Annotated in this window: 59 protein-coding genes and 5 pseudogenes (1 of these 64 only partly in view); 26 read left to right on the top strand and 38 right to left on the bottom strand. The window is 70.2% G+C overall.

The window, feature by feature from the left end; translation table 11 throughout:
• Positions 1-231, bottom strand: partial view of a DUF2470 domain-containing protein gene (locus ACFWBT_RS10290; protein WP_385697934.1) — the beginning only. 495 nt of this gene lie to the left of the window's left edge; only the first 231 of its 726 coding nucleotides appear in the window; the start codon lies at positions 229-231; its stop codon lies off the left edge, out of view.
• Positions 232-347: 116 nt separating this feature from the next.
• Positions 348-956, bottom strand: a complete 609-nt coding sequence (locus ACFWBT_RS10285; RefSeq protein ID WP_385697933.1) for a TetR/AcrR family transcriptional regulator — start codon at positions 954-956, stop codon at positions 348-350.
• 108 nt (positions 957-1,064) lie between these two features.
• On the opposite strand from ACFWBT_RS10285, the gene ACFWBT_RS10280 reads away from it, so the two are divergent.
• Positions 1,065-2,546, top strand: coding sequence for a cytochrome P450 (locus ACFWBT_RS10280; protein WP_385697931.1), 1,482 nt, complete (start codon positions 1,065-1,067; stop codon positions 2,544-2,546).
• A 112-nt stretch (positions 2,547-2,658) separates the two neighbouring features.
• Here the strand turns inward: ACFWBT_RS10280 and ACFWBT_RS10275 are convergent, their stop codons facing one another.
• The gene (locus ACFWBT_RS10275; protein WP_385697929.1) at positions 2,659-3,504 is read right to left on the bottom strand and encodes a pentapeptide repeat-containing protein; all 846 of its coding nucleotides are present in this window, start codon (positions 3,502-3,504) and stop codon (positions 2,659-2,661) included.
• Positions 3,505-3,632: 128 nt separating this feature from the next.
• Here ACFWBT_RS10275 and ACFWBT_RS10270 point away from each other — a divergent pair, with 128 nt between their 5' ends.
• A complete protein-coding gene (locus tag ACFWBT_RS10270) occupies positions 3,633-4,715 on the top strand; it encodes an SDR family oxidoreductase (RefSeq protein ID WP_385697928.1) in 1,083 nt (360 codons plus the stop codon).
• A 3-nt stretch (positions 4,716-4,718) separates the two neighbouring features.
• Here the strand turns inward: ACFWBT_RS10270 and sigJ are convergent, their stop codons facing one another.
• The 10 genes from sigJ to ACFWBT_RS10220 form a co-directional block, all read right to left on the bottom strand.
• The gene (sigJ, locus tag ACFWBT_RS10265; protein ID WP_385697927.1) at positions 4,719-5,624 is read right to left on the bottom strand and encodes an RNA polymerase sigma factor SigJ; all 906 of its coding nucleotides are present in this window, start codon (positions 5,622-5,624) and stop codon (positions 4,719-4,721) included.
• 50 nt (positions 5,625-5,674) lie between these two features.
• A complete protein-coding gene (locus ACFWBT_RS10260; RefSeq protein WP_385697925.1) occupies positions 5,675-6,508 on the bottom strand; it encodes an enoyl-CoA hydratase/isomerase family protein in 834 nt (277 codons plus the stop codon).
• A gap of 83 nt (positions 6,509-6,591) precedes the next feature.
• Positions 6,592-7,893, bottom strand: a complete 1,302-nt coding sequence (locus tag ACFWBT_RS10255) for an alpha/beta fold hydrolase (RefSeq protein WP_385697951.1) — start codon at positions 7,891-7,893, stop codon at positions 6,592-6,594.
• A 135-nt stretch (positions 7,894-8,028) separates the two neighbouring features.
• Positions 8,029-9,054, bottom strand: coding sequence for a LacI family DNA-binding transcriptional regulator (locus ACFWBT_RS10250; protein WP_385697923.1), 1,026 nt, complete (start codon positions 9,052-9,054; stop codon positions 8,029-8,031).
• Positions 9,055-9,133: 79 nt separating this feature from the next.
• Positions 9,134-10,558, bottom strand: a complete 1,425-nt coding sequence (locus ACFWBT_RS10245; protein ID WP_385697921.1) for a BNR repeat-containing protein — start codon at positions 10,556-10,558, stop codon at positions 9,134-9,136.
• Positions 10,559-10,607: 49 nt separating this feature from the next.
• Positions 10,608-10,928 (bottom strand): L-rhamnose mutarotase, encoded by a 321-nt coding sequence (locus ACFWBT_RS10240; protein ID WP_385697920.1) that lies wholly within the window; start codon positions 10,926-10,928, stop codon positions 10,608-10,610.
• An 86-nt stretch (positions 10,929-11,014) separates the two neighbouring features.
• Entirely contained in the window at positions 11,015-12,100 is a 1,086-nt protein-coding gene (gene rhaS / locus ACFWBT_RS10235; RefSeq protein WP_356460220.1) for a rhamnose ABC transporter substrate-binding protein, read from the bottom strand.
• 36 nt (positions 12,101-12,136) lie between these two features.
• Entirely contained in the window at positions 12,137-13,129 is a 993-nt protein-coding gene (locus ACFWBT_RS10230) for an ABC transporter permease (protein WP_385697918.1), read from the bottom strand.
• Positions 13,122-14,162: an ABC transporter permease gene (locus tag ACFWBT_RS10225; protein ID WP_385697916.1), complete on the bottom strand. Its 1,041-nt coding sequence runs from the start codon at positions 14,160-14,162 to the stop codon at positions 13,122-13,124. Before ACFWBT_RS10225 ends, ACFWBT_RS10230 begins: the two co-directional genes overlap by 8 nt.
• Before the next feature lie 55 nt (positions 14,163-14,217).
• Entirely contained in the window at positions 14,218-15,735 is a 1,518-nt protein-coding gene (locus ACFWBT_RS10220) for a sugar ABC transporter ATP-binding protein (protein ID WP_385697915.1), read from the bottom strand.
• Positions 15,736-16,102: 367 nt separating this feature from the next.
• On the opposite strand from ACFWBT_RS10220, the gene rhaI reads away from it, so the two are divergent.
• From rhaI to ACFWBT_RS10185, 7 genes and pseudogenes are all read left to right on the top strand, one after another.
• Positions 16,103-17,263 carry an L-rhamnose isomerase gene (gene rhaI / locus ACFWBT_RS10215; RefSeq protein ID WP_385697914.1) on the top strand — a complete coding sequence of 387 codons (1,161 nt, stop codon included), beginning with the start codon at positions 16,103-16,105 and terminating at the stop codon, positions 17,261-17,263.
• 217 nt (positions 17,264-17,480) lie between these two features.
• Positions 17,481-19,520 (top strand): bifunctional aldolase/short-chain dehydrogenase, encoded by a 2,040-nt coding sequence (locus ACFWBT_RS10210; protein ID WP_385697912.1) that lies wholly within the window; start codon positions 17,481-17,483, stop codon positions 19,518-19,520.
• Positions 19,521-19,525: 5 nt separating this feature from the next.
• On the top strand, positions 19,526-20,971 hold the full coding sequence (locus ACFWBT_RS10205) for a rhamnulokinase family protein (RefSeq protein WP_385697910.1): 1,446 nt from the start codon (positions 19,526-19,528) through the stop codon (positions 20,969-20,971).
• 94 nt (positions 20,972-21,065) lie between these two features.
• Positions 21,066-21,821, top strand: coding sequence for a (Fe-S)-binding protein (locus ACFWBT_RS10200; protein WP_385697908.1), 756 nt, complete (start codon positions 21,066-21,068; stop codon positions 21,819-21,821).
• The gene (locus tag ACFWBT_RS10195) at positions 21,818-23,296 is read left to right on the top strand and encodes a LutB/LldF family L-lactate oxidation iron-sulfur protein (RefSeq protein WP_385697907.1); all 1,479 of its coding nucleotides are present in this window, start codon (positions 21,818-21,820) and stop codon (positions 23,294-23,296) included. The genes ACFWBT_RS10200 and ACFWBT_RS10195 overlap by 4 nt, the downstream gene beginning before the upstream one ends.
• Positions 23,293-23,940, top strand: coding sequence for a lactate utilization protein C (locus ACFWBT_RS10190; RefSeq protein WP_385697906.1), 648 nt, complete (start codon positions 23,293-23,295; stop codon positions 23,938-23,940). The genes ACFWBT_RS10195 and ACFWBT_RS10190 overlap by 4 nt, the downstream gene beginning before the upstream one ends.
• Positions 23,941-23,962: 22 nt before the next feature.
• Positions 23,963-24,683: pseudogene (locus ACFWBT_RS10185) on the top strand (ATP-binding cassette domain-containing protein).
• Between the two features lie 99 nt (positions 24,684-24,782).
• Here ACFWBT_RS10185 and ACFWBT_RS10180 read toward each other — a convergent pair.
• From ACFWBT_RS10180 to ACFWBT_RS10165, 4 genes and pseudogenes are all read right to left on the bottom strand, one after another.
• Positions 24,783-25,391, bottom strand: coding sequence for a hypothetical protein (locus ACFWBT_RS10180; protein WP_385697904.1), 609 nt, complete (start codon positions 25,389-25,391; stop codon positions 24,783-24,785).
• A 51-nt stretch (positions 25,392-25,442) separates the two neighbouring features.
• Positions 25,443-25,547, bottom strand: a pseudogene (locus ACFWBT_RS10175) (ABC transporter substrate-binding protein); the annotation flags it as partial.
• A pseudogene (locus ACFWBT_RS10170) lies at positions 25,528-25,764 on the bottom strand (ABC transporter permease); the annotation flags it as partial. The pseudogenes ACFWBT_RS10175 and ACFWBT_RS10170, both read right to left, overlap by 20 nt.
• 437 nt (positions 25,765-26,201) lie before the next feature.
• Positions 26,202-26,996, bottom strand: coding sequence for a SigB/SigF/SigG family RNA polymerase sigma factor (locus ACFWBT_RS10165; protein ID WP_385697902.1), 795 nt, complete (start codon positions 26,994-26,996; stop codon positions 26,202-26,204).
• A 343-nt stretch (positions 26,997-27,339) separates the two neighbouring features.
• On the opposite strand from ACFWBT_RS10165, the gene ACFWBT_RS10160 reads away from it, so the two are divergent.
• Positions 27,340-28,026 carry a hypothetical protein gene (locus ACFWBT_RS10160; RefSeq protein WP_385697900.1) on the top strand — a complete coding sequence of 229 codons (687 nt, stop codon included), beginning with the start codon at positions 27,340-27,342 and terminating at the stop codon, positions 28,024-28,026.
• A 565-nt stretch (positions 28,027-28,591) separates the two neighbouring features.
• On the opposite strand, the gene ACFWBT_RS10155 is transcribed toward ACFWBT_RS10160, so the two are convergent.
• From ACFWBT_RS10155 to ACFWBT_RS10130, 6 genes are all read right to left on the bottom strand, one after another.
• On the bottom strand, positions 28,592-28,762 hold the full coding sequence (locus ACFWBT_RS10155) for a hypothetical protein (protein WP_385697899.1): 171 nt from the start codon (positions 28,760-28,762) through the stop codon (positions 28,592-28,594).
• A 212-nt stretch (positions 28,763-28,974) separates the two neighbouring features.
• Positions 28,975-29,568: an alkaline shock response membrane anchor protein AmaP gene (gene amaP / locus ACFWBT_RS10150; RefSeq protein ID WP_385697897.1), complete on the bottom strand. Its 594-nt coding sequence runs from the start codon at positions 29,566-29,568 to the stop codon at positions 28,975-28,977.
• Positions 29,569-29,577: 9 nt separating this feature from the next.
• Positions 29,578-30,273: a DUF6286 domain-containing protein gene (locus ACFWBT_RS10145; protein WP_385697896.1), complete on the bottom strand. Its 696-nt coding sequence runs from the start codon at positions 30,271-30,273 to the stop codon at positions 29,578-29,580.
• On the bottom strand, positions 30,270-30,716 hold the full coding sequence (locus ACFWBT_RS10140) for an Asp23/Gls24 family envelope stress response protein (protein WP_385697894.1): 447 nt from the start codon (positions 30,714-30,716) through the stop codon (positions 30,270-30,272). The genes ACFWBT_RS10145 and ACFWBT_RS10140 overlap by 4 nt, the downstream gene beginning before the upstream one ends.
• On the bottom strand, positions 30,713-30,940 hold the full coding sequence (locus ACFWBT_RS10135; protein WP_356460398.1) for a hypothetical protein: 228 nt from the start codon (positions 30,938-30,940) through the stop codon (positions 30,713-30,715). Before ACFWBT_RS10135 ends, ACFWBT_RS10140 begins: the two co-directional genes overlap by 4 nt.
• 38 nt (positions 30,941-30,978) lie before the next feature.
• The gene (locus ACFWBT_RS10130) at positions 30,979-31,410 is read right to left on the bottom strand and encodes an Asp23/Gls24 family envelope stress response protein (RefSeq protein WP_385697950.1); all 432 of its coding nucleotides are present in this window, start codon (positions 31,408-31,410) and stop codon (positions 30,979-30,981) included.
• Positions 31,411-31,639: 229 nt separating this feature from the next.
• Here ACFWBT_RS10130 and ACFWBT_RS10125 point away from each other — a divergent pair, with 229 nt between their 5' ends.
• Positions 31,640-32,398, top strand: a complete 759-nt coding sequence (locus ACFWBT_RS10125) for a hypothetical protein (RefSeq protein WP_385697893.1) — start codon at positions 31,640-31,642, stop codon at positions 32,396-32,398.
• A 157-nt stretch (positions 32,399-32,555) separates the two neighbouring features.
• Here the strand turns inward: ACFWBT_RS10125 and ACFWBT_RS10120 are convergent, their stop codons facing one another.
• On the bottom strand, positions 32,556-33,023 hold the full coding sequence (locus ACFWBT_RS10120) for a hypothetical protein (RefSeq protein ID WP_385697891.1): 468 nt from the start codon (positions 33,021-33,023) through the stop codon (positions 32,556-32,558).
• Positions 33,024-33,255: 232 nt separating this feature from the next.
• Here ACFWBT_RS10120 and ACFWBT_RS10115 point away from each other — a divergent pair, with 232 nt between their 5' ends.
• Positions 33,256-33,729, top strand: coding sequence for a hemerythrin domain-containing protein (locus ACFWBT_RS10115; protein ID WP_385697948.1), 474 nt, complete (start codon positions 33,256-33,258; stop codon positions 33,727-33,729).
• A gap of 298 nt (positions 33,730-34,027) precedes the next feature.
• On the opposite strand, the gene ACFWBT_RS10110 is transcribed toward ACFWBT_RS10115, so the two are convergent.
• Positions 34,028-34,252, bottom strand: a complete 225-nt coding sequence (locus ACFWBT_RS10110) for a hypothetical protein (RefSeq protein WP_385697890.1) — start codon at positions 34,250-34,252, stop codon at positions 34,028-34,030.
• Positions 34,253-34,440: 188 nt separating this feature from the next.
• On the opposite strand from ACFWBT_RS10110, the gene ACFWBT_RS10105 reads away from it, so the two are divergent.
• The 5 genes from ACFWBT_RS10105 (at position 34,441) to ACFWBT_RS10085 (ending at position 37,157) form a co-directional block, all read left to right on the top strand.
• Positions 34,441-35,496: a YihY/virulence factor BrkB family protein gene (locus ACFWBT_RS10105; RefSeq protein ID WP_385697888.1), complete on the top strand. Its 1,056-nt coding sequence runs from the start codon at positions 34,441-34,443 to the stop codon at positions 35,494-35,496.
• 46 nt (positions 35,497-35,542) lie between these two features.
• Positions 35,543-35,971 (top strand): hypothetical protein, encoded by a 429-nt coding sequence (locus ACFWBT_RS10100; RefSeq protein ID WP_385697887.1) that lies wholly within the window; start codon positions 35,543-35,545, stop codon positions 35,969-35,971.
• Between the two features lie 96 nt (positions 35,972-36,067).
• Positions 36,068-36,439, top strand: coding sequence for a phage holin family protein (locus tag ACFWBT_RS10095; RefSeq protein WP_385697946.1), 372 nt, complete (start codon positions 36,068-36,070; stop codon positions 36,437-36,439).
• A complete protein-coding gene (locus tag ACFWBT_RS10090) occupies positions 36,436-36,894 on the top strand; it encodes a DUF3618 domain-containing protein (protein ID WP_385697885.1) in 459 nt (152 codons plus the stop codon). The genes ACFWBT_RS10095 and ACFWBT_RS10090 overlap by 4 nt, the downstream gene beginning before the upstream one ends.
• On the top strand, positions 36,891-37,157 hold the full coding sequence (locus tag ACFWBT_RS10085; RefSeq protein WP_385697883.1) for a DUF4235 domain-containing protein: 267 nt from the start codon (positions 36,891-36,893) through the stop codon (positions 37,155-37,157). Before ACFWBT_RS10090 ends, ACFWBT_RS10085 begins: the two co-directional genes overlap by 4 nt.
• A gap of 301 nt (positions 37,158-37,458) precedes the next feature.
• Here ACFWBT_RS10085 and ACFWBT_RS10080 read toward each other — a convergent pair whose 3' ends face one another.
• The 4 genes and pseudogenes from ACFWBT_RS10080 to ACFWBT_RS10065 form a co-directional block, all read right to left on the bottom strand.
• Positions 37,459-38,643, bottom strand: a complete 1,185-nt coding sequence (locus tag ACFWBT_RS10080; RefSeq protein ID WP_385697882.1) for a zinc-dependent alcohol dehydrogenase — start codon at positions 38,641-38,643, stop codon at positions 37,459-37,461.
• Between the two features lie 199 nt (positions 38,644-38,842).
• On the bottom strand, positions 38,843-40,513 hold the full coding sequence (gene tal, locus ACFWBT_RS10075) for a transaldolase (protein ID WP_385697880.1): 1,671 nt from the start codon (positions 40,511-40,513) through the stop codon (positions 38,843-38,845).
• Between the two features lie 112 nt (positions 40,514-40,625).
• Entirely contained in the window at positions 40,626-41,144 is a 519-nt protein-coding gene (locus tag ACFWBT_RS10070) for a hypothetical protein (protein ID WP_385697878.1), read from the bottom strand.
• 155 nt (positions 41,145-41,299) lie between these two features.
• A pseudogene (locus ACFWBT_RS10065) lies at positions 41,300-41,758 on the bottom strand (SRPBCC family protein); the annotation flags it as partial.
• Positions 41,759-42,364: 606 nt separating this feature from the next.
• Between ACFWBT_RS10065 and ACFWBT_RS10060 the strand changes: the two are divergent.
• The gene (locus ACFWBT_RS10060) at positions 42,365-42,520 is read left to right on the top strand and encodes a DUF6131 family protein (RefSeq protein WP_385697876.1); all 156 of its coding nucleotides are present in this window, start codon (positions 42,365-42,367) and stop codon (positions 42,518-42,520) included.
• Between the two features lie 366 nt (positions 42,521-42,886).
• Here the strand turns inward: ACFWBT_RS10060 and ACFWBT_RS10055 are convergent, their stop codons facing one another.
• From ACFWBT_RS10055 to ACFWBT_RS10025, 7 genes are all read right to left on the bottom strand, one after another.
• Positions 42,887-43,036 (bottom strand): hypothetical protein, encoded by a 150-nt coding sequence (locus ACFWBT_RS10055; RefSeq protein WP_385697874.1) that lies wholly within the window; start codon positions 43,034-43,036, stop codon positions 42,887-42,889.
• A gap of 78 nt (positions 43,037-43,114) precedes the next feature.
• Entirely contained in the window at positions 43,115-43,603 is a 489-nt protein-coding gene (locus ACFWBT_RS10050; protein WP_385697872.1) for an Asp23/Gls24 family envelope stress response protein, read from the bottom strand.
• A 117-nt stretch (positions 43,604-43,720) separates the two neighbouring features.
• A complete protein-coding gene (locus tag ACFWBT_RS10045; RefSeq protein WP_385697870.1) occupies positions 43,721-44,392 on the bottom strand; it encodes a PRC-barrel domain-containing protein in 672 nt (223 codons plus the stop codon).
• 562 nt (positions 44,393-44,954) lie between these two features.
• Positions 44,955-45,314 (bottom strand): ANTAR domain-containing protein, encoded by a 360-nt coding sequence (locus tag ACFWBT_RS10040; RefSeq protein WP_385697868.1) that lies wholly within the window; start codon positions 45,312-45,314, stop codon positions 44,955-44,957.
• A gap of 40 nt (positions 45,315-45,354) precedes the next feature.
• Positions 45,355-45,711, bottom strand: coding sequence for a PRC-barrel domain-containing protein (locus ACFWBT_RS10035; protein ID WP_385697866.1), 357 nt, complete (start codon positions 45,709-45,711; stop codon positions 45,355-45,357).
• Positions 45,708-46,109, bottom strand: coding sequence for an ANTAR domain-containing protein (locus tag ACFWBT_RS10030; protein WP_385697865.1), 402 nt, complete (start codon positions 46,107-46,109; stop codon positions 45,708-45,710). Before ACFWBT_RS10030 ends, ACFWBT_RS10035 begins: the two co-directional genes overlap by 4 nt.
• A gap of 83 nt (positions 46,110-46,192) precedes the next feature.
• The gene (locus ACFWBT_RS10025) at positions 46,193-46,462 is read right to left on the bottom strand and encodes a hypothetical protein (protein WP_385697863.1); all 270 of its coding nucleotides are present in this window, start codon (positions 46,460-46,462) and stop codon (positions 46,193-46,195) included.
• Positions 46,463-46,845: 383 nt separating this feature from the next.
• Here ACFWBT_RS10025 and ACFWBT_RS10020 point away from each other — a divergent pair, with 383 nt between their 5' ends.
• From ACFWBT_RS10020 to ACFWBT_RS10005, 4 genes are all read left to right on the top strand, one after another.
• Positions 46,846-47,058, top strand: a complete 213-nt coding sequence (locus ACFWBT_RS10020; protein ID WP_385697861.1) for a hypothetical protein — start codon at positions 46,846-46,848, stop codon at positions 47,056-47,058.
• A 114-nt stretch (positions 47,059-47,172) separates the two neighbouring features.
• Entirely contained in the window at positions 47,173-47,358 is a 186-nt protein-coding gene (locus ACFWBT_RS10015; protein ID WP_385697860.1) for a hydrophobic protein, read from the top strand.
• Positions 47,359-47,575: 217 nt separating this feature from the next.
• Positions 47,576-48,790, top strand: coding sequence for a ferredoxin reductase (locus ACFWBT_RS10010; RefSeq protein WP_385697858.1), 1,215 nt, complete (start codon positions 47,576-47,578; stop codon positions 48,788-48,790).
• A gap of 58 nt (positions 48,791-48,848) precedes the next feature.
• Positions 48,849-49,670, top strand: a complete 822-nt coding sequence (locus ACFWBT_RS10005; RefSeq protein WP_385697856.1) for a hypothetical protein — start codon at positions 48,849-48,851, stop codon at positions 49,668-49,670.
• Between the two features lie 2 nt (positions 49,671-49,672).
• Here ACFWBT_RS10005 and ACFWBT_RS10000 read toward each other — a convergent pair whose 3' ends face one another.
• Entirely contained in the window at positions 49,673-50,737 is a 1,065-nt protein-coding gene (locus ACFWBT_RS10000) for a fatty acid desaturase family protein (protein WP_385697854.1), read from the bottom strand.
• Between the two features lie 362 nt (positions 50,738-51,099).
• Here ACFWBT_RS10000 and ACFWBT_RS09995 point away from each other — a divergent pair.
• Positions 51,100-51,381: pseudogene (locus ACFWBT_RS09995) on the top strand (NAD(P)/FAD-dependent oxidoreductase); the annotation flags it as partial.
• A gap of 244 nt (positions 51,382-51,625) precedes the next feature.
• Here the strand turns inward: ACFWBT_RS09995 and ACFWBT_RS09990 are convergent.
• Positions 51,626-52,591, bottom strand: a complete 966-nt coding sequence (locus ACFWBT_RS09990; RefSeq protein WP_385697852.1) for a pirin family protein — start codon at positions 52,589-52,591, stop codon at positions 51,626-51,628.
• A gap of 363 nt (positions 52,592-52,954) precedes the next feature.
• Here ACFWBT_RS09990 and ACFWBT_RS09985 point away from each other — a divergent pair, with 363 nt between their 5' ends.
• The 3 genes from ACFWBT_RS09985 (at position 52,955) to ACFWBT_RS09975 (ending at position 54,335) form a co-directional block, all read left to right on the top strand.
• Entirely contained in the window at positions 52,955-53,470 is a 516-nt protein-coding gene (locus tag ACFWBT_RS09985) for a MarR family winged helix-turn-helix transcriptional regulator (RefSeq protein ID WP_385697850.1), read from the top strand.
• Positions 53,467-53,907, top strand: a complete 441-nt coding sequence (locus ACFWBT_RS09980; protein ID WP_385697848.1) for a MarR family winged helix-turn-helix transcriptional regulator — start codon at positions 53,467-53,469, stop codon at positions 53,905-53,907. The genes ACFWBT_RS09985 and ACFWBT_RS09980 overlap by 4 nt, the downstream gene beginning before the upstream one ends.
• Before the next feature lie 80 nt (positions 53,908-53,987).
• Positions 53,988-54,335 carry a tetratricopeptide repeat protein gene (locus tag ACFWBT_RS09975; protein WP_385697945.1) on the top strand — a complete coding sequence of 116 codons (348 nt, stop codon included), beginning with the start codon at positions 53,988-53,990 and terminating at the stop codon, positions 54,333-54,335.
• Positions 54,336-54,426: the final 91 nt, after the last annotated feature.

Raw genomic sequence — 54,426 nt, 5'->3', positions numbered from 1 at the left:
TTCCAGGACGGCGGACGGCTCTCCGCGTGGCGAGCAGATGGCGGCGGCGAGCAGTGCGCTGTCCTCCGGCACCCGCAGGAGCACCCGGCCGTCCGCGGCGACGGTGTGCGCGCCGACGAACTCCTCCCGGCCACCCTCGGCGGTCACCGCGCAGGACCAGGCCGCGGCGAGCACCGAGCGGGCGTGCTCCGCTGCGGCGGGCTCGGCCGTCCAGGTGTGAGGGTCACCCATCAGTTCCTCCTTAGGTAAGGCTTGCCTAAGCTATCGAAGATCCGGGTGTACGCCAACCACGCATCGCCGAGCCGTGAGGACGTCCTACGGAATCCGGCCGCCGAACGCGTCGGAATTCAGGGTGTGACCGCGCCGAGCAGCGCCCGTGCACACAGGTCCCGCACCTGGGCACGGGTCAGATCCGCGCCCCGCAGCCACTCCAGGCACACGGCCGTGGTGAAGGCCAGCCACCCGCGGACGGCGACACGGAGCTCAAGACAGTCCTCGGACTCCCGGCCGAGTTCGGGATCCGCCGCCAGCGCCTGAAGGATCTGCAGCTCCTGCGCGGCCAGCGCCTGCTGATAGACCCGGCGGACGGCCTGATCACCGGCCGCGTCGGCGCGATGGAAGGCACGGAACCCGTGCGCGTGCTCCTCCACGTACCCGAGGAAGGTGTCCAGGCCCGCGCCGAGCTGCTCGCGCACCGGAACGCCGGGCACCGCCGCCGTCAGCCGCAGCATCCGCCGGCTCTCCCGCTCGACCACGGCCGCGAAGAAGTCCCGCTTCGTCGGGAAGTAGTGGTAGAGCAGACCGCGCGAGACTCCGGCGATCTCGGCGACCTGCTCGATCCACACGTCGTCGAAAGAACTCTCCGAGAACAGGCGGGCGCCGACCGAGAGCAGTTGCTCCCGGCGCTCCTCGGTGCTGAGCCGCCGGCGCGCGCGCTCCCCCTGCTTCCCGGTCATGCCCGCACTTTACTTGACGTCGGTTCAACAAGGGCAGCAGACTGACTGCCGCTATTGAACTCGCGTACAACAGAGTCAACGCGCCCGGGAATCAAGGGAGATGGCGTCATGACGGAGACGACGGAGGCCGCGCGGCCCAAGGGATTCCGCAGCGCGGAACTGGGCTGGCCGGAGCTGCACCGCATTCCGCACCCGCCGCGCCGCGTGCCCCTGGTCGGCGATGTGCTCGGCGCCCATGTCCGTTCTCCGCTGCAGGACTCCATGAAGTTCGGGCACATGCTCGGACCGGTCTTCCGGCGCAAGGCCTTCCGCAACGAGATCGTCTTCGTCTGGGGCGCGGACCTCGCCGCCGAGCTGGCCGACGAGTCGCGGTTCGCGAAGCACGTGGGCCTGGGCGTCGCCAATCTCCGTCCGGTGGCCGGGGACGGACTGTTCACCGCCTACAACCACGAGCCCAACTGGCAGTTGGCGCACGACGTCCTCGCCCCCGGCTTCAGCCGCGAGGCCATGGAGGGCTACCACCCGATGATGCTGGCCGTGACCGAGCGGCTGACGGACCGGTGGGACCGGGAGCAGGCGGCGGGGCACGCGGTGGACGTGCCCGGCGACATGACGAAGCTGACGCTGGAGACGATCGCCAGGACCGGCTTCGGCCATGACTTCGCCTCCTTCGAACGCTCCCGGCCGCACCCCTTCGTGAACGCGATGGTGGGCACGCTGACCTACGCCCAACGCCTCAACGTCGTCCCGGTGCCACTGGCCCCGCTCCTCCTGCGGGGAGCCTCCCGGCGCAACGCGGCGGACATGGCGTACCTCAACCGCACGGTCGACGCGGTGGTGGCCTCCCGCCGGGCCGCCGGCGGCGAGGGGGACCTGCTCGACCGCATGCTGGAGACGGCGCACCCGGAGACCGGGGAGCGGCTGAGCCCCGAGAACATCCGCCGCCAGGTGATCACCTTCCTGATCGCCGGCCACGAGACCACCTCCGGCGCCCTCTCCTTCGCCCTGCACTACCTCGCCCGGCACCCGGAGGTCGCCGCCCGCGCCCGTGCCGAGGTCGACCGCGTCTGGGGCGGCACGGACCGGCCGGGCTACGACCAGGTCGCCAAGCTCCGCCACGTCCGCCGGGTCCTCGACGAGTCGCTGCGCCTGTGGCCGACGGCACCGGCGTTCGCGCGCGAGGCCAGGCAGGACACCCTGCTCGGCGGCGTCCATCCGATGCGGGAGGGGGCATGGGCGCTGGTCCTCACCGCGATGCTGCACCGGGACCCGGCGGTGTGGGGCACCGACGCGGAGGCGTTCGACCCGGACCGCTTCGACGCGAAGGCGGTACGGGCCCGGCCCCCGCACACCTTCAAGCCGTTCGGCACCGGGGCGCGCGCCTGTATCGGCCGGCAGTTCGCGCTGCACGAGGCGACGCTGGTCCTCGGACTGCTGCTGCGCCGCTACGACCTGCGGCCCGAGCCGGGCTACCGGCTGCGGGTGGCCGAGCGGCTGACCCTGATGCCGGAGGGCCTGCGGCTGCACCTCGAACGGCGTACACCTGGAGTGCCGGAGCGGGAGGTGCCCCTGGCCCGCGCGGCCGATTGAGGCTGCGCGACGGGCCCGGGCGAGTCCCGGTTCCGATCGCGCCCCCGCTCCCCGCGCTCACGGGCCTCCGGCCGGGAGGCATCCTGTTCCCGGCAGGGGCATGTGCACGCCCTCAGCCGTGTGAAGTCCAGTGACCGGGGCGTTCGACCGATTCCGGGAGCCGGGTACCGGCGCTGCCGCGGGCCGCGTTCAGCTGCGGCTGGGTGAGGAAGAAGGCTCCGGTCAGATCGGCGTCGGTGAGGTCGGTGTCCCTGAGGTCGGCACCGATCAGATCGGCGCCGCGCAGATCGGCCCCGGTCAGATCGGCGGCGATGAGGTAGGCGCCGCGCAGACTCGCGCCCCGCAGGTCGGCACCCTTGAGGCGGGCGCCCATCAGATCGGCGCCGCGGCGGTCCTTCTTCCTGCCCCGGCCCACCCCCGCCCGGACGAGTTCGCTGGTCCGCAGCAGCACTTCGTTGACCTCCTGCCGGTGCGCGCCCACATCCAACTCGCCCAGTTCCTCGGGGGTTTGCCGGGCGAGGCGTTCCGTCGTGGCGAGCAGGCGCCGGACGTCGTCGCGCACCGGCCGCGCCGCGGGGAGTGTCAGTGCCTCGTTCAGGTACCAGAGCAGTTCGTGGAGCGCGCGCACGACGGGGAACACGTCGAACATCCGCCGGGCGCGCTCCGGGGACCCCGAGCGCCAGTCCACGCCGCCGAAGGTCACCTGGGAGACCCGCTGCCCGGCGCCGAAGCAGTCGTAGACCGTGCAGCCCGTGAAGCCCGTCTCCCGCAGCCGGGTGTGGATGCCGCACCGGAAATCGGTCTCCAGATTCGGGCAGGGCCTGCCCGCGTCCTTGTCGATCGCGAAGTCGGCCGAGCGGGCGAAGGGCAGGGCGACACAGCACAGTCCGAAGCACTGACCGCAGTCGGCTCGCAGTTCGAGGCGTGGGTCCGGGTCCGTGGCGCCGTGTTCTCGCATGGTCCCCAGCCTACTGAGCCGCGACGTATGCCCTGAAGTGCGCCGACACGGCGGCCCGGCCCCCGCGTGAGGCGATCGGTACGGTCGTTGTCTGGATGTTTGAAGGCACACCGGGTATCGAGACGGCCATGGATTCCACAGCGCTCCCCGGCCTCCCCCCTCCTCCCCCGCTGGGCGCGAGCGCCCTGCCGACGGGGACGTACGACGGTTCGCTGGTGCTCGTCACCGGTGGCGGCACCGGACTCGGGAGGGCGATCGCGGCGGAGTTCGCCCGGCTGGGCGCCGATCTGCTGATCGTCAGCCGTCGCGAGCGGCATCTCGCCGCCGCCCGCGCGGAGTTGGCGAGGCTGGGCACCCGGGTGACGACCGCCGTCTGCGACATCCGGGACCCGAAGCGCATCTCGGAGGTGTACGACGGGAGTGCGCTGCCCGACGTGCTGGTCAACAACGCGGCGGCCAACTTCCCCGTCCCGACGGAGGACATGTCCCCCAACGCCTGGCAGGCGGTCGTCGACATCACCCTCACCGGAACCTTTCTGATGACCCGTGAGTTCGGGCGACGGCATCTGACCGCGGGCACACCGGGATCGGTCATCGACGTCGGCGCGTCCTACGCCTGGACGGGCGGCCCCGGTTTCGCGCACAGCGCGGCGGCCAAGGCGGGCGTGGAGAGCCTCGTGCGGACACTGGCGGTGGAGTGGGGCCCGTACGGCATCCAGGTCAACGGTCTGGTGCCCGGGCTGATGCCGCACGAGGACATGACGGACGACATCCGCGGCAACCTGGCCCGGGCCGCCGCCCGCGCGGCCACCACGGACAGCGGGGACAACAGGGGCAGCGGGGGCAGCAGAGACGGCGGGGACGGCAGAGGCAGTGGGGACAGCGGGGGCAGTGGGGACGGCAGGGACAGCGGAAGCAGTGAGGACGGCAGGGGCGGCGGAGGCAACGGGCACAACGAGGGAAGCGCCGACGACAGGAACGGCCCGGGCGGCGCGGAGCCCCGGGCGCACGACCTGCGCCAGCCGGCCCTGCGCGTCGGGGCGCCCCGCGAGCTCGGCTGGGCCGCCACCTTCCTGGCGTCCCCCTACGCCCGGTTCATCACCGGCCACACCCTGGTGGTGGACGGTGCGAACTGGCAGCGCAGGGAGCTCGTCGGCCCGCCGGTGACGACGGTGCGGGACCAGTTGGGGCGCGGTCCCTTCACCGGCTGACCGTCACTCCCACGCGCCCGCCTCCGCGAGGCCGAGCAGGGCGAGCCGGTCGGGGTCGGCCAGGATGTGCATCGCGACGATCCGGCCGTCGGCGACGGTGACGCCCATGACCGACATCGGCCGGCCGTCGACGAGCGCGACGACGCCCGCCTCCCCGTTGACCAGGACGAGCCGTGAACTCGCCGCGAACCGCGCGAAGGTGAGCGCCTGCCGGGCCACCGCCGCCGCGCCGCGGACCAGCTTGGACGCGGCCGCGCCGCCGACCAGCGGGCCCGCGTCGGCGCGCAGCACGACATCGGGGTCCAGGACGGCGACGAGTCCCTCGAAGTCCCCGCCGCGCGAGGCGGCGAGGAAGGCGTCGAGGACCTTCCGCTGCCGGATGACATCCCGCTCGGGCTCCGGGGCGTTTCCCTTGACGCGGCGGCGCGCCCGGCTCGCGAGCTGGCGGGTGGCGGCCGGGGAGCGGCCCACGATCGGAGCGATGTCGTCGAACGGCACCGCGAACATGTCGTGCAGCACGAAGGCGAGCCGCTCGGCGGGCTCCAGTGCCTCCAGGACCACCAGCAGGGCCAGCCCGACCGAGTCGGCCAGCAGCACCTCCTGTTCGGGGTCGATCCGGTCCAGGGAGCTGACGACGGGGTCGGGGACGAAGGTGCCGGAGGGTTCCAGGGGGTCCTCGCGGCGCGCGGCGCGTGAGCGGAGCATGTCCAGGCACACCCGGCCCACGACGGTGGTCAGCCAGCCGCCCAGGTTCCTGATCTCGTCCGGGTCGGCGCGGCCGAGCTTCAGCCAGGCCTCCTGGACCGCGTCGTCCGCCTCGCTGAGCGATCCCAGCATGCGGTAGGCCACGGCTCTGAGGTGTCCCCGGTGTGCCTCGAACCGGTCCGCCAGGAGTTCGCTGTCGCCCATCGGTCCCCCTGCCTCGTCGTACGGAACAGTGACCGATCAAAACACGGCGGTCACTTTCCCTCGAAGCGGGGCGCGCGGCGGGCGCCCTTGGCCGCGTATCCCTCGCCCGCGTCGTCGGAGGTCAGGGTGAGTGCGGCCGACAGGGCGGTCCGGTCGAGGGCCGCGCCGAGACCGGCGTCGGCGTACGCGTCGATGTCGTGCTTGACCCCCTGCACGGCGAGCGGCCCGTTCGCCGCGATCTCCGCGGCGACGGCGTGGGCTGTGTCGTCCAACGCGGCTTCCTCGGCGACGAGTTGGACGAGGTGCAGGCGTTCGGCCGTCGTGGCGTCCAGCCGTCTCCCGGTCAGCGCGAGGAACTTCGCCCACCCCGCGCCCGCCTCGCGCGCGATGCGCAGGTCCCCGCCGGCGTCGACCGCGAGCCCCAACTGGGCCTCGGGAAGGGCGAACACGGCGTCCCGGGAGGCGATCCTGATGTCCGCCATCAGCGCCAGTTCGAACCCGAAGCCGAGGCAGTAGCCCCGCACGGCCGCGACGACGGGCTGCGGCAGCCGGGCGAAGGCGGCGAAGCGCTCGTGGGCCCAGCGGATGCCCTCGTAGTACGCGCGGGCCCGCTCGGCGCCCGAGCGACCGGTGATCGCGCCGCCCGGGGCGGTCACGTCGATCCCCGCGCAGAAGGCGCGCCCCTCGGCCCGCAGCAGGACCACCCGGATCGACGGATCGAAGCGGATCCGGTCGGCGTAGAGGCCGAGTTGGCGCGTGGACTCCCAGCTCCACGCATTGAGTTTCGCCGGACGACAGAGGGTGAGGACGCCGATGCCGGCCTCGGTGTCGAGGCGCAGCCGCTCCTCGCCCTTCGGGATGTCCGTGCGCGTGGTGTCGATCATCCGTACCCCCTCGGTATTCTGACGGATCGTCAGAATACCGAGGGGGTACGTCGAAGGACCCGGACGCCGGGGTGGCGGAGGGCTCAGACGTCGTCGCGCGTGAGCGCGAGCAGCCGGTCCAGGACGCGCGGGCCGCCGGCCCGTACCCCGTCGTGCTCGAACTCGTCGGTCACCCAGGTGCGCAGGCCCCGGACGGCACGCGCGGTGCGCAGGGAGTGGTCGGCGTCGACGTACATGTCGTCGTGGTAGACCGCCGCCGCGACCGGTACCTCGTTCGCGGCGAGCCGGGCCGGGTCGTACAGCGGCGCCCAGTCGGTGCGGGCGGCCAGTTCCTCGGCGGTCTCCCGCAGCGGGCGCAGCGCCGGGTCGGTCTCGAAGGTCCAGGGGTGCACGGACTCGCCGGTGAACAGCAGCGGTCCGTCGTCCGCGAGGGTCTTGGCCGCGTCGAACTGCGGGAACTCGGCACGCACGCGTTCGGCGGACCAGGCGGTGGGGCGGCCGCCCTGGGCGTAGCAGGCCTCGTGGACCAGCGCGTACAGGGGGTGTCCCGCGAACGAGAGCAGCCCCTGGACGTCCTCCTGGAAGGCGTCGGAGAGCGCCGGGCCCTGCGGGGTGCGGACGAAGGCGTCCTCCAGCAGGAAGTGCAGCCGGTGGCTGCCCTCGCTGCCGCCGAGGAGGATGCCCAGCGACTGGAACGCCTCGACGGTCAGGCGGTAGCCGCCGCTCAGGACCGGCTCGTGCTGGAGCAGGTGCTCCGCGATCCGTCGGGCGCGCTCGACGTCCTGCGGGTAGCGCGCGTAGTGCGCGGCGACCTTGCGCTCGATGCGCGGGTACGCCGCGCGGTAGACGTCGTCCGCGTGTCCGTCGAGGGTGGGCAGGCCGCCGGTGATGACGGCCGCGCTCAGCCCCTCGGGGGCGCTGGACAGGTAGTGCACGGTGCAGAAGCCGCCGAAGCTCTGACCGAGGACCGTCCAGGGCGCTCCGCCGGTGAGTCCGGGCCGGATGGCCTCGCAGTCCCGGACGATGGAGTCGGCGCGGAAGAGCGCGAGGTAGTCGGCCTGCTCGCGGGCGCCGCCGCGCAGCGGGAGCGTCTGCCGGTTGGCGGGCGTGGAGTGTCCGGTGCCGCGCTGGTCCAGCAGCAGGACGCGGAAGTCCTTCAGGGCCCGGTCGAGCCAGGCCTGCCGGCCGACGAAACGATTCGCCCCGAATCCGGGGCCACCCTGGAGGTAGACCATCCAGGGCAGGTCCTGATGCGCCTTGTCTCTCGCGACGACCTCGCGGGCGAACAGTTCGATGGTCTCCCCGGCCGGGTGGTCGTGGTCCAGGGGCACGGTGAAGCGGTGATCGGTGAGGACGACACCGGGCTGGCGGTAGCTGACGGTCAACAGGGCTCCCGAGACGTACGGATTCCAGGCTGCGTCCCAGTTGAGCACATGTTCCCCGAGCTCCGCGGCCCGGGGATCAAGAAAATGAACTGAACAGTGACTCAGCAGGACGGTAACGGGGAACTGAACCGCTGGTCAGCGCGCCGCCAGGCTGGAGTGGCGCACCACCAGTTCCGGCTGGAGCACGACCCGGCGGTGCTCGTGCGGTGCGGGCGCGGTCTCGGAGTCGATCTCCTCCAGGAGCAGCTCCGCGGCGAGGGCACCCATGGTCACGGCGGGCTGGCGCACGGAGGTGAGGGGTACGGCCGCGGCGGCGGCGAACTCGATGTCGTCGTAGCCGACGATCGCGAGGTCGTCGGGCACGCCGACGCCGGCCGCGTACATGGCCTGCAGGACGCCGAGCGCGAGCAGGTCGTTGGCGCAGAAGACGGCGGTGGGCCGCTCGGCGAGGCCGAGGAGCCGCGCGCCGGCGTCGCGCCCGGCGGCCACGTCGAGGCGCTCGGTCGGCAGCTCGCGCAGACTGCCCGGGCCGAGGCCCGCCTCGGCCAGGGCGTTCAGCGCGCCCGTGCGGCGGTCCCTGACCTGGCTGAGGCCGGGCGGCCCGCTGACGTACGCGATCGAACGGTGTCCCGCGTCCACGAGGTGCCGGACGGCGAGGGCGCCGCCCGCCACGTCGTCGACCGAGACGGAGCACTCGGTGGTGCCGTCGGCGACCCGGTCGACCAGCACGAACGGGATGCCGTTGCGGCGGAACGCCTCGATGTTGCGCCCGCTCGCGTCGGACGGCGTCAGCAGCACCCCGCGCACCCGCTGCTCGGCGAAGAGCGACAGGTAGTCGGCCTCCTCGCTCGGGCTCTGCGCGCTGTTGCAGACCATCACCCCGAGTCCGGCGTTCCGTGCGGCGCGCTCGGCGCCGCGCGCGACGTCCACGAAGAACGGGTTGCCCATGTCGAGGACGAGAAGCCCCATGATGCGGCTGTGCCCGGCCCGCAATTGGCGTGCCGACTCGCTGCGTACATATCCGAGCCGGTCGATGGCGGACAGGACGCGTGCCCTCGTCTCGGAGGCCACCGAGTCGGGGCGGTTGATCACGTTCGAGACCGTGCCGACGGAGACTCCGGCGGCACGGGCGACGTCCTTGATACCCACCGACTGGGCCATCAGGCGGGAACCTCCGGGAGAAGAACGAAAAGCGGCGGGCAGGCCCTCACATTACCCGCGAGCGGGCCGGAACCAGTGGTCATGAGGGCAGCCGGAAATCGACGACGCGCAGCGCCGAGGGCGTGGTCCCGCTGGACCTCTCCTGGTACATCACGGACAGGATTCCGTCCTGCGGGACGCGCGTCTCGTCGATCACGACCTCGCCGAAGGCGTTCAGGCCGCTGCCGTCGAACAGGAGCTTCCAGTCGGTGTGTCCGGAGGACTTCGAGGCGCCGGCGATCCGTCCGAACGGCATGATCGCGTAGGCGTTGTCGTACCGGTCCAGGACCAGCCTGGTGCGCTGGCTGGAGTTCAGGGCGATCGGGATCTCGGTCTTGGTCCAGCCACCCGAGGCGTTCTTGCGCAGGTGGAAGGCCCGGCCGTTGGCCGTGCGGTCCGTCACGTAGTTGGTGGTGCACTGCCCGAAGCGCCCGGGCACATAGCTGATGATCGCGTGCGGCAGGCCCGCCGAGTCGGTGGCCTGGCTCTCCTGGTTCATCAGGGAGTGGTCGGGGTCGAGGGAGTCGACGACGAGTCCGGCGTCGGTGACGGCGACGGTGTCGGAGCTGCCGGTGGTGCCGACGAGGGTCCCCGCGTCGTTGCGCCAGCTGCGGCCCCGGTCGGTGGAGTAGACATAGCCGGTGTCGTGGTTGGTGATGCCGCCGGCGTTGCACATCACGGCGGCGCTCTGCTCGCGCCAGGTGAAGAAGGAGTGCAGCCGGCCGTTCACGTCGTAGTCGATGCCGTGCAGGTACATGTTGCGGGCCGTGCTGGACCCGTGCGTGCTGGTGTACGTCCCTGTCGAGGCGGACCACTCGCCGAGCGCGGTCCAGGCCGAACCGCTGTACTCGGCGAGGGCGTTGCGTCCGTTCCCGGAGACGCCGACGCGGTAGCTGAGCTGGAGTCCGCCGGCCGGGGTCGCGATGAACTGCGGGTAGGTGAACTGCGTGGTGAGGGGGAGCCCGTCCAGGGAGGTCTGGACGGACCCGAACACGGCGGAGGTCCAGGCCGTCGAGGCGGCGTTGTCGAGCAGCCCGGCCACCGACTTGACGTAGAAGAAGCCGTCGCTGTGCGAGTCCATGTTCAGGTGCAGCCGGCCGTCGGTCCTGGAGACGCCCATGGAGATGACGTTGTGGGAGTCGCTGCTCTTGAGCTTGTGGGCGAGCGTGACCTTCGACCAGGTGGTGGCACCGAGCGCGCGGCGGGCGACGACCGCGCTGCGGTCGGCGGTGTACCAGGCCGCGTACTGGTAGCCGCGGTAGGTCAACAGGCCGTTCTTCTGAAACGAGTTGTTGTTGACCAGACCGTCGTAGGAGACGAAGTAGAGCGCCTGGGCGTCGAGTTGGGAGGTGCCGGTCTGGGTGGCGGAGGGGCCGGGAACGGCAGCTCGGGCGGTCCCGGCGGTAAGGGCGGGGCCTGCCACGGCGCCCAGCAGGGCCGTCGTCAGCACGGTGCGTCGTCTCATGTACGGGCTCCTCGATCGGGCTGCGGGCGGGTGAGTCGGGGCGGGCTGTTCAGGCGAGGTGGAACACTTCGGTGAGAGGTTTCATGGCCTCGTCGGGTCTGGCGCCGTCCAGCGATGTGAAGAACGGCGCCATCTCCGCCTGCCAACGGGCATTGACGTCGGTGGCTTCCATGGCGGCCTGCGCGGCCGCGAAGTCCTCGGTCTCCAGGTAGCCGACCAACAGGCCGTCCTCGCGCAGGAACAGCGAGTAGTTGTGCCAGCCGGTGGCCGAGAGCGCGTCGAGCATCTCGGGCCACACGGCGGCGTGCCGCTCGCGGTACTCGTCGAGGCGGTCCGCACGGACCTTCAGCAGAAAGCACACACGGTGCATCAATGACCCTCCGGGGCCTGGGAGTCGAACCGGCGGGACCGGCAGGACGTCAGAACGTCGAGCCGTCAGCCGTCAGCCGTCAGAAGTCAGAAGTCGAACTGGTCGATGTTCTTGGCGTCGAAGACGGTCGGCTTGCCGAGGTTGATGACGCCGTCCTTGCCGATGGTGAAGGAGCCCATGTCGCCGGCCTTGAAGGTCTCGCCCTCCTTGCCGGTGATCTGCCCCGAGGACAGCGCCACGGCCGTACGGGCGGCGAGCTCGCCGAGCTTCGCCGGGTCCCAGAGCTCGAAGCCCTCGACAGTGCCGTTCTTGACGTACTTGCGCATGTCGTTCGGGGTGCCGAGGCCGGTCAGCTTGACCTTGCCCTTGTACTTGGAACCGGACAGGTACTGGGCGGCGGCCTTGATGCCGACGGTGGTCGGGGAGATGATCCCGGCGAGCTTGGGGTGCTCCTGGAGGAGGCCCTGGGTCTGCTGGAAGGACTGCTGGGCCTCGTCGTTGCCGTAGGCGACCTTGACCAGCTTGATGTCCTTGTACTTGGGGTCCTTCAGCTCCTCCTTCATGTAGTCGATCCAGGTGTTCTGGTTCGTCGCGGTCTGCCCGGCGGACAGGATCGCGATCTCGCCCTTGTAGCCGATCTGCTTCGCGAGCAGCTGCACCTCGGTGCGGCCCAGGTCCTCGGCGCTGGCCTGCGAGACGAAGGCGTTGCGGCAGTCGGCCTTGGTGTCGGAGTCGTAGGTGACGACCTTGATCTTGTTCGTCATGGCCTGCTTGAGCGCGGTGCACAGGGCGCCCGGGTCCTGCGCGGAGACCGCCATCGCGTCGACCTGCTGCTGGGTGAGGGTGTTGACGTAACTCACCTGGCCGCTGGTGTCGGTGGCGCTGCTGGTGCCGACCTCCTTGTACTTCGAGCCCAGTTCCGTCAGCGCCTTCTCGCCGCCCTTGTCGGCGGAGGTGAAGTAGGGGTTGTTGACCGCCTTCGGCAGGAAGCCGACGGTCAGCCCCTTCTTGGTGGCCGCGTTCGGGTCGGCCTTGCCGCCGGCGGCGGCGTTGGAGCCGCCCGAGTCCTTGACGTCGTCCTTGGTGGTGCCGCCGCAGGCGCTGACGGCCAGGGCGAGGGAGGTGACGGCGGCGAGCGCCGCACAGGTACGGCGGATCGATGACTTGCGCATGGCTGACGGTCCTTTACGAGGGTGAGCGGAGCGGGGTTACGAGATCGGAGTCGAGGCGGCTCTGCGGCCCGCCCTCGCTACGGAGATCTGCCGTGCGACCCGGGGGCCGAGCACGGAGACGACCAGCAGAACGCCGGTGACGACGATCTGCGACTGCGCGGAGACATTGAGGAGGCTCATCACGTTCTGCAGCGCGCCGAGCAGGAAGACTCCCGCGATCGCGCCGCCGAGCGTGCCCTTGCCGCCGTCGAAGTCGATACCACCGAGCAGGACGGCGGCCACGACGGACAGTTCGAGCCCGGTGGCGTTGTCGTAGCGGGCGCTGGCGTAGTGCAGGGCCCAGAACACGCCGGTCAGGGAGGCCATGAGGCCGGTGGCGACGAACAGGAGCAGCTTCTGCCGCTTGACCCGGATGCCGGCGAACCGGGCCGCTTCCTCGTTGGCGCCGATCGCGAACGCGGAGCGCCCGAAGGGGGTGGCGTGCAGCACGACGACGGCGACGGCGAGCAGCACCAGGAAGAGCGGGAGGGCCCGCGGGACGAAGGTGTCCCCGATGCGTCCTGCGGCGAAGTCCAGGTACTGGGTGGGGAAGTCGGTGACCGCGTCGGAGCCGAGCACGATCTGCGCGATGCCCCGGTAGGCGGCGAGCGTGCCGATGGTGACGGCGAGGGACGGCAGTCCGAGCCGGGTCACCAGCAGGCCGTTGACCAGCCCGCACACCACGCCGAGCAGCAGACAGAGCGGGATGATCGTCTCGATGGCCATGCCCTGGTTCCACAGGGCGCCCATCACCGAGCCGGAGAGGCCGGCCGTGGAGGCGACGGACAGGTCGATCTCACCGGCCACCACGAGCAGGGTCATCGGCAGGGCGGTCAGCGCGATCGGCAGGGTGTTGCCGATCAGGAACGACAGGTTGAGCGCGTTGCCGAAGCCGTCCACGAGGGAGAAGGAGAAGAGCAGCAGGACGATGAGGAGGGCGCCGACGACCGTGTCCCAGCGGACGGCGCGCGCGAGAGCGGAGTCAGCCATGGCGGGCGTTCCTCTTCTTCAGGGCGGAGGCCACGCGCAGCGCGACGATCCGGTCGACCGCGATGGCGAGGATGAGCAGGATGCCGTTGATGGCGAGCACCCAGACGGAGCTGACGCCGAGCGCGGGCAGCACGCTGTTGATGGAGGTGAGCAGCAGCGCGCCGAGCGCGGCTCCGTAGACGCTGCCGGAACCGCCGGTGAAGACGACGCCGCCGACCACGACCGCGCTGACGACGGTCAGTTCGTATCCCGTGCCGGTGCCGGAGTCGACGTTGCCGAACCGGGCGAGGTACAGGGCGCCGGCCAGTCCCGCGAGGCCGCCGCAGACGATGTACGCGGTCAGGAGGCGGTTGCGGACCGGGATGCCGGCCAGCCGCGCGGCCTCGGGGTTGGAGCCGAGCGCGTAGAGCTCGCGGCCGCTGCCGAAGTGCTTGAGGTAGTACGCGGTGACCACCAGCACGGCCACGGCGATCAGGGCGAGATACGGGACCGCCGAGATGCCGCCGGAGCCGAAGTCGACGAAGCCGCCGGGCAGGTCGGCCGCGGTGATCTGGCGGGAGCCGACCCAGATGGAGTCGATGCCGCGGATGATGTAGAGCGTGCCGAGGGTGACGACGAGCGCGGGTACCTGACCGAGGCTGACGAGCAGTCCGTTGACCAGTCCGCAGCCGATGCCGAGCAGTACCGCGAGGAACACCGCGACGACGGGGTTGCCGCCGCCCTGCAGATAGGTGCCGGCCGCGAAGGCGCTGATGCCGAGCGTGGAGCCGACCGACAGGTCGACGTTGCGGGTGATGACGACGAGGGACTGGCCGGTGGCGACCAGCACGAGGATGGTCGCGTTCAGCAGCAGGTCCTTGATGCCCTGCTCGGAGAGGAACTCGCTGTTGCCCAGCTGAGTGATGACGGTCATCACCAGGAAGACGGCCAGGATGGCGAGTTCGCGCATCTTGAAGACGCGGTCCACCAGCCGGGTGCCGCTCGACCTGGGCACCTCGGTGGCGGGGGCGGGCGTGGGCGCGGTCACCGTCATGCGGCGGCCCTCCGGGGGATGATCGGGGTCATTCGGGCAGCCCTCTCGATGGCTGTCATGCGGCGGCCCTCCCGGTGGCGGCGGCCATCACGGATTCCTCGGTGGCTTCGGAACGTGGGATCTCGGCCGTGAGCCGGCCCTCGTACATCACGAGCACGCGGTCGGCCATGCCGAGGATCTCGGGCAGATCGGAGGAGATCATCAGGACGGCCACCCCGTCGGCGGCCAACTCGCTGAGCAGACGGTGCACTTCGGCCTTGGTGCCGACATCGATGCCGCGCGTCGGCTCGTCGACGATCAGCACCTTGGGGCCGGTGGCCAGCCACTTGGCGAGGACGACCTTCTGCTGGTTGCCGCCGGAGAGCGTGGCGACGGTGTCGGCGATCCGGGCGTACTTCACCTGGAGCCTGACCGCCCAGTCGAGGGAGCGGCTGCGCTCGGCGCCGCGGTCCATCAGGCCCGCCCTGACCGTCGTACGCAGCCCGGTCAGGCCGATGTTGCGCTCGATGGACATGTCCATCACCAGGCCCTGGGCGCGCCGGTCCTCGGGGACGAGGGCGAGCCCGGCGGCCATGGCGGTGGAGGGGGCGCCGTTCGTCAGCGCGTGGCCGTCGACCTCCACCTCTCCGGCGTCCCAGCGGTCCACGCCGAACACCGAGCGCGCGACCTCCGTGCGGCCGGCGCCGACGAGCCCGGCGAGCCCGACGATCTCGCCGCGCCGGACGTCGAAGGAGACATCGGTGAAGACGCCCTCCCGGGTCAGGCGGCGCACGCTCAGGGCGACTTCGCCCGCCTCGACGTCCTGCTTGGGGTAGAGCTCGTCGAGGTCGCGGCCGACCATCCGGCGTACGAGGTCGTCCTCCGTCATGCCATCGAGCGGCTCGCTGGAGATCAGGGCCCCGTCGCGCAGGGTCGTGACGCGCCCGCAGATCTGGAAGATCTCCTCCAGCCGGTGCGAGATGAACAGCACCGCCGAGCCCTGCTCGCGCAGGGCTCGGACCACACCGAACAGCCGGGCCACCTCGCTGCCGGTCAGGGCGGCGGTCGGTTCGTCCATGATCAGGACGCGGGCGTCGAAGGAGAGCGCCTTGGCGATCTCGACGATCTGCTGGTCGGCGATCGACAGACCGCGTGCCGGGCGCTCGGGGTCGAGTTCGACACCGAGGCGCTTCATCAGGGCGGCGGTCGCCGCGTGGGTCGCCCTGTGGTCGATGCGGCCGAGCGCACGCCGGGGCTGACGGCCCATGAAGATGTTCTCGGCGATCGAGAGGTCGGGGAAGAGCGTGGGCTCCTGGTAGATCACCGCGATGCCCGCGTCGCGGGCGTCGGCGGGACCGTGGAAGACGGTGGGTTCGCCGTCCAGCAGCACCTGGCCGGCGTCCGGTCGGTGCACGCCGGCGAGCGTCTTGATGAGGGTCGACTTGCCCGCGCCGTTCTCTCCGGCGAGCGCGTGCACCTCGCCGGGGAACAGTTCCAGGGACACGTCCCGCAGGGCGCGCACGGCACCGAAGGACTTCGAAAGGTCCTTCAGTGCCAGCACCGGGGCCGGTCCCGTGTCGGACGGGTGGGTCATGAGGGGCTCCTCGACGACGTCGGCGGGACGGCCCCCACAGCGTCGTGAAAGGTTTCAATTGGGTTGCCGGGACGTTAGGCAGGTCACCCAGGTCACGTCAATGGGTTCGTGTCGAAATTCTTCGACGGCCCTGTGTCACAACAGGGTCACGGTGAACGGTCCACGCCGGAGGGGTTGACAGCCTTTCGGGGTGCTCATAGCTTCAGCTCCTGAATCGTTTCAGACGCCATGTTCAGGAAGCCCCGTGAGCAGCACCGCGGGAAGCCCTGCGGGAAGTCCCTCGGGACCCGTCCCGGACAGCCGTCACGACACGGTTCCGCAAGCCGTCGAGGAAGCCGTTCCCATTCGAAGTCGTAGGAGTCCCGAAGTGACCGAGTTCGCCGCGGTGAAGGCCGCGCTCAAGACCCAGGCCGTCGAGACGCCGTCGTGGGCGTACGGGAACTCGGGAACCCGATTCAAGGTGTTCGCGCAACCGGGCGTGCCCCGGACCCCCCAGGAGAAGCTGGACGACGCCGCCAAGGTGCACGAGTTCACCGGCGCGGCCCCGACCGTCGCGCTGCACATCCCCTGGGACAGGGTCGACGACTACGCGGCGCTGGCGAAGCACGCCGAGGAACGCGGCCTGAAGCTGGGCGCGATCAACTCCAACACCTTCCAGGACGACGACTACCGGCTCGGCTCCGTCTGCCACCCGGACGCGGCGGTGCGCCGCAAGGCCGTCGATCACCTGCTCGAATGCGTCGACATCATGGACGCGACGGGTTCCCAGGACCTGAAGCTGTGGTTCGCCGACGGGACGAACTATCCCGGCCAGGACGATCTGCGGGAGCGCCAGGACCGGCTGGCCGAAGCTCTGGCGCAGGTCTACGCGCGGCTCGGCGACCACCAGCGGATGCTGCTGGAGTACAAGTTCTTCGAGCCCGCCTTCTACGCGACGGACGTCCCCGACTGGGGCACGGCGTACGCGCACTGCCTCAAGCTCGGCCCCAAGGCGCAGGTCGTGGTCGACACCGGGCACCACGCGCCCGGCACCAACATCGAGTTCATCGTCGCCACGCTGCTGCGCGAGGACAAGCTCGGCGCCTTCGACTTCAACTCGCGCTTCTACGCCGACGACGACCTGATGGTGGGCGCGGCCGACCCCTTCCAGCTGTTCCGGATCATGTACGAGGTGATCCGCGGCGGCGGCTTCTCCCCGGACGTCGCGTTCATGCTCGACCAGTGCCACAACATCGAGGCGAAGATCCCGGCGATCCTCCGCTCGGTCATGAACGTGCAGGAGGCCACCGCCAAGGCGCTCCTCGTCGACCGCGGCGCGCTCGCCGAGGCGCAGCGGGCCGGGGACGTGCTCGCCGCGAACGCGGTGGTGATGGACGCGTACAACACGGACGTACGGCCGCTGCTCGCCGAGGTCCGTACGGAGCTGGGGCTCGATCCCGACCCGGTGGCCGCGTACCACCGGTCGGGGTGGGCCGAGCGGATCGCCGCCGAGCGGGTCGGGGGCACCCAGGCGGGGTGGGGGGCCTAGGGGGGCCTGGCCCCGTTACCGGCGCCTCCTTGCTCGCCGAGGGGGCTGCCCCTGCGGGTTCGGAGCAAGCCTTCCGGGCCCCGTCTGCCCCACCGGGCGGTCCGCGGGACGCGGGAGTCGTCGTGGCCGGTCGCGCAGTTCCCCGCGCCCCTGAGGGGCACCCTTCCTCGGGTTCGTTCCCCAGTGAACCCACACCCTCTCCTTAAGGACCTGGAACATGGCACCCCATCCCGAAGCCGCCGCTCTGCTGGCTCGGTCGCGCCGGCTCGGCGCCGATCCCCGCAACACCAACTACGCGGGCGGCAACACGTCCGCGAAGGGCACCGACACCGACCCCGTGACCGGCGGGGACGTGGAGCTGATGTGGGTGAAGGGGTCGGGCGGCGACCTCGGCACCCTCACCGAGGCCGGACTCGCGGTGCTGCGGCTCGACCGGCTCCGGGCGATGACCGAGGTGTACCCGGGCGTCGAGCGCGAGGACGAGATGGTCGCCGCGTTCGACTACTGCCTGCACGGCAAGGGCGGTGCGGCGCCGTCGATCGACACGGCGATGCACGGGCTCGTCGACGCCCCGCACGTCGATCATCTGCACCCCGACTCGGGGATCGCGCTCGCCTGCGCGGCGGACGGGGAGAAGCTGACCGCCGAGTGCTTCGGCGACAGCGTGGTGTGGGTGCCGTGGCGCCGGCCCGGTTTCCAGCTGGGACTGGACATCGCGGCGGTCAAGGAGGCCAACCCGGGGGCCGTCGGTTGTGTCCTGGGCGGCCACGGCATCACCGCCTGGGGCGCCACCGCCGAGGAGTGCGAGCGCAACTCGCTGCACATCATCCGCACCGCCGAGGCCTTCCTTGCCGACCGCGGGAAGGCGGAGCCGTTCGGACCGGTCGTCGAGGGGTACGAGGCGCCGGCCGCGGCGGACCGCCACGAGCGCGCCGCCGCGCTGGCGCCGTACATCCGGGCCATCGCCTCCCAGGACCGTCCGCAGGTCGGCCACTTCACCGACTCGGAAGAGGTGCTGGACTTCCTCTCCCGGGCCGAGCACCCGAGGCTCGCGGCGCTCGGCACCTCGTGCCCGGACCACTTCCTGCGCACCAAGGTCAGGCCCCTCGTCCTCGACCTGCCGCCGACCGCCTCCCTCGACGAAGCGGTCGCCCGGCTCGGGGAACTGCACGCCGAGTACCGCGTGGAGTACGCCGCCTACTACGAGCGGCACGCGCTGCCCGACTCCCCCGCGATGCGCGGCGCGGACCCGGCGATCGTGCTGGTCCCCGGGGTCGGGATGTTCTCCTTCGGCAAGGACAAGCAGACGGCACGGGTGGCGGGCGAGTTCTACGTCAACGCGATCAATGTGATGCGGGGCGCCGAGGCCGTCTCGACGTACGCGCCGATCGAGGAGTCGGAGAAGTTCCGCATCGAGTACTGGGCTCTGGAGGAGGCCAAGCTCCAGCGGATGCCGAAGCCCAAGCCGCTCGCCACGCGAGTGGCGCTGGTGACGGGCGCGGGCAGCGGGATCGGCCGGGCGATCGCCGAGCGGCTGGTGGCCGAGGGCGCGTGTGTCGTGGTCGCGGACCTGAACGCCGAGGGCGCCGCCGAGGTGGCCGCCGAGCTGGGCGGTCCCGACAAGGCCGTCGCCGTCGCCGTGGACGTCACCTCCGAGGAGCAGATCGCCGAGGCCTTCGAGGCGGCGGCGCTGGCCTTCGGCGGTGTCGACCTGGTGGTCAACAACGCGGGCATCTCCATCTCCAAGCCGCTGCTGGAGACCACCGCGAGGGACTGGGACCTCCAGCACGACATCATGGCCCGCGGCTCCTTCCTCGTCTCGCGCGAGGCGGCCCGGGTGATGATCGCGCAGCGACTGGGCGGCGACATCGTCTACATCGCGTCCAAGAACGCGGTCTTCGCCGGCCCCAACAACATCGCCTACTCCGCGACCAAGGCCGACCAGGCGCATCAAGTGCGTCTCCTGGCAGCCGAGTTGGGCGAACACGGCATCCGGGTCAACGGCGTCAACCCCGACGGGGTCGTGCGCGGCTCGGGCATCTTCGCGGGCGGCTGGGGCGCGCAGCGGGCGGCGACGTACGGCATCGAGGAGGAGAAGCTCGGCGAGTTCTACGCCCAGCGGACCATCCTCAAGCGGGAGGTGCTGCCGGAGCATGTCGCGAACGCGGTCTTCGCGCTGACGGGCGGGGACCTGACGCACACCACGGGACTGCACGTCCCGGTCGACGCCGGCGTCGCCGCCGCGTTCCTGCGATGACGTCGATGAGCGCCGCGCACACCTACGCCGCGGTCGACCTCGGCGCGTCCAGCGGACGCGTCATGGTCGGCCGTGTCGGCCCGGACACACTGGAGCTGGCCGAGGCGCACCGCTTCCCGAACCGGCCGGTCCGGGTCCCCGAAGGGCTGCGCTGGGACATCCTGGCGCTGTACGCGGGGATCCTCGACGGACTCCGCGCGGCCGGTCAGGTCGACTCCGTCGGCATCGACAGCTGGGCGGTGGACTACGGCCTGCTGGACGCGGACGGGGCGCTGCTCGGCAATCCCGTGCACTACCGCGACGCCCGCACCGAGGGCGTCGCGGAGAAGGTGTGGGCGAGTGTGCCCGCCGCCGAGCTGTACGCGGCGACGGGGTTGCAGTACGCGCCGTTCAACACCCTGTATCAGCTGACGGCCGCGCGTTCGTCCGTCCGACTGGCCTCCGCACAGCGCCTGTTGCTGATCCCGGATCTGCTGTCTTACTGGCTCACGGGCGAGGCGGGCACCGAGCTCACCAACGCCTCCACGACCCAGCTGATCGATCCGCGGACCCGCGACTGGTCGTACGGTCTCGCGGAGCGGCTCGGTGTCGACCTCGGGCTGTTCGCCCCGTTGCGCCGTCCCGGCGACCCGGCCGGGTCCCTGCTGCCGCGTGTGCTGGAGGAGACCGGGATGACCGGCCCGGTGCCGGTGACGACGGTCGGTTCGCACGACACCGCCTCGGCCGTGGCCGCCGTTCCCGCCACCGGCGAGCGGTTCGCGTACATCTGCACCGGCACCTGGTCCCTGGCGGGCCTGGAGCTGGACGCGCCCGTCCTCACCGAGGCGAGCCGGGCCGCCAACTTCACCAACGAGCTGGGCCTGGACGGCACGGTCCGCTATCTGCGCAACATCATGGGCCTGTGGCTGCTCCAGGAGTGCATGCGCGAGTGGGGCCACCCCGACCTCGGTGAACTCCTCACGGCCGCCGCCGAGGTGGCGCCGCTGCGCTCCGTCGTGGACGCGGGCGACCCGGCGTTCCTCGCGCCGGGCCGGATGCCGTCGCGGATCGCGGACGCCTGCCGGGACTCGGGGCAGCCGGTGCCCGAGTCACGTGCCGAGATCACCCGCTGCATCCTCGACTCCCTCGCGCTCGCCCACCGCCGGGCCATCGAGGAGGCGCAGTCCCTCGCCGACCATCCGGTCGACGTCGTGCACATCGTCGGCGGCGGCACCCGCAACGAGCTGCTGTGCCGGCTCACCGCCGACGCCTGCGGTCTGCCGGTCGTGGCGGGACCGGCGGAGGCGGCCGCGCTCGGCAACGTCCTCGTCCAGGCGCGGGCGCACCGCCTGGTCGGCGAACGCGCCGAGATGCGCGGTCTCGTGGCGCGCACGCAGCCGCTCCGCCGCTATGAGCCGCGGGGCGACACGGCGGCGTGGCGCGCGGCCGAGGCGCGGTTCGGCGCGCGGTGAGACCCGGCCGATCCGGTGGGCGCGCGCTGCCTCCCCCGTTGCGCGCCCGCCGCGTACCCTGCACCCATCCGATGATCGAGACCATGGAGCTGCGATGCGTGTCGCACTGTTCCTGACCTGTGTCAACGACACGCTGTATCCGGACACCGGCCGCGCCGTGGTGAAACTGCTGACCGGACTGGGTGTCGACGTCGATTTCCCGATGGGGCAGACCTGTTGCGGGCAGGCGCACTACAACACCGGGTACCGCCATGAGGCCGAGCCGCTCGCCCGGCATTTCTCCGATGTGTTCGGGGACTACGAGGCGATCGTGACGCCGTCCGGGTCGTGCGGGGCGATGGTGCGGGAGCTGTATCCGCGGATGGGCGAGCGGGCCCGCGCGGAGGGGCGCGGCGACACTCTGGCCAGGACCCTGGCGCCGGTCGTGCCGAAGACGTACGAGCTCACGGAGTTCCTCGTCGACGTCCTCGGTGTGACGGATGTCGGCGCGTACTACCCGCACACGGTGACCTATCACCCCACCTGTCACGGCCTGCGCAGCCTGGGTCTCGGCGACCGGCCGCGCCGGCTGCTCCAGGCCGTCGAGGGACTCGAACTGCGCGAGCTGCCCGGCGCCGACGAGTGCTGTGGCTTCGGCGGGACGTTCGCCGTCAAGAACCCCGATGTCTCCGCGGCGATGGGTGCCGACAAGGTGCGCAACGCCGAGTCGACGGGCGCCGAGGTGCTGTGTGCCGCCGACAACTCGTGTCTGATGCATATCGGGGGCACGATGGGCCGTCTCAGGACGGACATGCGGCCGGTGCACATCGCGGAGATCCTGGCGAGCACGCGAGAGGAGCCGGGCGCATGAGCGGAACGTTCGTCGGAATGCCGGCCTTCCCGAAGGCGGCGCACGACGCCGTGCACGACGCCACCCTGCGCGGCAATCTGCGCCACGCCACCCACACCATCCGCGCCAAGCGCGCCAAGGCGGTGGCCGAGGTCTCCGACTGGGCGGCGCTGCGCGACGCCGGCAAGCGGATCAAGGACCACACGCTCCGTCATCTCGACCGCTATCTGGTGCAGTTGGAGGAGGCGGTGACGGCGGCCGGTGGCGTCGTGCACTGGGCCGCCGACGCCGAGGAGGCCAACCGGATCGTCACGGCCCTGGTGAAGATGACCGGCGAGAGCGAGGTCGTCAAGGTCAAGTCGATGGCCACCCAGGAGATCGGCCTCAACGAGGCCCTGGAGGCCGCGGGCATCCACGCGTACGAGACCGATCTCGCCGAACTCATCGTGCAGTTGGGCAAGGACCGGCCGTCGCACATCCTCGTCCCGGCGATCCACCGCAACCGCGGCGAGATCCGTGACATCTTCGTCCGCGAGATGGGCGCGTGGGGCCGCCCGGCGCCCGGGGGACTCACCGACACGCCCGCCGAGCTGGCCGAGGCGGCGCGCCTGCATCTGCGCGAGAAGTTCCTGCGCGCCAAGGTCGGCATCTCCGGCGCCAACTTCATGGTCGCCGAGACCGGCACCCTCGTCGTCGTGGAGTCCGAGGGCAACGGCCGGATGTGCCTGACGCTCCCCGAGACCCTGATCTCGGTCGTCGGTATCGAGAAGATCGTGCCGAGCTGGCGGGACCTGGAGGTGTTCCTGCAGACCCTGCCCCGCTCCTCCACGGCCGAGCGCATGAACCCGTACACCTCGACGTGGACGGGCACCACGGACGAGGACGGCCCCCAGAACTTCCATCTGGTCCTGCTGGACAACGGCCGCACCGACACGCTCGCCGACGAGGTCGGCCGCCAGGCGCTGCGCTGCATCCGCTGCTCGGCGTGTCTCAACGTCTGCCCGGTGTACGAGCGGGCGGGCGGCCACGCCTACGGCTCGGTCTACCCGGGACCGATCGGCGCCATCCTCAGTCCGCAGCTCCGGGGCACCGCGAGCGAGATCGACGCCTCCCTCCCGTACGCCTCCTCGTTGTGCGGGGCCTGCTACGAGGTCTGCCCGGTCGCCATCGACATCCCGGAAGTCCTCGTCCATCTGCGCGAGCGGATCGCGGAGGGCGGCCGGGCGACGCGGGAGGGGAACACGGTCGTGCTCAAGCCGGCCAAGGGGCACGCCGCCGAGCGGGCGGCGATGCGCGCGGCGCGCTGGGCGTTCAGCCACCCCGGCGCGCTGCGCACCGGGCAGCGCCTCGCGTCCCGGACCCGCCGCTTCCACCCGCGGACCCTGCCGGGCCCCGGCAGGGCGTGGAGCGAGACCCGTGATCTGCCCGCGGTTCCGGCGGAGTCGTTCCGTGACTGGTGGCAGCGCACGCGGGGCGGAAAGGACACGACGACGTGAGCAGCAGGGATCTGATCCTCGGCCGGGTGCGGCGGGCCCTCGCGGACGTACCCGCGGACGAAGGACCGTACGAGCGGGCCGTCGACCGGAGCTACCTGCGCGAGCACGGCGCGCGGAGTGTCGCGGAGACGGTGGATCTGCTCGCGGAGAACCTGGCGGACTACCGGGCGATCGTGCACCGCAGCACCGACGAGGAGCTGCCGTACCTCGTCATGCGGCTGCTCGCCGAACGCGGGACCCGGCACGTGCTCGTGCCTCCGGGACTCCCGCCGGAGTGGATGTCGGCGGCGGATCCCACCCGGGTCCACGACCGTGCCGTGAGCACGCCCCGGGAGCTCGACGAGGTGGGGAGTGTGGTGACCGGCTGCGCCCTCGCCATCGCCGAGACCGGCACGATCGTCCTCGACGGCGGCCCGGACCAGGGCCGCCGCCGGATCACCCTGATCCCGGACCACCACATCTGCGTCGTCCGGGTTCCCGACCAGGTGGTGGCCTCCGTACCGCAGGCCATGGAGCGCCTCGATCCGGCGCGCCCGCTGACCTGGATCTCCGGCCCCTCCGCCACCAGCGACATCGAGCTGGACCGGGTCGAGGGGGTGCACGGTCCGCGCACCCTGGAGGTGGTGCTGGTGAGCGCGGAATGACGGGCGCGGTTGGCGTGAGGCCATGATCCGGTTCGAGCAGGTCACCAAGCGCTACCCGGACGGTACGACGGCCGTGGACGACCTCTCCTTCGAGGTGTCCGAGGGCGAACTCGTCACGCTCGTCGGCCCGTCGGGCTGCGGCAAGACGACGACGATGATGGTGAACCGTCCGATCGAGCCGACGTCGGGCCGGATCCTGGTGAACGACGAGGACATCGCCACCGTCGACCCGGTCCGGCTGCGTCGGCGTCGCCGGGTGCGGTGCTGGGTACGCCGGCCACGCCGTACGTCGCCGAGTTCGTGGGCGCCGACCGCGGTCTGAAGCGGCTGTCGGTCACCACGATCGAGGTCGACGATCTGGAGCAGCCACCGGTCGCGCGGTGCGACGAGAGCGCGTCGTCGGCCGCCGCGCGGCTGCGTACGAAGGGTGCCCGCTGGGCCGTCGTCCTCGACGCCGACGGCGATCTGCACGGCTGGGTCGGCGTCGGCGAACTCGGCGCGGGCGGCCGGGTGGGCTCGCCCACCGGATGGGTTCCTGGGTCCCCGTGGGCGCTCCGCTGAAGCAGGCCTTCGGCGTGATGCTCCAGCACGACGCCGGCTGGGTCGCCGTCCTGGACGGGGCGCACTTCCTCGGCGTGCTCACCCCGGCGAAGCTGCACGAGGCCCTGCGGCGTTCGGTGGACGCGGACGCCCGGGGCGTGCCGCGCGGTCAGGTCGACTTCGACTCGGTGGCGGACGCCTGAGCGGCCCCGGTGGCGGACACCCGGTCTCTGGAACGCGCGGCACCCGGGGCGCGGGGCGCGGCGGCACCCGGGGCGCGGGGCGCCGGCGCTCCGGACCGATCAGGACAGCACGATCGGACAGCCGCGGCGCAGCACATGCTGGGCGGCACGCAGGTACAACGCCACGTAGAAGGCCGCGTCGAGGTCTTCGGTCCACGGCCCCGGGCGGACGGCGGCCGTGTCCTTCGCCGGCCCGTCCAGGAACCACATGGTCAGATCCAGGTTGTCGGACGTCGCCGGTATCTCGGGCGGCAGGTCGATGAGCCGCGCCAGCCGCTCGGCGATCGCGAGCACCTGGGGAGCGCCCGCGACCGTCGTCTCGTCCGAGTAGCCGGATTCGACGGGCAGACGGATCTCCTCGTCCAGCGATGTCGGCACGAGCGCCGACCAGCCGCACAGCGTCTCGGTCTCCTCCTCCGACAGATGGGCCCGGCACAGCTCGATGAAGCCCTCCATGGGAGGGCTCAGCTTCTCCTCGAACGTCGTCCCGGAGCCCCGGACGAGGGGTGTCTCCTCGGGCAGGGAGGTGTACGGCGGCAGGCCGCGCCGCAGCAACGCGCCGTTCAGCGCGGCGGCGAGCTCGCCGGATCCGATCGCGTCCTCGTCCCTGTCGTCATCGTCCTCACCGAACCATTCCCGCGCACCGACACTGACCAGATAGACACCCATGCCCGCAACGTACTGCGTGGCACTGACAGTCCCGGACCGCCAAACCCGCCCTCACTTCAGCAGGCCCTCGTCCTGCAGATACTTCCTGGCCACGTCCTGCGGGAGCCGTCGCCAGCTGTCCACCCGCTCGTTCATGGACGCCAGGGACGGTGTAGAGGATCATGGTCACCGCGAGGACCGGTCCCGCCGCCCAGCCCCAGCGGCGGGCGAGGACGGCGAGCGGCACGGCGAGGACGAGCGCGACGAGGACGGAGACCGCCGTGAGCTGGAGGTGCTGCACCGTCGCGTCGACGAGGATCTGACCGCGGGTGCTCAGATACGCGCCACAGATCCACTCGTCGCGCGCGAGGCAGCCATCCGGGGGCGCGGTCACGCGTCCATTGGACCGGACGGGCGAGGGCGACCGCGCGTTGTGGTGACCCGGACGGGGTGGCGCCGGACGCGTCGGGCGCCAGGATCGGTGAGGACCGGCACCGGCACCGGCACCCACCGGCATCGGCATCGGCATCGGCATCGGCATCGGAGGACGGCTGGACATGTACGGACCACGCGGGTCCTCCACTGTCGCCCACCGCTGTGCGAGCCGCGCGGTCCCGCCCCTCGACCGCTTGGCCGGTCCAGGAACGCACATCCGTGGGGCGCGAGGTGTTTGGAACGAGCCGACCTCGGTAGTGCGAACAGGGGCGGCACACGGCCCAACCGTTCCCGGGAGGGTTCGGCAGTGAGCTCGCCCCCGGCCGCCCGGGCCGAGGAGAAGGGCCCGGGCGGCCGAGCGAGCACTCCCCCGCGCTCCCGTGCCGCGCGACCGCGCTACGCGACGTCCGCCAGCGCCTGTTCGCGCACCGTGTCGCAGCAGGTGCTGATCAGCCGGGACACGTGCATCTGCGAGATGCCGAGCTCCTCGGCGATGCGGCTCTGCGTCAGACCGCGGAAGAACCTCAGGTAGAGGATGGTCCGCTCGCGCTCGGACAGGCCGCCGAGCAGCGGCTTCACGGCCTCGCGGTCGACGATCAGGTCGAAGCGGGCGTCGGGCTCGCCCAGGGCGTCGGCCAGCGCGTAGCCGCCCTCGGCGCCCGGCTGCTCGGCGTCCAGCGAGAGGGCCGTGCAGCGGTCCAGGGCCTCCAGGGCGGTACGTACGTCGTCCTCGTCGAGGTGCGCGCAGGTGGCGATCTCGGCGACGGTGGGGCGATGTCCCGGCGCCGTCTGGGACAGTTCCGTGAGCGCGGCGCGCACCTGGTTGCGCAGGTCCTGGACGCGGCGCGGCACATGCAGGATCCACAGGTGGTCGCGGAGGTGACGCTTGATCTCGCCCGTGATGGTCGGGATCGCATAGCTCTCGAAGGCGTGCCCCCGGCCGGGGTCGTACCGGTCGACGGCCTTGACCAGGCCGAGCGCCGCCACCTGGACGAGATCCTCGACGGATTCGCCCCGGCCGCGGAACCGCCCGGCGATGCGTTGCGCCATGGGCAGCCAGGACCGGACGATCTCGTCGCGCAGCGCCTTGCGCTCGGGGCCGTCGGGCAGTTCACCGAGCCGGACGAAGGCCGGGTCGGTGTCGGGGGCGTCGTCGTGCGGGTGCCGCTTCGTTCTGACCGGGACGCTCATGTCTCTCACGTCTCCCTCAGGAGGTGCTGTGTGGACAGTCACCATGGGAGGGCGCGCGGACGGCCGACAGGAGACCTTAGCGGTCCGGTGCACCCGGATCCCACGGGCGTGCCTCCTGTCCGAAGCACTGAAACAGCATATGCCCGGCATCGACACACGTAAACAAATTCGTGAATCACATCACGCATGGCGATCGGCCGACACTGGAGCGCGACGACGCCCCACCAGCCGGGTGCTCTCTTCGCACCGACATGATCACGGCGCCGACCAGGCACTACCCAGCGGCACTCACGCCGCGGTCACGCGACCGCCCCGGGCGCCGTGAGCGCGGTCCTGTGGCTGGTTGTCCGCGGGCCTAGGACCCCGCCGGCAGTCGACATCACTCACCGCGTCGCCTCTGTCCCCTCCTCTTCTTGGGGGCGTCTTCCACGTCCTCATCCGCTTCCTCGTCCTCGGATGCGTCCTCCGCCCCCTCTTCGCCCTCCACTTCCTCGTCCTCGGATGCGTCCTCCGCCCCCTCTTCGCCCTCCGCTTCCTCGTCCTCGTATGCGTCCTCCGCCCCCTCTTCGCCCTCCGCTTCCTCGTCCTCGTATGCGTCCTCCGCCCCCTCTTCGCCCTCCGCTTCCTCGTCCTCGTCCTCGTCCTCGTTTGCGGAGTCGGCGCCTTCCTCCGCATCGCCTTCGCCCTCACCCTCGGGCTCCTCGCCCTCGGATTCCTGCTGCTCGGCCTCTTCCTCTTCTACGGCGTCGTCGTGGGATACGACGACTTCTCCGTCCCGGATTTCGCCGCGCTGTCTCCGTCTTTCAAGTTCCCGGTTCAGCAGAGCCAGACGGGCCTACAGCACTCCCGGGTCATGCAGCTACGTCCTGCGTTCGGCACACATCACCGCACGGGACGGGGACCGTCCGAGACGGACTCGACTCCGATCGGCACACAAAGAAGTCCGCTCGCAGGCAATGCGCATGCCGCATTGCCTGCGTGTGTGTTCTGGCGGAACGCCGTTTGCCCGGGGCGTGGTTGGGCCCCGTGAGTCAGCCGACGCTCTGGTGCGCCAGCAGTTCGCCGTCGATGGCGTCGTCCTGCTGCTCGCACTGGGAGAGGGCCGGGCCAAGACCAAGAAGGTGGGGGCCCATTCGCCGATGCAGATTCCCCAGCGGTCGGCCCGGGCGATGTCGACGCCAGGCTCTATCTTCAAGGAGCCGGCCCAGGCGACGACGGTGAGGTCTGTGGAAGCCATGGCTGCCAGGTACGCGTCGGGGCTCTGCGGGGCGACTCGGTCTTCGTGCTCTCCTCACGGGCGCTGCGGATACCCATGTCATGCATCTTCTTGATGATCACGATGTGCTCCGTCCGCTAGCCCCCTCGACGGAATACCCGGACCACCCCGCCCTATTCGCACCATTGGTCAGAAATGCCCACTTGTGCCTAGCTCATTGGCTGGCACTCTGCAAGCTCGTCGCGACGCCCTCAAGCCCCGCCCGCCGTGGCAAGACAAGAGGCCCCTCGATGCATGGCCCCGACACAGATGCGGAAGGCCTGCAGATCCGAGGTCGGGAGGTGACCGAGTGAGGGTCCGCCGGCGTGGCCGTTCCATTTCAGCGGGCCGGGCGCCGGGGAGCGCGCCAGATGGAGCGGGCCACCAGGTAGAGCAGATCGACAATGAGTAGTAGTACGCCGATGGAAGCCAGATAGAGCATGCCGTCGACGGCCACGCCGACGGCGACCAGGGCGATTCCGGCGATGAGCAGGGTCAGGAAGAGGACCATGACGGGATGCCTCCTAGGAGCCGTGCGGTATTTGCGTGGCCTCTCGGCTCCGGCGGGATGCGCTGTGCCTGTGCTCGTTGTCTCGGCGGCCGAGGAGGGATGCGTGACGGCCCCGGCGCACAGGGCCGCTACATGCATGCCCAGATGTTCGGGTTCCGAGAATCCGGGACGCCTCGCAGCCGGTACCCCCGTCGGGCTTCGGCCTTCGGGATTCAGGCGGCGCGTCGGGCGCGGTGGCGGACTTCTCGGAGTCGGACCTTCGACGGGAGGCGGTCCAGGCCCGCGGATTCTCGTGCGTGCACGAGCGTTTCCCGGCTCAGGTGCCCCAGAATCTGCACCGGATCCGCGTGAGGCTCGAGCAACAGCCGCACTCGTGCGGTCGGAGTGGTACGCCCGCCCGTCAGCCGGACCTGCGCCTGCGAGACCCCGTCCAGGACTTGCACTTCTTCCTTGATCACGTTCTCCAGCGCGCGGCCGTCGAGCCGGGCCGTCGCGCCGTCTTCGCTGCTGACGAGGACCTGGTCCAGGCGGTGTCTGCGTTGCGCGAGGAGCCACCACAGCAGCAGGGCCAGCAGCACGGCGAGCACCGCGATGACGGTCGGCCACCACCAGTCCTCTTCCCGCCACCGGGTGCGTCCCTGGGTGCCCAGCACCACATCGTCCGGCCCGCGGAAGGGCCACCAGCCCGGCACGTCGAAATCCCAGTGGCGCTGCAGGTCCAGTGCGCCCAGCAGCACGCTGCCGCCCAGGGCGAACAGTCCGAGGCCGAGCAGTCCGAGCAGCACCCGGTTCGCTGTCTTGAGCATCGGATCACCTCAGCCCTTCTTGGGGCGTCGGACGCGCACGGCCAGCGTGGGCTGCCGGGCCAGGCCCAAGGACATCACGGCTTCGCCCAGTTCGGCGTTCAGGTCCGCGCGGACCTCGTCGAGATTGCGGAAATGTGCCTGTGCCCGCGCTTTGACCTTCCGGCGGCCGACAGTGACCCGTGCCGACTGGACACCGGACACCCGCATGGCCCGGTCACGCAGTATCAGGGCTGCTGCGCGGCGGTCGAGCCCGGCGCGGACCTCACCTGTCCCGGGGATACCGGTGGGCGGCCGCATGGGCAGCAGCCTGCGCAGCCCCGGCGTCACCGCCAGCAGGAAGAACCACAGACCGATGACCATCGCCACGGCGGCCCCGACGATCATCCAGATGTCGTCCAGTGGCCGTGTGGCCAGTTCCTCGGCGAGCCGCCGCCGCCAGTGCATCGCCGGCCGATCCGCCCGCACCGAGACCACGTCGTACAGGAGCAGTCCGACGGCGGCGGCGGACAGCAGGGCCACGATGGCGGCGGGGATCCGCCGCGCGGACCAGAAACGGCGTGCCGACCGGCCCGATTCATCGACGGCTGCCGTCGCGCCCGCGCTCGGTGGGCCATCGGTGGACGGAGCCGCTTGTCCGTGATCGGGGGCGAGGTCGCTGTCGCTGTCGCTGTCGCCGGTCGGCTGCCGCCAGGTGTTCGCGCTCATCTCACCCGCTCCTGGTCCGTGTGCCGCGAGTGCACCGAGTGCAGCCTCTCGACCGACACCGCGAGGTCGGGGACTTCCATGCCGGCCCATGCCCTGAGCCGTTCGGTGACCTCCCGGCGCACTGCGGCGCACTGTGCTCCGATGTCGGACGGATAGCCGAGTTCGACGGTGATGCGCAGCCGTGCCTCGCCGAGTACCGCCTGTCGTCCGGCGGCAGCCTCACCGTCTCGTCCTGCGGCATTCGGCTCCGGTGCCCGCCGCACGGATGCGGTCACGTGTGGAGTCCGGCGGCCGGGTGGTACGTGGCCGGCCGACTCGGTGAACCGGCTCAGCGCCTCCCGCGCCACCCGGGAAGCGATTTTCGCAACGACCCGGTCGGCGACGCTGATCGCCCCGCGCTCCCCGCGGGGGATGCCCGGACGCCGATCGGCTTCCCCGGTCACCGCAGCCTGTCTCCCCGGGCCTCTCGCCGGTCATCTCGGATCCGCTCCTGCCGGTCTCGGCGGCGAACGAAGTCGCCCGGTTCGAGATCACCTTCCATGAACCGCCCGACCACGAGACCGACGGCACCCAGCCCCAGCACCAGTAGGAAAGCCCAGAAGTCACCGAAATACGCGGCGAAACCCAGCGCCATTCCGGCCATCAAGCCCACGACCGCCCTGCTCATCACGCGCTCCTTCACTCAAGCGGGCTGCTCCGCTCCGGCTACTGGATTCGCTGCCGCTCTTCCCCTTCGTCTTCTTCCTCGGGCAGCTTCACGTCGCTGACCATGATGTTGACTTCCACGACTTCGCGGCCCGCCATCCGCTCCACTGCGGAGATCACGTTCTCCCGGACGGCACCGGCCACGTCAGTGATCGACACGCCGTAGTCGACGACGATCTCCAGATCGATGGCAGCCTGCAGCTCGCCGACCTCGACGCTGACGCCGCGCGTGACGGATTTGCCACTACCGGCGCCGGGCATCCGCTCCCGCATGGATCCCATCGAGCGGGCCAATCCGCTGCCCAAGGCATAGACGCCGCGCACGTCCCGTGCGGCCATTCCGGCGATCTTCTCCACCACTACATCGGCGACGGTCGTCCGGCCGCGAGAGCCGGGCGCACCCAGTTGCTTGACGCCGGTGTTCTCAGTCATCGAGGTCATTGAGCCCATTCCTCCCTCAATCAAAGGAGCCCACCCCGCGCACCGCTATCAATACTATAGTTCGCTTTAGTGCTACTTGTTCTAAATATGCACCATGGGGCGGGCGGTGCGCGTGGCTCGAGCGCCCGACCCCAAGCTTTTGGGGACACTCCAGGCGCAGCCAGTCAGTACAGGAACCGCGGCCCTGGGCCGTACAAGAAAAGAGGCGGTGAGAGGCCAGGTGACTGAGGCATGGACGCAGGCAGTACGGCACCAGCTCGACCTGGGCCGGCTGCTCCCGCTCGGCGAGCCCGACGACGGGACATGGATCACCGAGCAAGCGGCCGTCCGGGTCCTCGAGCGCACGGCCGCCGAGATCCCCGGTGTTTGGATGGAGAGCCTGCGCATTGGGCCGGCACCGCATGAACCCGTGTCCGAGCCGGCCGTCCGTCCGCCGGCGAGCGCGCTACCGCCCGGCCCGCTCAGGATCGAGGCGGCCTTCACAGCATCCCTCGGGCTGCCGCTGCCTGAGACCGTCGACCAGTTGAGGAGCGCACTGCTCATCGAGGCCACGGAACGGCTCGGCCTGGTCACTGTGACAGCCGACCTGCACGTCACGAACCTCCATGAGGGCTCGGAGGCGGTCGGGTCGCGAACCTCAAAGAGAGCCATGAAGCCCGGACCGGAAGCTGCAGCCGCGCGAAGCTCGCCCCCCGTGACCGGGACAGGATCCATGTGGGGGCCCGTCGGTGAGCTGGCGGACGTCGCGACGGCTGTTCCGGGCGTCGCCCGCCTCACCACCGTGCTGGGAAGCCGCCCGGTCAAGGTGGAGGACCATGACGAACCACCCGGCCGACACATCGAGGTCCAACTCGCGGTCGCCCCCGGACACCATCCACTGGAAGTCGCCCGCGCCGTCCGGGCTGCCGTAGCTGCCGCCACCACCGACGCCCCGGGCCCGGTCAGCGCCGCCGTCCTCATCACCGAAACCGCAGCCTAGCCAGCCAGGTGTCGACTGACGGCTCGACGCATTCGGCGTGATCCTCCCATTACTCCGGCCTCGCCCTCAGCGCATGCCACACCGCGACCACCGCCCCGGTCGGGCTGGACTCGCGGGATCCGCCATGTGGAAGCGTGTTCGCCAACAGCCGGCGCAGTTACGCAGCGACCGTGAACGCCGTGGCTATGGCTATGTCAGCACGGGCGTGGATGACAAGTCTCGGACCGTCGGCAGCCGTCTGAGTCTCGAGGGAGCGGCGGACGGCAGCGCTGAGAGTGGCCACAGACATCAGTACCCCAAGCTCGCTGCACAGCCGATGAGCGCGCAGGACAGCGCTGATCACCGTGGCGGTCGCCTCGCCACCAAGAACGATGACGACAGGCGTCGGGGCGTGGACGTGGACGAGATCGCTGATGTACGTCGCAAGAACGTCCCGGCCCTTGGGGCTGGGATCGTCATCCAACGTCAGGATGAGCACACCGCGTTCGAGCGCGTGCGTCAACATGGCCGTCTCCAGCTTCCTGTCCGGCGATCCGGGCATCTGCCTGTACGAATGCCCGCCGCCGGTTCCACAATGCGCCGCAAACGACAGAATCTGCACGCCCCCGGCGGCCAGGACTTCCACGCGGGCAACGGCCTTCCCGCGCTACGCAGCGGCCCCTTCGCGGCGGCCAGGCGTGTCACGCTGCTCTGCAAGCCCCGCGTCCAGAGGTGCCGAACGCTCGCGCGTTCGGCCTAGGAGTGTCGCCTGTCAGTGCCATAACCCTGCGGTGAACAGACTCTCCGAGCCCGCATCGGGTACACGGCGTCAGAGCGGAGGCCCGCTTCGCCGGATGACGGACGTGAGGGAGATCAAGGTGGACGGGATCGTGCTGCTCAAGGAAGACCACAAGACGGTCGAAAAGCTCTTCAAGCAGTTCGAGAAGGCCGGCGACAAGGCCCACGCCGAGAAGCGGAAGATCGCCGACCAGGTGATCGAGGAACTCACCACCCACACCTGGATCGAGGAGAAGATCTTCTACCCTGCCGCTCGAGAAGCCGCGCCGGACACCAAGGACCACGTCCTGGAAAGCGTCGAGGAACACCACGTCGTGCTGTGGATGCTCTCCGAGCTCAAGGACCTCGATCCGGCCGACGAACGGTTCGACGCCAAGATGACCGTCCTCATCGAGAACGTCCGCCACCACGTCGAGGAAGAAGAGACAGAATGGTTCCCCGAGGTCCGCAAGGCCATGGGCCGTAACCGCCTCACCGACCTCGGCGAACAGATGGCTAAGGCGAAGCAGAAGGCCCCGGGTGACCCGCTGGCCGTACCCAGCGCCGACCAGTAGCCCGGCACCTCCGCTTCCTATGCGTGACAGCTGAGGACCGGCATCACCCCGGTTCGCGGGCTCTCACTCGTAGCCCGGTCCCGTAGCGACAGCCGCCGTTCGGGGGCAGGTTGGTGCCGGGCGGGCCGGAACCGCACCCATAGGTCCCGGGCCGCCCCCAGCAGGGCCCGGTAGAAGTCGGCCGGCGCGGGGGATCGGGAGCACCGAGAACGAAGGCGCCGAGGGTTGTCGTCATGCCTGCGGAGCAACTGACCAGGCATCCACGACGGCTCGCGGTTGCAACTCGCGTACGAACGGTTCAACCAGCGCTCCACCGATGTGCACGGCCTCCGCGCCATTCGATCCACCGCGGGTCGTCCAGGATGCCCTCAGGATCGTCGATGCCGGCTGCCTCGAGGAACACCACCAGGTCGCGATCGCTGTAGGCGGTGCCGAGGATCTCGTCGTGGCCGTGGGAGTGCACAGTGACCCTCCGGCCGCCCGTCCGGGAAGGCGCATGTACGACGATCGGCGTGCTGGTCACTCTTTCCAGAGTGCTCCTGGCGGCCCCTTCCGGCGAGTCAACCGAGACGGTCAGGGCTTGTCCCCCGACCGTGACGCCAACATCGGGGCAGTGGCTACGGCCTGGGCGCGGTCCGGGCGCTCGATGCTCCGTATACATCCATTCCACGGACCGCTGCTCAACGCCGTGAGCCGGGGTACTCGGCTCGCATGGCGAAATTCAGTCTTTCAGGGCGAAAAGAACAAAACGGTGTCGATGACGTGCCGACGCCCGAGGAGGCCGGACCCGGACCCGAGGTGGAGGAGCGGGCACCGGACACGCCCACGGAGCTACCCAAACAGGCGTGGGGCAAGGTCTTGTCTGGGAGTCTGCGGGAGTTCAAGAAGGACGAGCTGACCGACCGGGCGGCCGCCCTGACCTACTACGGGGTGCTCGCGCTGTTCCCGGCCCTGCTGGCCCTGGTCTCCCTGCTGGGCATCACCGGAAAGTCGACCACGGACAAGGTCCTGGACAATCTCAAACAGCTCGCACCCGGTCCGGCCCGCGACATCATCACCCGCGCCGTGGAGCAGCTGCAGGGCAACGCAGGCCTGGGCTCCATCGTCGCCATCGTCGGCCTCGTCGTGGCCATATGGTCCGCGTCCGGCTACGTCGCGGCGTTCATCCGTGCCGCGAACGCCATCTACGACATGCCGGAGGGACGTCCGGTGTGGAAGATCCTGCCGGTGCGTGTCGGTGTGACGGTTGTCCTGATGGTTTTGGCCGTGGTCAGTGCGCTGATCGTGGTCTTCACCGGTGGCGTGGCCCGCCAGGTGGGCACGGCGCTGGGGGTCGGGGACACCGCGCTGACGGTGTGGTCGATCGCCAAGTGGCCGGTCCTGGTCGTGCTGGTCACGGCGATGATCGCGATCCTGTACTGGGCGAGCCCGAACGCGAAGGTGAAGGGCTTCAAGTGGATCACTCCGGGCAGTTTCCTGGCTCTGGTGATCTGGATGATCGCCTCCGCCGGGTTCGCTTTCTACGTGGCCAACTTCGCGTCGTACAACAAGACCTACGGCACGATGGCCGGCGTCGTCGTCTTCCTGGTGTGGCTGTGGATCAGCAACCTGGCCATCCTCCTCGGCCTGGAGTTCGACGCCGAGGCGGTACGCCAGCGAGCCATCGCCGGCGGGCTCCCGCCCGGGACCGAGCCCTACACCCAGCCCCGCGACACCCGGAAATGGGACGAGGACGACCTACGCCGCCTCGACGAAGGCGAAGAATGACCGTGGGGTGATGGGTGATGGGTGATGGGTGATGGGTGAGTGTGCAATGGCCGGTCTGCGGACACCCAGGGTTCATGACATCGGTGAGGCGGTTCGCGAAGCGGATCGGCATCTGACGAAACGGGCCGCCTCCCGCATTCCACCTGGCGTCGGCCGGCTGCTGCCGGCGGTGGAGGGCAGCAAGCTGTGGTGCGGCGCGGCGGTCGTGATGGCGGCGTTCGGCGGCCGGCGCGGGCGCAGGTCCGCGGTCTCGGGGCGCGCGGCGCTCGCCCTGGCGCAGCTGGTGTCCAACGGCCTGGGCAGCGTCTGGCTCACCCGGCATCCCCGCTTCTGCTGCGGCAGCGGCTGTAGCGGCCGCGCACACCGTCCCGCAGCACATCCCTGTCCGCGGCAGATCGCTTTTCTCCTGAACTCCACGGTTTGGGGTACTCGCCAACTGATCGGACGGCCGGGCACCGCGGCGCGACCCGACTGACAGGAACAAAAGAGAGCAGGAGGTGATCGTGTGTCGAGTACACAACCGCAAGGCACCGGCGCGGGCCGGTCTACGAACGGCGTGGGGCACGAGCCGGTGGGCGAGCTGGTGCAGCAGGCCTCGCGGCAGCTGACCGAACTGGTGCGCGGCGAGATGAGGCTGGCGCAGGCGGAGATGCAGGAGAAGGGCAAGCGTTACGGCAAGAGCGGGGGGCTCTTCGGCGGTGCCTCGCTGGCCGGATTCCTGATGCTCCAGGCACTGGTGGCCACCGTCATCGCAGCCCTGGCCCTGCTGCTGCCTGTGTGGGCCGCGGCCCTCACCGTCACCGCCGTTCTCGGTGTGATCGCCGCCGTCCTGGCGTTGAGCGGGAAGCAGCAGATCGGCAAGGCCGCCCCGCCGACGCCCCAGAGCACGATCGAGAACGTCAAGGCCGACGTGGCCGAGATCAAGAGGAGCGCACACCGATGACCCACACACCCGCCGACCGGCCGAGCGCCCCCAACCCCGAACAGCTCCGCGAACAGATCGAGCAGACCCGCCACGACCTCGGGCAGACAGTCCAGGCCCTCGCGGACAAAACCGACGTCAAGGCCCGCACCCAGCACAAGGCCGGCGAGCTGAAAGAGCAGGCCGTCGTCAAGGTCGACGAGCTCAAGACTCAGGCCGCGAAGGCCACCTCCCAGGTTCAGGACAAGCTGCCCGACTCGGTCAAGGACAAGGCTGCCCAGGCGGCCGGGCAGGTCCGCGCCACGGCAGGCCGGGCCAAACGGATGTGGGAAGAGAAGGCACCCGAACCCCTGCGGCAGAAGGCGGCCCAGTCTGCGCAGCTGGCACGGGACCACCGCACCGTGCTGCTGGTCGCCGCCGCGGGCGTCACCGTGCTGTGGCTGGCCGGCCGCCGCAAGAAAGGGCTGAGCAGATGAAGGCCTCGAAGATCGCCTACACACCGGTCGGGCTCGCCCTGGGAGCCGTCAGCGGCATGATCGCCGGGGCGGCCTTCAAACAGGCGTGGAAGGTGCTCGGTCACGACAAAGATGCCCCCGACGCCACCGACGAGGACCGCGCATGGAGCGAGGTCCTCCTGGCCGCCACGCTCCAAGGCGCCATCTTCGCCGGAGTCAAGGCTGCGGTCGACCGCGCCGGCGCCGCCACCACACGCAGCCTGACCGGAACCTGGCCCGGCTGACAAACCAACGTGGGGGCCAGGACGCGGAGTCCCGCCCCGCGCCAGCACTGCCACCCAAGGCAGACGCCACCTTCCGGACCGGCAGCAGAGTGCCCTGACAGCGGACCGACATCAAGGTCCATCACGTTGCAGAACCCGGACCGATGATCTCTGTTCTTACGGGACCGCTACGTCATGTTTTGCACACCCGTGACGGGACACTCGGCGCGAGCAGGCCCGTTGGACGGCATCGCGCTGGCCGGCCTGAGCCGTTGCGTGCGCAGTCGTCGCCCGCTGCAGGACGTGAACTCGGGGCAGTCGATCAGGGGTTGAAGAGGATCTTCACCGCGCCGTCCTGCTTCTTCTGGAACATCTCGTAGGCGTCAGGCGCCTGCTCCAGCGGCAGGCGATGGGTCGCGAAGGATTCGACACCGAGCAAGTCGGCGTCGGTGAGCAGGGGCAGGAGGTCGTCCACCCAGCGCCAGACGTTGGCCTGGCCCATGCGTAGCTGGATCTGCTTGTCGAACATGGTCAGCAGAGGCAGGGGGTCGGCCATCCCTCCGTAGACACCGGACAGGGAGATCGTGCCGCCCCGGCGGACGAGCTCGATGGCCAGGTACAAGGCGGACAGGCGGTCCACGCCGACGCGTTGCATCAACTTGGCAGCCAGCCTGCTGGGCAGCAGAGTGGTCATCTGCTGGGCGGCCCGGGTGACCGCGGCGCCGTGGGCCTCCATTCCGACGGCGTCGATGACGGAGTCGGGGCCGCGTCCGTCGGTGAGGTCACGGACGGCTTCCACGATGCCGTCTCCGTGTTCCTCAAGGTTCAGGGTGTGCGCTCCGCGCGCTTTCACCCGGTCCAGCCGCTCGGGCACCAGGTCGATCCCGATGACCGTCCCGGCTCCGCGATGGGCGGCGATGCGGGTGCACATGTCCCCGATCGGTCCCAGGCCCAGCACCGCGACGCTGCCACCGGGAGGGACGGCCGCATAGTCGACGGCCTGCCACGCGGTCGGCAGGACATCGGACAGATACACGAACCGGTCGTCCGGAGGACCCGGAGGGACGGCGATGGGCAGGGTGTTGCCGAACGGCACGCGCAGGTACTCGGCCTGCCCACCGGGGACCTGGCCGTAGAGCTTGGTGTACCCGAACAGGGACGCGCCGCTTCCCTGAGTGTGGACCTGGGTGGTCTCGCACTGCGAGTGCAGGCCCTGCTTGCACATGAAGCACGTACCGCAGGAGATGTTGAACGGAACCACGACCCGGTCGCCCTCGCGTACGTTCACCACCTCGGACCCGACCTCTTCGACGATCCCCATCGGTTCGTGACCCAGGATGTCGCCGGCGTCGAGGAACGGTCCCAAGACTTCGTACAGGTGCAGGTCGGACCCGCACAGCCCGGTCGTCGTCACTCTGATGATCACGTCGGTCGGATCCTGGATCTCGGGATCGGGGACCGTGTCCACTCGTACGTCCCTCTTGCCGTGCCACGCCAACGCCTTCATGCATCCTCCTCAGTACATTGCGCGACTCGGACCGATCACGGTCCCGCATCCTGCGCGAGCCCCCGCCCAGGTGGCGATGGCCAACGCCGGGAGTCACGCTTCAGGGAGTACCCCACATGCGCAATTGATACATAACGGTCAGACGGGTGGACATTCCTTCCTGCCCCGGAGACACGGGAGCCGGGAGGGACCGCAACCGTCACCCGGAGGAGGTCCGGGCGCAGCGGAAGGCGGAGCCGACGGCAGCGAGACGCAGTCGTTCCAGGACGGCGGACTGTCGGTCGGCGCGCTCCACAAGTACGTCCAGGTGTTCGGCGAAGAGCCGCCCGTCAGTCTCCGCGAGGGCTCGCAAGCTGTGCCAGCAGGCCGCCTTGCCCTGGACACTCAGCAGCATGGATTCCAGTTCCAGGACGTCGCTGAGGGGGGAACGGGAAAAGAGATGGCCGTTGGGCTTGACGCGGCCTGCCTTTTCGGCCAGCCAGCCGAGGGCGACTTTCGTGTAGGCGGTCGGCACCGCGAGGTCGGCCATGATCTGCGTCAGCGAATCACGGTCCTGCTCCACTTCATGGGCCAATTCGGCCAGCGTGGTGCCCTGTTCCCGGTACTGCTGAGTCTGAGCGGCCCGCCGGAAGAGTTCCAGTCCGGCGGTCGCGCCGGAGAGGTGGTCGTTGAGGTAGATCTCCAGAAGGTCGGCGCTCCCCGAGGCCTTCTTCGGGGACGCCCGGAAGGTTCCCGACTCGTCGGTGGTGGCAGCGGCGCGCATTTCCCGGTCCACCGAGGCGGTGAGTTCGGTCCAACTGTCCTCGAACTTGGCGAGCCCTTCGCGTTCGAGGGTGTCGGTGACATCCGTGAAGTCGACCCCGACACGCTCCAGCGCCTCGAAATGGGCTGCCGCGTCGGCGTGGACATCGGCGGCCGGCGGGCGGGCGGGCAGAGCGCCGTGGTCGGCGAACGCTGCCAGAGTGGCGCCGGGCATGGTGTTCACGGTGCCCGCGATGACGAGTTCGCTGACGTACATCGTGTCGGGATAGGCAGGGTTCTTGACCCCGGTGGATGCCCACAGAGGCCGCTGCCGACGGGCGCCGACCGCGACGAGGGCCTGCCAGCGGGGCCCGGCGGTCAACTGCTGGTACGCCTGGTGCGCGAGCCGGGCGTTGGCGATCGCGGCCTTGCCCTTGAGCGCCTGGGCCTCGGGGGTGCCGAGGGCGTCGAGGCGACGGTCGACCTCGGTGTCGACGCGGGAGACGAAGAACGAGGCGACGGAGTGGATGTCCGCCAGGTCGTGTCCGGCGGCCTTGGCCCGCTCCAGTCCGGCCAGGTAGGCGTCCATCACCGCGCGATAGCGCTCCAGGGAGAAGACCAGGGTGACGTTGACGCTGATGCCCTCGGCGATGACGCGGGTGATCGCGGCCAAGCCCTCACCGGTGGCCGGGATCTTGACGAGAAGGTTCGGCCGGTCGACGGTCTCCCACAACTTCCGCGCCTGGCCGATCGTGGCGTCGGTGTCCCGCGCCAGCCGGGGATCGACCTCGATGGAGACCCGACCGTCGCTCCCGCCGGTCTGCAGGTAGACCGGGCCGAGCGCCTGGCAGGCTGCCCGTACGTCGTCGGAGGTAAGGCCGAGGATGGCATCGTCCACGCTCACTCCCTCACGTTCCAGCCGGCGCAGTTGCTCGCTGTAACGGTCCCCTTTGGACAGCGCGGAGGCGAAGATCGCGGGATTCGTCGTGACCCCTACGACATGCTTGTCCGCGATCAGCTCCTTCAGCTCACCCCGGGACAGCAGCTCACGGGACAGGTCGTCCAGCCAGACCGACACTCCGGCGGCGGACAGCTCGGCGAGCGGATCGGACGCGATGGAAGAAGTCATGCCAGACCTCCGGAGGGTAGGGGACACCGGTCGGCACACCTGTCCGGTATGCCGACCGGCGGAAGCACTCGCGAGTGGGCGGGACGGGCGAGGGCTCGTTCCTGTCGATGTCTCACACGGATCGCCTCGATGACGCGGACTGCGCGCCTTCGGCGAGGGCGCCGGCCTGTCCCATGGAGATGGTGGATCCGCTCATGCTTCCCGGGACGCCACGGCGCAGTGCTCCTGCACGTGCCTGGGAGACGAGGCGGCGGTAGTCCAGCTCCGCCAAGTCCGTGGCCCGCACGGACAACGGGCTTCCGTCCAGGCTCTCCAGCAGAGCGGCATGGGCGTGATCGTTGGCAGCCTCACGCCGGGGAGTGATTCCTCGCGGCAGCCAGGAGATCAACAGAATCCTGTTCCGACGTGCTCCGTCCGCCGTTGCGAAGGCCAGGTCGTGGACGACGAGTCTGGGCTCGTGCGCGGGCAGGGCCGACAGGAACTCGTCGTGCGTCAGATTGCCTTGGCGTTCGACGACACAGGTGTCCAAGGCGTCAGTCAGCCGGTAGATCACCGTGTTGACTTCCCGCTTCCCCTTCAGTTCCCAAAATGCGCTGACGCACCTGTCGTCCACGGACATGTGACTGCTCATGGCTCTCTCCCTCCGCCCCGGATGCATGGGTCGATGGCGGTCTTGCGGCAGGAGCGCGTCTTGAGCTGTTCGTCGCGGGGCCGGCCGCGCGCAGGACGTGATGTGGGCTTCAGCCTCTCAACCCGGCCACTGGTCGCCCTGCCTCCCGCCGTGGCCCTGGATGTGCTGCCGGATGCCGCCGAGGCGACGCGCTCCACGGTTCGGGCAAGGCGGGGCAGCATACTGCGGTGCCGCAGCTGGATCAGGAGATAGAGGGGGGCTGCGTGCAGAACTCCTCCCGGTCCGCGCAGCGGGTGCTCATCCACGAGGACCAGAGCCTGTCCGCCCCAGGGGCGTACCTCAATGGCGATGCGCGCGGTACCCAGGCGACCGCTGTCGACCTCGAGCTCCAGCCGGCGGGGCGGTTCCACCCGGCGGACCACCGTCCGCCCTTCGAGCGTCCATGGACCCAGGTCCACGCGATACGCCAGCGCCGCGTCGACCTGCGGCCACCGAGTGTCCAGTGGCCAGGACGCAGAGGTCCCCACGACCCAGTCGGCGTAGAGCTCGGCGTCCTCCAGAACCGCCCAGACGGCGTCAGGGGGCTGCTCGATCACTTGGTGTCGAATTGCCACGACAAACCTCTGAAATATCTACGAATGGGTCAATACCGTCGCGTACCCTTCTGTACCGGCATCATGCGCAGCAATACCTCAGGCGTCATTGCTGCCACCACGACGGCTTGCCACTCGCCGTCGCGCACATCCAAAGCCCGATGGACGCAACTGACTGCTCACGGATGACCACAAGACGGTGGGGAGAGCGAAGGCCGACGGCACACGCCAGATGACCGTCGGAAGACTCCGCACGGGCCCCGACGGCCGTTCGCACCGGAGTGTGACCGTGAAGGATCGTGAACCCACCCGACCGGGCTCCACCCTTGGGAGGCAGACCGTTCGCGTGCAGTCGAGGCCACGGTGAGACGGCGCTTCGATGCTCGGCAGGCCGTGGGAGCGAATCCCGCGACATAGGCGGACCGTGTCCGCCGACGCCTCGTCTCCGATCCCGGCCGCCCTTGACCAACACCGCGTCAGCCGGGCGCATACAGCCACGGCAGCCAGGCCGGCGACGACCCGCTCCCTCCGAGGACGGCCGAGTCCTCGTTTGTCTCGCGGGAAGACGGGGACTCGCCACCAGTGATGGGGACGCCCGCAGACGACGTCCCGTCATCGGAGGAAACCATGATCATCCTCGGAGTCATCCTGCTCGTTGTCGGCCTCGTCGCGGGCATCGGAATCCTTTGGACCATCGGGGTCGTTCTGGTCGTGATCGGAATCGTGCTGTGGATTCTGGGAGCGATGGGACGCGAGGTCGGCGGACGACGCCACTACTGGTAGTGACCGCTCTTGTCCGGTCATTCGCCGCCACGGGAACGACCGAGGCGACCAGCGCGGCCGGAAGACGGCGCGCGGATCACGGGCGGTGTGTCCGATGCCCGCCGCCGTCCTCACCGGCCGTCAGGTTCGATGGAGGCGCGGGGTGTTCGGGCAGAGCGGGCTCTGCCCGAACCCCTGGTTCCTCGGGCTCCTTCGTCAACGGCGCTGTGGCACGGTGCGCGGATGGCGCGTTGTTGTGGGCGGGAGGGCTCGGGTCGGGTGTCATTCCGGCCGCCTACTTGCGTGGCGTGCCCGGCTGCCCGGGCCCACCGGCCGCCTACTTGCCCGGCTGCCCGGGCCCAAGGGATGGGGAGCCGGGTCGGGTGCTCACCGCTGCCTCCGCGTACGCAGGTCGAGGTCCCCCTGCACGGCGAGGCCGACGATCAGCCCGGCTGTGCCCAGGACTAGAACCAGCAGGAATGCCCAGCCCAGGGCCACGCCGGCCGTGAGGCAGTCGTGGCTGCGTTCATCATGCACTCACCCGTCGCGCGAGCGTGATCGTCCGTATGATCACCCGCCCAGGCAGGGGACACGGCCGTGGGTCACGGCGGTCGATCACCTCACGCGGCCCTCGTCCGATTCAGCCTCTTCGTCCTCGTCGTCGGGGAGGTGGACGTCGTCGACGGCGATGTTCACCTCGACGACCTCCAGTCCCGTCATCCGTTCCACGGCGCTGATCACGTTGGTGCGCACTTCGCCGGCGACGTCGACGATGGAGACGCCGTACTCGACGACGACGTCCAGGTCGACGGCGGCCTGGCGCTCGCCGACCTCGACCTTCACCCCTCGCGTGGCTCCGCCTCCGCCTCCGCCGGGGACGCGTTCCCGCACGGCGCCCAAGGCGCGGGCCGTCCCCGCTCCCAGGCTGTGGATGCCCGGCACCTCACGGGCGGCCATGCCCGCGATCTTGGCCACCACGCCGTCCGCGATGGTGGTCTTCCCCCGTGTCCCGGCCGGTGCTCCGGCCCCGGTGCGCCCCTTGAGCGGGCTGACTTCTGCGTCAGGCCGGCTGCCTCCGCCGACGCTGGTGATGTTGTCTGTCATGGCGGTCGCCTCGATCGGTGTGGGACACCTGCGTGGTGCCCATCCAAAGCTTGTACATGTCGTTGCACCCTGCGGTGAGCCGCACAGGAACCGCTCCGGAATGCGAGTCCGCCTCGGTTACGATGCCCGGGTTCGGACTGGACTCGCCCCGTCTGGAGCAAGGGGGCGTCCCTGTCGCCGCCCTTCGGGAGCCGCGTACAGACGCAGCCGCGCCTGCCCCGCTGCGGGGCTTTTCGTGCCAGCGCGCTCCTGCTCAGAGCGCGTCATCACGACACCGTCTTCCGAACTGTCGGAGAGGGCAGAGTCAGTGTCGGGACTCTCTTTGCCGCTGCGGGCGAGGCCCGAAGCGGTGGTGCTGCCGCAGGGAAGCCAAGCGCCTTCGGTGGCATCGGCGACGGTCCGTGAGCCAGCGGGGCCTTGTCCGCCCTGGTCAGGCTGATTGACGACCTGCTGCCAGCCCCGGCCTTCGTCCCACGCGATGCCATAGTGCTCGTAGAGGCGGTGTTCCTCGTCCACCGAGAGGAAACCCCCGGCATCGACGTCCACGTTGGGGGCGTCTTTGACGGTGGCCTTGACGTAAGGAACCTCCAGATGGTCTTCCACCATGGTCGCCTCGCGAGTGGGAACGAAGGACTCACTGGTGCCGAAGAGCCCGGTCTTGACGCTGACCCACTCGGGCTCGCCGGTCGCATCGTCGAGGAAGACATGCCTGGTGTCGCCGATCTTGTTTCCGTCGACGTCGTACACCGAGTGGTCCAGCACGGCGGCAATCTGCCCTTGGGTGATCATCCTGGCCTCCTGCCTCCCTCTGGTCATCTTCCGCGTAACCCTTAGAAAGGCATGAAAACCCACTAATGCCGACTAATTGCCCCTATCGAGCCTGTTTGCGCAGGTCCGCTACAGCCCTCTCGGAGGGCGTCACAGGAGGGGGGCTCCGTCACCCGAAGCCCCTTCCGACTCAGATGGCGCAGGTAGTGGACCTTTCGTCCGTCACCCGGCCCATCCCTGGAGGAAACCGGGTGCCCGGCGTGACGCACAGGCTGTCGGACCGGCCTCGCTTCCACTCCCCCGAACGTCGCCCCTGCCGACAGCGCGCCACGAGGGGCCGGGAATCCGGCACCACGGCGCCGGCTGCCGGACGGTCTTCAGACCGTTCGACCCGAGCCGGCCGCCCGGCGGGGTGCCCGGGTCGGCGTGATCGACGTGTGCACCGCGGCCGTGGCCACGCTGCCGATCAGCGGGGCAGGGCTGTCCGCGATGTCCCGGACCGCGGCAAGCCACCCGCTGCGGACGAAGGCACCGGAGAGTTGAGCTCACAGCTCCCGGTGCCGCCCGCCGGGCACGGATGCCGTCACCGCCGGTCTGCCGGATGAAGGCGCCGCAGCCCCCGGCGCAGCTCCCGCCGTATCGGCTCCGGCAGCCTCTCGTCCTTCGTCGTGGCGACCAGCGCCGCAGCCACGTCCCGGAGCTTGATGTTGCAGTGCTGCGACACGTCCACCAGGAGGTCCCAGGCCCTGCCGCTGGAACACGGCGCCAGGACCATCACCATGCCGCGCGCCTGGTCGATCACCTCACGGCTCGCCATCGCCTGCCCCAACTGCTCATTCCTGGCGCGTAGTTCGACGACCTCGGCCAGTAGAGCCGTTTCCTCCGCCGAAGCCACGGCCGTCAACAGCCGCCGTTCCTCGCGGGGCGTGGTCACCGGGTGCATGGTCCGTACCTCACAGGGCAGTCATCCTGTCCACAGGCGGTCAACGGCGCGCCAGTTGCCGTTCTCCGGCCGCACCGGGCTTGTAGGCCAGTCCGTAGTGCTTGAAGATCGCTTCCTCCTGTTCGGCGGGCAGCACGTCGTCGGTGCCGATCGAAGGAGCCTGTTTCACCAGCGTTTTGGCATAGGCGACCTTGAGATAGCCCGGCCCGGCGATCGCATCATCGATCGGGACGAAGAGCAGACGGTGCCGGGTGGGCAGTCCGGTCCGTACCGTGGCCACGGCCGGCTCGTCCGTGGTGGTGTTCACATAGACCGCTTCGAGCACACCGATCTTGTGGCCCTCGGTATCGACGACGTCGCAGTTGCGCCATTCCCGGACGTCGGCTGCGTGAATCATGGCCTCCCCCTTCGGGTCGGCTCACCCGCCGGTGGTGAGTCGCACCCCCGGTCTTCCGCGTAGAGCCGCCACAACGCACGCCGCAGTGCACGCTGCATCAACCGCGAGAGCGGCTCACCCTCCCAGGCGGCGACCACGGCCGCAGCCACCTCCGGAAGACCGGTGTGGCACTGCCGTGACATATCCACCAGCAGGTTCCTGGCCGGCCCACGGCGGCAGGGGGCCAGGACCATCACCATGCCGCACGCCTGATCGATCACCGTACGGCCGGCCAGCGTCCGCCGAAGCTGATCGACCTCGGCGCGCAGCGCCACGACATCCTCACCCGCCGGGTCCTCTACCGAGGCCTCGGCCGTCAGATCCCACCAATCCTCTGGGAGCATGGTTGTGCGGTGCATGGCGCGTACCTCTCGACGATTGCGGTGCGTCCGATGTGGCCCGAGCCGTCCCGGAGCCTCTGGATGCCAGGCCGGTTCATCCGTCACCCGCGGCGTTCGCGGTCCCGACGGTCCTCGCGCCTCCAACGCGCCCGGTGCTGACGGCTGTAGCGACGGCCCCAGCGGTCCTGACGCTCCCGGCGGTCCCGGTACTCCCCGTAGTCGGACCCGCCGCCACGGCCCCGGGCTCTGCCACGGTCATGGCCGTGCCGGGTGACGCTGTGGATCAGCACGGCCGCGGCCAGCCACCAGAGGGGGTTGAGGAACCCGAAACCGAACAAAATCAGAGCGGCAATGAGAAGCAGGACGAACACGGCGGGCCTCCCCGGAGCGGAACAAGGCATCACTGCCGGGGGCCGGGGTCAGTTCAAACAGACTAGTCCTCCCCAAAGGTTGTGGATAGCGGCCCCGTCGGCGTGCTCCGCCGGGACCGGATGGCCATTTGCCGTCTGTCCAGGGAGCCCGGCGAGGACTAGCGTGCGTGGTACGGCCCGAGCCCCCGGCAGCGTCGATCACCTCTCGCGCTCCTTCGGGGCGCACCTCGCGCATCAGTGCCGGAACCCACCCCGCCCCCAACGGGCCGCTCCCGCACCCACCGTCGCCACGCCGCTCCGGCACGGCCACAATGCGCCCCATGCGGGCATCCTCCCCTTCTGCTGCCCGCCGCCTCGCACGCATCCCACCGCAGGTGGCACGCATGTACGTACTCATCGTTCCGGCATCGGTCCCCTTCGTCCTCCTCGCCACCGTCATGGGCCTGTCCTGGTGGGAGGACTATGTCCTGCCGACGCGGCCGGCCGAGCCGCTCGAAGCCTCCGCCGAGGTTCCGTTCACCCCAGCCGCCCCTGCCCAGCTCGCAGAACTCCCCCGTGCCGAGACCGCGTTGACAAGTGAGGTTGTCGGGCGTTGACTGACAGCACGGCGTAGGGCTATGCAACTCCCGATCGTTCGGGCAGCATTCCACCTTCCCGCTTCGCCTGGACCCCGCGGAATCAGGAACTTCCCGCGATCTGGAGGCCCGGCAATGATCCTGTGGATTCTTCTCCTTCTGCTGATCCTGGTGGTGTTCGGGTTCGGCTTCACCATGCAGGCCCTCTGGTGGGTCGCCGCCGTACTGCTGGTCGTCTGGATCGCCGGCTTCGCGATGCGCGGGCGCGGCGGCGGGCGCGGCGGCGGTGGTAGCCGCCGGTACGGCCGCAGTCGCAGGTAGTCGACGCCAGACGCTCTCCCGCCCGCGAGAACGACGGCCTGTACGGCGATCGCGCGCGAGAGATGCCGGCAAACGAAGCCGAACAGCCTACGAGCCGAGGGCCGGAGAAGGCTGTCATGCTCACCACCGACACCGCCGCCGCGATGTGCCCGACGAGCCGATCCGCCGGACGCACTCGGCGCCCGCGTGCGCCCTGTGATGAGAGGGGTTCCTGCCCATGCCGGTTCTGCGCACACTGGCCCTCCCGTCGATGCCGTCGGCCGTCTCCGGTACGACGGCCGACCTCTTCGACGCTCTCGCCGGTCTCGCCTACCGAGGCGGCGGCCGTGCACTGACCGCGGCGGGCCGGCTTGCCGGCGCCTTCGCGCGCCCTTTCACGACTCCCCTCGCGCCGGACGACTACCTCGGCCTGATAGACCCGCTGCTGTCCGCGCGCCATCCCGCGGGCCGGGTGGTCGCCGTACGTCCGGAGTGCGCCGGGGCCGCCACGCTGGAGATCCGTCCCGGGCGCGGCTGGGCGGGACACCGGGCCGGGCAGTACGTGCCTGTGGGGGTGGAGATCGACGGCGTACGGCAGGGGCGTACGTACTCGATCACCTCGCCCCCGCCGCTCACCGGGGCACCGAAGGCCCGGACGCTGACGATCACGGTCAAGGAAGATCCCGGCGGCCGGGTCTCCCCGCACCTGGTTCACCGGACCCGTCCCGGTACCGTGCTCCGACTGGGCCCCGCGCAGGGCGAGTTCACGCTGCCGGAGGATCCGTTGCCACCGCGGATGCTGATGGTGACGGCGGGCAGCGGCATCACCCCGGTGGCGGGGATGCTGCGCACCCTGGCGGGCCGCCGCTTTCCCGGGCCCGCTCCCGACGTCGTACTCCTGCACAGCGCACCCGGCCCGGACGAGTTCCTCTTCCGTGCCGAACTGGCCGGGCTGGCAGCCCGGTTGCCCTGGCTGAGCGTTCACGCGCGGTACACCCGTACTGTGGGCCGGCTGGTCCCGGAGCACCTGAGTGTGCTCTGCCCGGACTGGTCCGACCGCGAGACCTGGGCCTGCGGTCCGGACGGGCTGCTCGACGCGCTGGAGCGGCATTGGGCGGCGGCCGGGGCGGGCGAACGGCTGCGGGTGGAGCGTTTCCGGCCGGTGCTCGTACCGTCGGCGGACGCCGACGCGACGCCGGGTGGCTGGGTCCGGTTCGAGCGCAGCGGCATCGAGGCCGACGCGTCCGCGTCCGTGCCGCTGCTGGAGACCGGGGAGACAGCGGGTGTGGCGATGCCGTACGGGTGCCGCCGGGGGATCTGCTTCGGCTGCCTCGTCCCGCTGGTCCACGGCCGCGTCCGCGATCTGCGGACCGGCGAACTGCACGGTGCACCGGGCGAGTTGATCCAGACCTGCGTCAATGGCGCGGCAGGCCCGCTCGCCCTCGCTCTCTAGGGCAGCCGTCCCGTTGCGCCGTCCGCACCGCTGAAGGAACGTCAAGGGATATTGACCGATGAGAAATCGCAGAACCGAAGAGTTACGGGCGCCCAAGCGCAAGGTCCTCGACCTGACTCTTGTGCAGGTGGTGGCGAGCGCACTCGCGACGGTGGTCGGCGCGGTGCTGGCGTCCCTGCTGGGGGTGACCGGGACGATCATCGGCGCAGCCGTGATCAGTACCAGCGCGACCACCGGCGCAGCGGTCTTCTCACATGCTTTCCGGCGGACGGGCGAGGGGATCCGCAGCCGGGTGCCGCCCGTAGGGGTGCCGAGGACGCCGGGCGAGGAGCGGGCGGAACACCGCGCGGACGCCCGGGCGGCGTTCGGTTCACCGGCGGACGCCACGGCTGTCGCCGCAAGGCCGCCGCCTTCCGGGCCCGGTGGCCAGGCGGCATCCACGTCCTCCACGTCCTCCGGAGGTGAGTCGGTCACCACCTATCGGGGTGGCTCCCTCCGGAGATCCATCGGCTGGAAGAAGTACGCCCTGGCGACGGGCCTGGTGTTCGCCCTGGCGATGCTCACGGTGACCGCGGTGGAGCTGATCGCGGGCAAGCCGGTCGCGGCCGTGGTCAAGAACGAGCCGGGCAGGGGAACCTCGGTGGGCGGTGGCACGGCCGGTACCCCCGCTCCCGCCGACAGCCGCACACCCACCCCGGGTGCGTCCAGTGGCACGGCGCCACAGACGGACAGCCCTGCCGCGCCGGACGTGAGCGCGGCGCCGGACACCAGTTCTGGTCCCGGCTTCAGCTCCGGTCCCAGTGCCGGTCCCAGCGGTTCGGCGTCGTCCGCGCCGTCCAGCGAAGGTGCCGTGAACAGTTCCGAGGCCACCCCTCGTTGAGCTCAGCCGGTCGGCACGGCGAAGCGCAGTATGCGGCCCCAGGTGGAGCCGTACTGCCGCCACAACGGGCCGGTGACGTAAGGGATGTCGTACTTCTCGCAGAGTTCTCGCACCTGCGGGGCGATTTCCGCATAGCGGTTGCTGGGCAGATCCGGAAAGGCATGGTGCTCGATCTGGTGGCCGAGGTTTCCGCTGAGGACATGGAAGAGCGGGCCGCCCTCGATGTTGGCGGAGCCCTGGATCTGACGCAGATACCACTCGCCGCGGGTCTCGCCCTCGATGTGCTCCTCGGTGAAGGTCTGGACGGCTCCGGGGAAGTGGCCGCAGAAGATGATGGTGTGGGTCCACAGGTTGCGCACCGTGTTGGCGGTGAGGTTCCCGAGCAGGCAGGGCAGCGCGGAGGGCCCGGCCAGCAGCGGGAAGATCACGTAGTCCTTGGCGATCTGGCGGGTGGCCTTGGACAAGAACCCGGTCAGGTCGGCCAGGAAGGAACGCCACGGCTTGCGGCCGGCGGCGACGGCATCGGGTTCCAGGTCGTACAACGCGATGCCCCACTCGAAGAGGGGCGCGAGCAGGAAGTTGTAGAGCGGCTGGGCGAGATGGCGTGGATGCCAGGCCTGTTCGGCACTCATCCGGAAGACGACGTACCCGAGGTCGCGGTCGAGGTCCACGACGTTGGTCCAGGTGTGGTGCAGGTGGTTGTGGGTGTGCTTCCAGGCCTCGGCGGGCGTGAGGAAGTCCCACTCCCAGGTCGTGGAGTGGATCGCCGGGTCGCCCATCCAGTCCCACTGGCCGTGCAGGATGTTGTGGCCCAGCTCCATGTTCTCCAGGATCTTGGCGAGGGAGAGCATCGCGGTGCCCGTCACCCAGGCGGGCGGAAAGAGCGAGACGGCGAGCGCGATCCGGCCTCCCGCCTCCAGACCGCGCTGAGCGGCGATCACGGTACGGATGTAGCGGGCGTCCTCCGCGCCGCGCGAGGCGACGATCTCGGAACGGATCCGGTCGAGTTCCTTGCCGAACTCCTCGCCGAGAGTGACCTCGGGGGGCTCAAGAGCGGTAGCAGTCACAGGGGACTCCTTGTGTGGCTGGGCATGAAGTTCGCCGGTACGCAGGTCGCGTACGCGACCTCCAGGGGGAACCGGTCAGCGAGACGGGCCAACGACACCGTCGGCAACCTCGGGACGGCGCTCACCACGGTCGGCCACCGGCCGACGGAAGAATCACGTCACGGTGCGTCGGATGCCACGACACCGAACCGGGGCGTGGCACATCGTCGCTGTCGAGACCTGCGTGCACCACGCGCCTCCCTGGAGCGGAGCAACTGAGCTGCTGCCGGGGGCTCGGGCCTCACCAAGCAGCCTAGCGCCACCCCCCGCTGCGCGGACACTGCGTATACGAACAGCCCCGGAGGGAGGGGATCCGACCAAGGGGTGCGCGGCCCGGCCCGGACGGGGTACACGGCGCCGGACCACTGCTCCAGCGGGTACGGCGCAGAACCGCCGGCCGGGTCCTGCTCGTCGGGGACGCCGCAGGCTACCCGGATGCCCTCACCGGTGAGGGCATCGCCCTCGCACCGGCGACCTCCGGAGCCGTCGTCCGCTGCCTGGCCGCCGGGCGACCGGACGAGTACGAGCGCGCCTGGACCCGGCTGACCCGACGCCACCGACTGCTGCCCTGGGCCCTGCCGCCGCGGCCTGGCCAACACGCGAGCGGCAGTTCCGGGGCGGGTGCTCCAACAGCTGCGACAGCAACGCAATAGTGCTGACGCTCCGTCAGGAAAGTCAGCACTGGGTCAGCATTAGGCTGACTAAACCCGTCTACAGACGGCCAGACCTGAGAACGTAGCTTTGTCCGTCGATGCGTTCCTGAGGAGCGATCGCCCCTCGGGAACACCGGGTGCCGAGCGGGGACAGCCGCGTCCCGCGTGAGGCGTGCGCTAGAGCTGGAACCCCAGGTCAGCGCACCCTCCCGCGCGGCTTCAGCGAGCCAGGCGGGAGTTCGGGAGCGGTCAGTGGTGCCCCGTCGTACCCCACCACCTCACCGAAACGGGAGCCCTTCATCCAGTCCGAACGGGCCTGAGCGATATCCTCGTTGGACCGCCCGATGAAGTTCCACCACATGATCAGCTCCTCCTCGAACGGCTCACCGCCCAGGAGCATGAGGCCCGCGTCCGACGCGGCGCGCAGCGGGAGTTCGGTGCGGCCGCAGCCGAGGTAGAGCATGGAGCCGGGGAGCACCGGCACGCCGTCGACCTGGGCCTCGCCGGACATGGCGAGAACGGCGTACTCGAAGTCGGGGTCCAGCGGCAGGCGTACGTCCGCGCCGCTCGTGAGGGCCAGGTCGGCGCCCACGATCGGCGTGTACGTCGTTCCGGGCGAGGCCGTGCCGTCGAGCGTGCCCAGCAGAAGCGTGGCCCGCAGGCCAGGGGCGGTGACGACGGGCAGTTCGCCGTGGTGCTCGAAGTGCGGTTCGGTGTGCCGGTGACTGTCCGGCAGGGCGACCCAGAGCTGCGCGCCGTGCAGGAGGCGGGAGTGCGAGCGGGGGCTCTCCTCGGAGTGACTGATGGCGCGGCCCGAGGTCATGAGGCCGAGTTCACGCGGGCGGATCGTCTGGAGACTGCCCGTGGAGTCGCGGTGCAGCACTTCGCCCTCGTGCAGCCAGCTGACGGTCTGCAGGCCCATGTGCGGGTGCGGCGGCACCTGCATGCCGGGCTCGTCGGCGATGTCGTCGGGCCCGTAGTGGTCGACGAAGCACCAGGCGCCGACCATGCGCCGGCCCAGATTGGGCAGCAGGCGGCGGACTTCGGTGGACTCGCCGAGCTTGACCCGGCGGGGGCTGAGGAGTTCGCGCACCGGCTCGGCCACCACGAACCCGCGGCCACCGCAGAGGGCGGGAACCGCCTCCCGATCAAGATTGCTCATGGCGCACAACCTAGCCCTGTCGGGGACCTCTCGTCAGGTCATCGATCCACCCATTGAGGGGCACTTGGCTCAGAACCGGCACGGCGACCGAGGACCCGGACCACAGGTCCGTACGCCGGAGGACGGCCCGTCGGCGAACTGTCGACGGGCCGTTCGAGGGACCGTCGAAATGCCGTTCGAGGGAACCACCGACGGGCTGTTCGAGGGGCTACCGACGGGCTGTTCGGGCGGCGACCGACGGGCCACTCGGGGAACCACCGACGGGCGGCTCGGGGGGCTGTCGACGCGGCTTCGACACTCGGGTCGAGGCAGCATCCCAGGAAATAGTAGCCATGGACATAGTAGCCATGTACTGTATCTCGCATGAGCTCAGCGAAGTCGGTATCCGAGAACGCGACGCCCGGTTTCCTCGTCTGGCGGCTGTCCATGAAATGGCGCGTCGCGGTCGACCGGGCGGTGGGCCCGCTGGGTCTGACACACGCGCAGTACTCGCTGGTGGCGTCGCTGTACGGCATGCACCGGGACGGCGTGCGCCCCAGTCAGCGCCAACTCGCCGACCACACCGGGCTCGAACCGCTCTACGTGTCGAAGCTGGCCCGCTCCCTGGAAGCGGCCCGCATCGTCGACCGCGTCCGGGATCCGGCGGACCCCCGGGCGGTGCGACTGTCCCTCACCGAGGACGGGCGGGTGATCACCCGCCGCGCGATCACCGTGGTCCAGGGCCTGTTGGAACAGCTTCTCGAACCACTGGGCGGCCTCGGCGGCGAACGCACACAGGCGTTCAGCCGCGAACTGGCCACCCTGCTCGACGTACCGCTCGATCCGGCCACCGGAGCCGAGCCGTATTCCGACGAGGATTCACCCAAGGAGCAGTCATGACCACCTCCCCTCCCCCTGTCAACGGCCAGGTCATCGGCCTCGCCCACTACGCGAGCCGCGCCGCCCTGGAGCGGGTGCTGGCCCGCAGCGGCACCACCTTCGAGCAGTCCGTGGCCCTGCGGGCCGTCTCCGACAACGGCGGAACCGTCGAGCGCGACCGGCTCGTGGGCCGGCTGACCGGCGCGCTGAAGATCGAGGAGCCGACGGCCCGGCGGACCGTCGACGCGATGACGGCGGTGAAGCTGCTGGAGGAGCCCACGGCCGGGCAGGTGTCCCTCACGGACGCCGGCCGGGAGCTGTTCGAGTCGATCCGCACCGCCGGCAACGAGATCGCGGCCCGGCTGTACGCCGGCATTCCGGCCGAGGACCTGGCCGCCGCCGGACGCGTCCTGACCCTTGTCACCGAGCGCGCCGACGCGGAACTGGCCGAGGCATAGCCACTCCGCGACCACCCCCTCGACAGGTCGTGGAATATTCAACCAACAAGCGCGGTTGAGGCCGTCGAAGGAGGTCAGTGGTGGACATGACGTACTACGACCACGGGACGGCCGCGGAGCGCTGGGAGCGGGCGCAGCTGTTCTTCGAGGCCAAGGACTACGCCGCGGCGGCGCGGGTGCTGGGCGGACTGGTCGAGGAGGCGCCGGAGCAGACCGGACCCCGGCTGCTGCTGGCGCGCTCCTACTACCACTCGGCCCAACTGCGGCGCGCCGAAACCGAGTTGCGCGCGCTCGTGGAGTTCGACCCGGTCGAGCACTACGCCCGGCTGATGCTGGGACGCACGCTGCAGCGCCTCGGACGCAATGACGAGGCGGCATCCCACCTGCGGATCGCGTCCGCGCTCGCGGGCGACTTCGAACAGGCTTGAACGGCCCGGGGGTTCGGCCAGGCTCGGTTCCGGTCCGCCGCCTTTCGGCCCCTGTGCCCCACCGCCGGGGAGTCCGGCGAGCACGCCGCTG

Origin of the sequence: Streptomyces sp. NPDC060027, from assembly GCF_042737005.1 — a bacterium.
Taxonomy (GTDB): domain Bacteria; phylum Actinomycetota; class Actinomycetes; order Streptomycetales; family Streptomycetaceae; genus Streptomyces.
This window is presented reverse-complemented; position numbering and strand designations above follow the sequence as displayed.

Bases quoted from the DNA above. Each gene is read 5' to 3' on its own strand.
- ACFWBT_RS10285 (WP_385697933.1), bottom strand. From the start codon at position 956: ATGACCGGGAAGCAGGGGGAGCGCGCGCGCCGGCGGCTCAGCACCGAG.
- ACFWBT_RS10280 (WP_385697931.1), top strand. From the start codon at position 1,065: ATGACGGAGACGACGGAGGCCGCGCGGCCCAAGGGATTCCGCAGCGCG.
- ACFWBT_RS10275 (WP_385697929.1), bottom strand. From the start codon at position 3,504: ATGCGAGAACACGGCGCCACGGACCCGGACCCACGCCTCGAACTGCGA.
- ACFWBT_RS10270 (WP_385697928.1), top strand. From the start codon at position 3,633: ATGGATTCCACAGCGCTCCCCGGCCTCCCCCCTCCTCCCCCGCTGGGC.
- sigJ (WP_385697927.1), bottom strand. From the start codon at position 5,624: ATGGGCGACAGCGAACTCCTGGCGGACCGGTTCGAGGCACACCGGGGA.
- ACFWBT_RS10260 (WP_385697925.1), bottom strand. From the start codon at position 6,508: ATGATCGACACCACGCGCACGGACATCCCGAAGGGCGAGGAGCGGCTG.
- ACFWBT_RS10250 (WP_385697923.1), bottom strand. From the start codon at position 9,054: ATGGCCCAGTCGGTGGGTATCAAGGACGTCGCCCGTGCCGCCGGAGTC.
- ACFWBT_RS10245 (WP_385697921.1), bottom strand. From the start codon at position 10,558: ATGAGACGACGCACCGTGCTGACGACGGCCCTGCTGGGCGCCGTGGCA.
- ACFWBT_RS10240 (WP_385697920.1), bottom strand. From the start codon at position 10,928: ATGCACCGTGTGTGCTTTCTGCTGAAGGTCCGTGCGGACCGCCTCGAC.
- rhaS (WP_356460220.1), bottom strand. From the start codon at position 12,100: ATGCGCAAGTCATCGATCCGCCGTACCTGTGCGGCGCTCGCCGCCGTC.
- ACFWBT_RS10230 (WP_385697918.1), bottom strand. From the start codon at position 13,129: ATGGCTGACTCCGCTCTCGCGCGCGCCGTCCGCTGGGACACGGTCGTC.
- ACFWBT_RS10225 (WP_385697916.1), bottom strand. From the start codon at position 14,162: ATGACGGTGACCGCGCCCACGCCCGCCCCCGCCACCGAGGTGCCCAGG.
- ACFWBT_RS10220 (WP_385697915.1), bottom strand. From the start codon at position 15,735: ATGACCCACCCGTCCGACACGGGACCGGCCCCGGTGCTGGCACTGAAG.
- ACFWBT_RS10210 (WP_385697912.1), top strand. From the start codon at position 17,481: ATGGCACCCCATCCCGAAGCCGCCGCTCTGCTGGCTCGGTCGCGCCGG.
- ACFWBT_RS10205 (WP_385697910.1), top strand. From the start codon at position 19,526: ATGAGCGCCGCGCACACCTACGCCGCGGTCGACCTCGGCGCGTCCAGC.
- ACFWBT_RS10200 (WP_385697908.1), top strand. From the start codon at position 21,066: ATGCGTGTCGCACTGTTCCTGACCTGTGTCAACGACACGCTGTATCCG.
- ACFWBT_RS10195 (WP_385697907.1), top strand. From the start codon at position 21,818: ATGAGCGGAACGTTCGTCGGAATGCCGGCCTTCCCGAAGGCGGCGCAC.
- ACFWBT_RS10180 (WP_385697904.1), bottom strand. From the start codon at position 25,391: ATGGGTGTCTATCTGGTCAGTGTCGGTGCGCGGGAATGGTTCGGTGAG.
- ACFWBT_RS10165 (WP_385697902.1), bottom strand. From the start codon at position 26,996: ATGAGCGTCCCGGTCAGAACGAAGCGGCACCCGCACGACGACGCCCCC.
- ACFWBT_RS10155 (WP_385697899.1), bottom strand. From the start codon at position 28,762: ATGGTCCTCTTCCTGACCCTGCTCATCGCCGGAATCGCCCTGGTCGCC.
- amaP (WP_385697897.1), bottom strand. From the start codon at position 29,568: ATGCTCAAGACAGCGAACCGGGTGCTGCTCGGACTGCTCGGCCTCGGA.
- ACFWBT_RS10145 (WP_385697896.1), bottom strand. From the start codon at position 30,273: ATGAGCGCGAACACCTGGCGGCAGCCGACCGGCGACAGCGACAGCGAC.
- ACFWBT_RS10135 (WP_356460398.1), bottom strand. From the start codon at position 30,940: ATGAGCAGGGCGGTCGTGGGCTTGATGGCCGGAATGGCGCTGGGTTTC.
- ACFWBT_RS10130 (WP_385697950.1), bottom strand. From the start codon at position 31,410: ATGACTGAGAACACCGGCGTCAAGCAACTGGGTGCGCCCGGCTCTCGC.
- ACFWBT_RS10105 (WP_385697888.1), top strand. From the start codon at position 34,441: ATGGCGAAATTCAGTCTTTCAGGGCGAAAAGAACAAAACGGTGTCGAT.
- ACFWBT_RS10100 (WP_385697887.1), top strand. From the start codon at position 35,543: ATGGCCGGTCTGCGGACACCCAGGGTTCATGACATCGGTGAGGCGGTT.
- ACFWBT_RS10090 (WP_385697885.1), top strand. From the start codon at position 36,436: ATGACCCACACACCCGCCGACCGGCCGAGCGCCCCCAACCCCGAACAG.
- ACFWBT_RS10085 (WP_385697883.1), top strand. From the start codon at position 36,891: ATGAAGGCCTCGAAGATCGCCTACACACCGGTCGGGCTCGCCCTGGGA.
- ACFWBT_RS10080 (WP_385697882.1), bottom strand. From the start codon at position 38,643: ATGAAGGCGTTGGCGTGGCACGGCAAGAGGGACGTACGAGTGGACACG.
- tal (WP_385697880.1), bottom strand. From the start codon at position 40,513: ATGACTTCTTCCATCGCGTCCGATCCGCTCGCCGAGCTGTCCGCCGCC.
- ACFWBT_RS10070 (WP_385697878.1), bottom strand. From the start codon at position 41,144: ATGAGCAGTCACATGTCCGTGGACGACAGGTGCGTCAGCGCATTTTGG.
- ACFWBT_RS10060 (WP_385697876.1), top strand. From the start codon at position 42,365: ATGATCATCCTCGGAGTCATCCTGCTCGTTGTCGGCCTCGTCGCGGGC.
- ACFWBT_RS10050 (WP_385697872.1), bottom strand. From the start codon at position 43,603: ATGACAGACAACATCACCAGCGTCGGCGGAGGCAGCCGGCCTGACGCA.
- ACFWBT_RS10045 (WP_385697870.1), bottom strand. From the start codon at position 44,392: ATGATCACCCAAGGGCAGATTGCCGCCGTGCTGGACCACTCGGTGTAC.
- ACFWBT_RS10040 (WP_385697868.1), bottom strand. From the start codon at position 45,314: ATGCACCCGGTGACCACGCCCCGCGAGGAACGGCGGCTGTTGACGGCC.
- ACFWBT_RS10035 (WP_385697866.1), bottom strand. From the start codon at position 45,711: ATGATTCACGCAGCCGACGTCCGGGAATGGCGCAACTGCGACGTCGTC.
- ACFWBT_RS10030 (WP_385697865.1), bottom strand. From the start codon at position 46,109: ATGCACCGCACAACCATGCTCCCAGAGGATTGGTGGGATCTGACGGCC.
- ACFWBT_RS10020 (WP_385697861.1), top strand. From the start codon at position 46,846: ATGTACGTACTCATCGTTCCGGCATCGGTCCCCTTCGTCCTCCTCGCC.
- ACFWBT_RS10015 (WP_385697860.1), top strand. From the start codon at position 47,173: ATGATCCTGTGGATTCTTCTCCTTCTGCTGATCCTGGTGGTGTTCGGG.
- ACFWBT_RS10010 (WP_385697858.1), top strand. From the start codon at position 47,576: ATGCCGGTTCTGCGCACACTGGCCCTCCCGTCGATGCCGTCGGCCGTC.
- ACFWBT_RS10005 (WP_385697856.1), top strand. From the start codon at position 48,849: ATGAGAAATCGCAGAACCGAAGAGTTACGGGCGCCCAAGCGCAAGGTC.
- ACFWBT_RS09990 (WP_385697852.1), bottom strand. From the start codon at position 52,591: ATGAGCAATCTTGATCGGGAGGCGGTTCCCGCCCTCTGCGGTGGCCGC.
- ACFWBT_RS09985 (WP_385697850.1), top strand. From the start codon at position 52,955: ATGAGCTCAGCGAAGTCGGTATCCGAGAACGCGACGCCCGGTTTCCTC.
- ACFWBT_RS09980 (WP_385697848.1), top strand. From the start codon at position 53,467: ATGACCACCTCCCCTCCCCCTGTCAACGGCCAGGTCATCGGCCTCGCC.